47 protein-coding genes (2 of these 47 running past the window's edge) are annotated in these 57,671 nt (G+C 63.3%); 23 read left to right on the forward strand and 24 right to left on the reverse strand.

Annotated features, from left to right (window positions below):
* A protein-coding gene (locus tag GPL20_RS04305) for a multiubiquitin domain-containing protein (RefSeq protein WP_157327992.1) crosses the window boundary here: on the reverse strand, positions 1–1,021 show its 5' portion. Its footprint begins 86 nt before the window's first position; only the first 1,021 of its 1,107 coding nucleotides appear in the window; it begins with the start codon at positions 1,019–1,021; its stop codon lies beyond the left edge, outside the window.
* Positions 1,022–1,187: 166 nt separating this feature from the next.
* Here GPL20_RS04305 and GPL20_RS04310 point away from each other — a divergent pair, with 166 nt between their 5' ends.
* Together GPL20_RS04310 and thyX are read left to right on the forward strand one after the other, a co-directional pair.
* Positions 1,188–1,568 (forward strand): helix-turn-helix domain-containing protein, encoded by a 381-nt coding sequence (locus tag GPL20_RS04310; protein ID WP_157327993.1) that lies wholly within the window; start codon positions 1,188–1,190, stop codon positions 1,566–1,568.
* Between the two features lie 277 nt (positions 1,569–1,845).
* Positions 1,846–2,781: an FAD-dependent thymidylate synthase gene (gene thyX / locus GPL20_RS04315; protein ID WP_157327995.1), complete on the forward strand. Its 936-nt coding sequence runs from the start codon at positions 1,846–1,848 to the stop codon at positions 2,779–2,781.
* A 288-nt stretch (positions 2,782–3,069) separates the two neighbouring features.
* Here thyX and GPL20_RS04320 read toward each other — a convergent pair whose 3' ends face one another.
* The 5 genes from GPL20_RS04320 to GPL20_RS04345 all read right to left on the reverse strand — a co-directional run bounded on the left by GPL20_RS04320 (position 3,070) and on the right by GPL20_RS04345 (position 10,499).
* The gene (locus tag GPL20_RS04320) at positions 3,070–4,041 is read right to left on the reverse strand and encodes a hypothetical protein (protein ID WP_157327997.1); all 972 of its coding nucleotides are present in this window, start codon (positions 4,039–4,041) and stop codon (positions 3,070–3,072) included.
* Entirely contained in the window at positions 4,038–6,083 is a 2,046-nt protein-coding gene (locus GPL20_RS04325) for an ORC-CDC6 family AAA ATPase (protein ID WP_157327999.1), read from the reverse strand. The genes GPL20_RS04320 and GPL20_RS04325 overlap by 4 nt, the downstream gene beginning before the upstream one ends.
* A gap of 1 nt (position 6,084) precedes the next feature.
* Positions 6,085–7,017: a phosphoribosyltransferase-like protein gene (locus GPL20_RS04330; protein WP_157328001.1), complete on the reverse strand. Its 933-nt coding sequence runs from the start codon at positions 7,015–7,017 to the stop codon at positions 6,085–6,087.
* Position 7,018: 1 nt separating this feature from the next.
* The gene (locus tag GPL20_RS04335; RefSeq protein ID WP_157328003.1) at positions 7,019–8,266 is read right to left on the reverse strand and encodes a TRM11 family methyltransferase; all 1,248 of its coding nucleotides are present in this window, start codon (positions 8,264–8,266) and stop codon (positions 7,019–7,021) included.
* Positions 8,267–9,167: 901 nt separating this feature from the next.
* Positions 9,168–10,499, reverse strand: a complete 1,332-nt coding sequence (locus GPL20_RS04345; RefSeq protein WP_157328007.1) for a tyrosine-type recombinase/integrase — start codon at positions 10,497–10,499, stop codon at positions 9,168–9,170.
* Between the two features lie 800 nt (positions 10,500–11,299).
* On the opposite strand from GPL20_RS04345, the gene GPL20_RS04350 reads away from it, so the two are divergent.
* A complete protein-coding gene (locus GPL20_RS04350) occupies positions 11,300–12,262 on the forward strand; it encodes a hypothetical protein (RefSeq protein WP_157328009.1) in 963 nt (320 codons plus the stop codon).
* A gap of 80 nt (positions 12,263–12,342) precedes the next feature.
* Here GPL20_RS04350 and GPL20_RS04355 read toward each other — a convergent pair whose 3' ends face one another.
* From GPL20_RS04355 to GPL20_RS04390, 8 genes are all read right to left on the reverse strand, one after another.
* Positions 12,343–13,020: a hypothetical protein gene (locus GPL20_RS04355; protein WP_157328012.1), complete on the reverse strand. Its 678-nt coding sequence runs from the start codon at positions 13,018–13,020 to the stop codon at positions 12,343–12,345.
* A 202-nt stretch (positions 13,021–13,222) separates the two neighbouring features.
* Positions 13,223–14,062, reverse strand: a complete 840-nt coding sequence (locus GPL20_RS04360) for a universal stress protein (protein WP_157328014.1) — start codon at positions 14,060–14,062, stop codon at positions 13,223–13,225.
* A gap of 28 nt (positions 14,063–14,090) precedes the next feature.
* Positions 14,091–17,669, reverse strand: a complete 3,579-nt coding sequence (locus GPL20_RS04365; RefSeq protein ID WP_430641765.1) for a GAF domain-containing protein — start codon at positions 17,667–17,669, stop codon at positions 14,091–14,093.
* A 296-nt stretch (positions 17,670–17,965) separates the two neighbouring features.
* Positions 17,966–18,448, reverse strand: coding sequence for a transcription elongation factor GreA (greA, locus tag GPL20_RS04370; protein ID WP_157328018.1), 483 nt, complete (start codon positions 18,446–18,448; stop codon positions 17,966–17,968).
* A 68-nt stretch (positions 18,449–18,516) separates the two neighbouring features.
* Positions 18,517–18,993: a hypothetical protein gene (locus tag GPL20_RS04375; protein ID WP_157328020.1), complete on the reverse strand. Its 477-nt coding sequence runs from the start codon at positions 18,991–18,993 to the stop codon at positions 18,517–18,519.
* A 138-nt stretch (positions 18,994–19,131) separates the two neighbouring features.
* Positions 19,132–19,467, reverse strand: coding sequence for a hypothetical protein (locus GPL20_RS04380; protein WP_157328022.1), 336 nt, complete (start codon positions 19,465–19,467; stop codon positions 19,132–19,134).
* A 165-nt stretch (positions 19,468–19,632) separates the two neighbouring features.
* The gene (locus GPL20_RS04385) at positions 19,633–20,151 is read right to left on the reverse strand and encodes a hypothetical protein (protein WP_157328024.1); all 519 of its coding nucleotides are present in this window, start codon (positions 20,149–20,151) and stop codon (positions 19,633–19,635) included.
* Between the two features lie 139 nt (positions 20,152–20,290).
* Positions 20,291–21,838 carry an acetolactate synthase large subunit gene (locus GPL20_RS04390; protein WP_157328026.1) on the reverse strand — a complete coding sequence of 516 codons (1,548 nt, stop codon included), beginning with the start codon at positions 21,836–21,838 and terminating at the stop codon, positions 20,291–20,293.
* A gap of 362 nt (positions 21,839–22,200) precedes the next feature.
* Here GPL20_RS04390 and GPL20_RS04400 point away from each other — a divergent pair, with 362 nt between their 5' ends.
* Complete coding sequence (locus GPL20_RS04400; protein WP_157328031.1) at positions 22,201–22,776, forward strand: L,D-transpeptidase; 576 nt, start codon at positions 22,201–22,203, stop codon at positions 22,774–22,776.
* 89 nt (positions 22,777–22,865) lie between these two features.
* The gene (locus GPL20_RS04405; RefSeq protein ID WP_373568251.1) at positions 22,866–23,672 is read left to right on the forward strand and encodes a DUF2927 domain-containing protein; all 807 of its coding nucleotides are present in this window, start codon (positions 22,866–22,868) and stop codon (positions 23,670–23,672) included.
* Positions 23,673–23,743: 71 nt separating this feature from the next.
* Here GPL20_RS04405 and GPL20_RS04410 read toward each other — a convergent pair whose 3' ends face one another.
* Both GPL20_RS04410 and GPL20_RS04415 read right to left on the reverse strand, forming a co-directional pair.
* Complete coding sequence (locus tag GPL20_RS04410; RefSeq protein WP_167532880.1) at positions 23,744–24,550, reverse strand: class I SAM-dependent methyltransferase; 807 nt, start codon at positions 24,548–24,550, stop codon at positions 23,744–23,746.
* Between the two features lie 89 nt (positions 24,551–24,639).
* Positions 24,640–25,767 (reverse strand): threonine synthase, encoded by a 1,128-nt coding sequence (locus GPL20_RS04415; RefSeq protein WP_157328034.1) that lies wholly within the window; start codon positions 25,765–25,767, stop codon positions 24,640–24,642.
* 313 nt (positions 25,768–26,080) lie between these two features.
* On the opposite strand from GPL20_RS04415, the gene GPL20_RS04420 reads away from it, so the two are divergent.
* From GPL20_RS04420 to upp, 3 genes are all read left to right on the forward strand, one after another.
* Entirely contained in the window at positions 26,081–27,337 is a 1,257-nt protein-coding gene (locus GPL20_RS04420; protein ID WP_157328036.1) for a GTP cyclohydrolase II, read from the forward strand.
* A gap of 7 nt (positions 27,338–27,344) precedes the next feature.
* Positions 27,345–28,583, forward strand: coding sequence for a URC4/urg3 family protein (locus GPL20_RS04425; RefSeq protein WP_157328234.1), 1,239 nt, complete (start codon positions 27,345–27,347; stop codon positions 28,581–28,583).
* A gap of 135 nt (positions 28,584–28,718) precedes the next feature.
* The gene (gene upp, locus GPL20_RS04430; RefSeq protein WP_157328038.1) at positions 28,719–29,348 is read left to right on the forward strand and encodes a uracil phosphoribosyltransferase; all 630 of its coding nucleotides are present in this window, start codon (positions 28,719–28,721) and stop codon (positions 29,346–29,348) included.
* A gap of 240 nt (positions 29,349–29,588) precedes the next feature.
* Here the strand turns inward: upp and GPL20_RS04435 are convergent, their stop codons facing one another.
* The gene (locus GPL20_RS04435; protein ID WP_347340017.1) at positions 29,589–30,701 is read right to left on the reverse strand and encodes a M48 family metallopeptidase; all 1,113 of its coding nucleotides are present in this window, start codon (positions 30,699–30,701) and stop codon (positions 29,589–29,591) included.
* Positions 30,702–30,704: 3 nt separating this feature from the next.
* Entirely contained in the window at positions 30,705–31,850 is a 1,146-nt protein-coding gene (locus GPL20_RS04440) for a YjgN family protein (protein ID WP_157328040.1), read from the reverse strand.
* A gap of 311 nt (positions 31,851–32,161) precedes the next feature.
* On the opposite strand from GPL20_RS04440, the gene GPL20_RS04445 reads away from it, so the two are divergent.
* Both GPL20_RS04445 and GPL20_RS04450 read left to right on the forward strand, forming a co-directional pair.
* Entirely contained in the window at positions 32,162–33,427 is a 1,266-nt protein-coding gene (locus tag GPL20_RS04445; RefSeq protein WP_157328042.1) for a cytochrome P450, read from the forward strand.
* Between the two features lie 175 nt (positions 33,428–33,602).
* Complete coding sequence (locus tag GPL20_RS04450; RefSeq protein ID WP_157328046.1) at positions 33,603–34,877, forward strand: cytochrome P450; 1,275 nt, start codon at positions 33,603–33,605, stop codon at positions 34,875–34,877.
* Between the two features lie 237 nt (positions 34,878–35,114).
* Here GPL20_RS04450 and GPL20_RS04455 read toward each other — a convergent pair whose 3' ends face one another.
* The gene (locus GPL20_RS04455; RefSeq protein ID WP_157328047.1) at positions 35,115–36,035 is read right to left on the reverse strand and encodes a LysR substrate-binding domain-containing protein; all 921 of its coding nucleotides are present in this window, start codon (positions 36,033–36,035) and stop codon (positions 35,115–35,117) included.
* 125 nt (positions 36,036–36,160) lie between these two features.
* On the opposite strand from GPL20_RS04455, the gene GPL20_RS04460 reads away from it, so the two are divergent.
* The 4 genes from GPL20_RS04460 (at position 36,161) to mdlC (ending at position 41,123) form a co-directional block, all read left to right on the forward strand.
* Positions 36,161–37,342 carry an acyl-CoA dehydrogenase family protein gene (locus GPL20_RS04460; RefSeq protein WP_157328048.1) on the forward strand — a complete coding sequence of 394 codons (1,182 nt, stop codon included), beginning with the start codon at positions 36,161–36,163 and terminating at the stop codon, positions 37,340–37,342.
* Positions 37,343–37,351: 9 nt separating this feature from the next.
* A complete protein-coding gene (locus GPL20_RS04465) occupies positions 37,352–38,455 on the forward strand; it encodes a CaiB/BaiF CoA transferase family protein (protein WP_157328049.1) in 1,104 nt (367 codons plus the stop codon).
* A gap of 14 nt (positions 38,456–38,469) precedes the next feature.
* Entirely contained in the window at positions 38,470–39,321 is an 852-nt protein-coding gene (locus GPL20_RS04470) for an HTD2 family dehydratase (protein WP_157328050.1), read from the forward strand.
* Positions 39,322–39,500: 179 nt separating this feature from the next.
* Positions 39,501–41,123 (forward strand): benzoylformate decarboxylase, encoded by a 1,623-nt coding sequence (gene mdlC / locus GPL20_RS04475; RefSeq protein WP_157328051.1) that lies wholly within the window; start codon positions 39,501–39,503, stop codon positions 41,121–41,123.
* Positions 41,124–41,213: 90 nt separating this feature from the next.
* On the opposite strand, the gene GPL20_RS04480 is transcribed toward mdlC, so the two are convergent.
* Positions 41,214–41,990 (reverse strand): SDR family NAD(P)-dependent oxidoreductase, encoded by a 777-nt coding sequence (locus tag GPL20_RS04480; RefSeq protein ID WP_157328052.1) that lies wholly within the window; start codon positions 41,988–41,990, stop codon positions 41,214–41,216.
* 75 nt (positions 41,991–42,065) lie between these two features.
* Here GPL20_RS04480 and GPL20_RS04485 point away from each other — a divergent pair, with 75 nt between their 5' ends.
* Positions 42,066–42,521: a MarR family winged helix-turn-helix transcriptional regulator gene (locus GPL20_RS04485; RefSeq protein ID WP_167532881.1), complete on the forward strand. Its 456-nt coding sequence runs from the start codon at positions 42,066–42,068 to the stop codon at positions 42,519–42,521.
* Positions 42,522–42,717: 196 nt separating this feature from the next.
* Here the strand turns inward: GPL20_RS04485 and GPL20_RS04490 are convergent, their stop codons facing one another.
* The gene (locus GPL20_RS04490; protein WP_157328056.1) at positions 42,718–43,512 is read right to left on the reverse strand and encodes an SDR family oxidoreductase; all 795 of its coding nucleotides are present in this window, start codon (positions 43,510–43,512) and stop codon (positions 42,718–42,720) included.
* Positions 43,513–43,582: 70 nt separating this feature from the next.
* The gene (gene trhA / locus GPL20_RS04495) at positions 43,583–44,278 is read right to left on the reverse strand and encodes a PAQR family membrane homeostasis protein TrhA (protein WP_157328058.1); all 696 of its coding nucleotides are present in this window, start codon (positions 44,276–44,278) and stop codon (positions 43,583–43,585) included.
* A gap of 180 nt (positions 44,279–44,458) precedes the next feature.
* Between trhA and GPL20_RS04500 the strand changes: the two genes are divergently transcribed.
* Complete coding sequence (locus GPL20_RS04500; protein WP_157328060.1) at positions 44,459–45,928, forward strand: YcjX family GTP-binding protein; 1,470 nt, start codon at positions 44,459–44,461, stop codon at positions 45,926–45,928.
* Positions 45,925–46,950, forward strand: coding sequence for a YcjF family protein (locus GPL20_RS04505; protein WP_157328062.1), 1,026 nt, complete (start codon positions 45,925–45,927; stop codon positions 46,948–46,950). The genes GPL20_RS04500 and GPL20_RS04505 overlap by 4 nt, the downstream gene beginning before the upstream one ends.
* A 50-nt stretch (positions 46,951–47,000) precedes the next feature.
* On the opposite strand, the gene GPL20_RS04510 is transcribed toward GPL20_RS04505, so the two are convergent.
* The gene (locus tag GPL20_RS04510) at positions 47,001–48,566 is read right to left on the reverse strand and encodes a glycosyltransferase family 39 protein (RefSeq protein ID WP_157328064.1); all 1,566 of its coding nucleotides are present in this window, start codon (positions 48,564–48,566) and stop codon (positions 47,001–47,003) included.
* 420 nt (positions 48,567–48,986) lie between these two features.
* Here GPL20_RS04510 and GPL20_RS04515 point away from each other — a divergent pair, with 420 nt between their 5' ends.
* The 4 genes from GPL20_RS04515 to GPL20_RS04535 all read left to right on the forward strand — a co-directional run bounded on the left by GPL20_RS04515 (position 48,987) and on the right by GPL20_RS04535 (position 52,986).
* The gene (locus tag GPL20_RS04515; RefSeq protein WP_157328065.1) at positions 48,987–50,720 is read left to right on the forward strand and encodes an adenylate/guanylate cyclase domain-containing protein; all 1,734 of its coding nucleotides are present in this window, start codon (positions 48,987–48,989) and stop codon (positions 50,718–50,720) included.
* A 336-nt stretch (positions 50,721–51,056) separates the two neighbouring features.
* Positions 51,057–52,256 (forward strand): SorA family sulfite dehydrogenase catalytic subunit, encoded by a 1,200-nt coding sequence (sorA, locus tag GPL20_RS04525; protein WP_157328067.1) that lies wholly within the window; start codon positions 51,057–51,059, stop codon positions 52,254–52,256.
* A 12-nt stretch (positions 52,257–52,268) separates the two neighbouring features.
* Positions 52,269–52,577 (forward strand): SorB family sulfite dehydrogenase c-type cytochrome subunit, encoded by a 309-nt coding sequence (gene sorB, locus GPL20_RS04530; protein WP_167532882.1) that lies wholly within the window; start codon positions 52,269–52,271, stop codon positions 52,575–52,577.
* 208 nt (positions 52,578–52,785) lie between these two features.
* Positions 52,786–52,986, forward strand: coding sequence for a cold-shock protein (locus GPL20_RS04535; RefSeq protein WP_008563500.1), 201 nt, complete (start codon positions 52,786–52,788; stop codon positions 52,984–52,986).
* A 171-nt stretch (positions 52,987–53,157) separates the two neighbouring features.
* Here the strand turns inward: GPL20_RS04535 and GPL20_RS04540 are convergent, their stop codons facing one another.
* The gene (locus GPL20_RS04540; protein WP_157328071.1) at positions 53,158–53,619 is read right to left on the reverse strand and encodes an Lrp/AsnC ligand binding domain-containing protein; all 462 of its coding nucleotides are present in this window, start codon (positions 53,617–53,619) and stop codon (positions 53,158–53,160) included.
* 114 nt (positions 53,620–53,733) lie between these two features.
* Here GPL20_RS04540 and putA point away from each other — a divergent pair, with 114 nt between their 5' ends.
* Positions 53,734–56,733, forward strand: coding sequence for a bifunctional proline dehydrogenase/L-glutamate gamma-semialdehyde dehydrogenase PutA (gene putA, locus GPL20_RS04545; protein ID WP_157328074.1), 3,000 nt, complete (start codon positions 53,734–53,736; stop codon positions 56,731–56,733).
* Between the two features lie 115 nt (positions 56,734–56,848).
* Positions 56,849–57,671: the 5' portion of a CaiB/BaiF CoA transferase family protein gene (locus tag GPL20_RS04550; RefSeq protein ID WP_157328076.1), read on the forward strand. 383 nt of this gene lie beyond the right edge of the window; 823 of the gene's 1,206 nt are visible here — the first part of the coding sequence; it begins with the start codon at positions 56,849–56,851; the stop codon falls past the right edge of the window.

Raw genomic sequence — 57,671 nt, forward strand, 5'->3', positions numbered from 1 at the left:
CTCCGCTGCGATGGCGCGACCAGCCGTTGAACGGCGTGCCGCAAATGATGGCCGAGACCTGCGTCCTGTCGATCGGCTGGCCCGACCTCAGTGTCAGCTTGGGGTTGGTATAGAACATGTCGATCTCGGCGCCGGGGTAGGTCGTCGGGATCAGCAGCGCCAGCGTGACCATCTGCTGGTCGTAGCCGGCAGGCACCCGATAGTTATGGATCAACAGCCAGCGGTGCCCGGAGTCGACCACGGTCTCCCAGAAGCAACCGAGGGCATCGAGATACTTCTCGTCGACCTCGAGCACATCGAAGTCCCGCCGCGGCTTCGGCGCTGGCTCGCCGTTGTTGACGCCGGTGGGAGTCAGCCGGAGCTTCTCGATGCCGGGCGTGCGCAGATCCACGGTGTCGGTCAGGGTGACGGCGCGCTTCGGCTGGTTCTTGACGATCAAGAAGATCTGCCATCCCTGGTCCGGGTTGAAGCCCGCGTCGAGCAACGCTTGCCTGACGACGATCGTCGGCTGGTGCAGCGTGAGCAATACGCCCTGCACGTTCAGCTTCCAGGTCGGCTTGCGACTGATGAACGCCTCGATGCCGCCCTTGCCGAGGTCGACGAGATCGCGCGGACCGATGAGGCGGTCAGGCTGGTCGACGCAGTCGAGCAGCAACTCGTCCTCGGGCGCGACCTTGCCCAGCTTGCGGAGCACCGCGCCCGAGATCAACCGGCTCGGCCATTCGAAGCGCTCGCCGTTGATCGTCAGAATGTAGAGCCGGTCGGTCTCGACCACGACGAACTGACGTCCCTTGCCGAGGTCGACGTTCTGATTGGGGCGGATTTCCTCCAGCTCGCCGTCCGGCAGGAAGTGAAGCACGGTCGCCTGCTGCGCTGCCGTGAACCCCGCGGCGTGGGTGATCTGGGCGCCGGTAGGCGCGGCGTCCTCGATAACTAGTTGGCGGAACTCCAGATTCTCACCCGCGACTTCGATGGCCTGCTCCGCTGCGCGGTGATCGGGAGTGGCTTCCTGGATGCTCATGATGATCCTTTCTCCGGCGGAGGCCGGTGTGCGAGCATGCAGCTAATTTAATCGAGCTCGCTAAATTTGTCAAGCATACACTTAGCCTGCTTGAAATACTTAGCAAACTGGATATGATGGCCTTGAGGCCCGGACGGACCGGGCCTCGTTGAACGCGGAAGTTTCGATGGCTGGCGAGAAAACCGAAGAGCCGCATTCGGCGGAAGGTCTTGGGCGCTACTTAAAGAGCGCGCGATTGGGAAGTAAGATGACGTTGCGAGATGTTGAGGAAGCCACGGGCAAGGAGGTGTCGAACGCTTACCTCTCCCAGCTCGAATCCGGAAAGATTGCCAAGCCCTCGGTCAACGTCCTGTACGCTCTATCAACATCGTTAGGCGTCCCTTACGAAACGCTGATGGAACGGGCTGGGTACATTGTTCCGACCAACCAAAGGGCTGAGGCGCCGAACCAGAGCAAGGCCGCGACCTACTCGATCGATAATCTAACTGCAGACGAAGAGAAGGAATTGCTGGATTACCTCAACTACATTCGCTCGAAGAGGAAATGATCGAAAATGGCCCGTCGATAGATCCGTACGGCTGGCCAATATAGTCGTAGCGCAAGGTGTTCCCAGCGCGCACTGTCGAAATTTCATGGCGCGGCGCTGATTTAGCATCACCAGCCGTACTACCTTCGCCGATCGAACATCAGGAGAGCATGGCAAGACACTTGCTTGAGGCACCAGTGTTATAAATTTCGTTTCGCTCATGGCGCATGAGATGGAACAAGAATCCGAAAGTTCAGTGACGGACGTCCTCACCTGAGGACAAGCGTGGAAAGTTCAGATGAAGTTAAGCAACGACGAGACCCGACAGATCGCGGAGGCCCGCTCCCACGAATTCAGCACCAGGCGGGCAACCGTCCCCGCGCTCGAGGATATTCTCTACACGGCGCGCCCTGTTCTCGACCATGGCTTCGTCCGAGTCGTCGACTACATGGGAGACGACACGTCGGTGGTGCAGGCCGCACGCGTCTCCTACGGACGCGGCACCAAACAAGTCACCGACGATAGAAATCTGATCCGATACTTGCTGCGACATAGTCACACCACGCCATTCGAAATGGCTGAAATAAAACTTCACGTAAAGCTACCGATCTTCGTCGCACGGCAGTGGATCAGGCACCGTACCGCCAGCGTAAACGAGTACTCCGCGCGCTATTCGATTCTCGACAAGGAGTTCTACGTACCGGAAAGATCGAACCTGGCTGCACAGTCAAGCACAAACCGCCAAGGTCGAGAGGGCGTACTTGATGCCGATGAGGCTGATCGGGTGCTGACGATTCTCAGGAGAGATGCAGAGACCGCATACTCCGACTATCTGGACATGCTCAACTTAGACGAAAATGACAACGTTTTGTCTGAGGACAGAAGCGGTTTGGCTCGCGAGCTCGCACGAATGAATCTTTCGCTGAACTTTTACACCCAGTGGTACTGGAAGATCGATTTGCATAATTTCATAAACTTTTTGCGGCTTAGAGCCGATCCGCACGCTCAATATGAGATCCGAGCGTACGCAGAGGTCCTACTAGAAATATTTAGAGCTTGGTGCCCGATCAGCTACGAAGCGTTCCTGGAGTACAAGCTTCACTCAACTGTCCTTTCCAGGTCGGCTATCGCAGTCTTGAAAAAAGCGCTGCGAGGAGAACGCGTTACACGCGAAGATAGCGGCCTCTCCAAGAGGGAATGGGACGAGCTCAACAACCAATTTCAACTCGGATGATCGGATCTAGATATGTCGAAGAGTTCGCGTAATTTCTATTCGATTGACGTCGGCCGATCACCCACGACGAGTGCTCTTGCGAGCAATTTGGCGGAAAGGATACTTGAGACGTTGAACGTGGGGCACGCGCTTACCGGGGAATCGGTCGCAGAGGCCGTAGGCGCTGATCCGACCGAGGTCCAAGAACTCATTCACACGATGATCAATCTCAAGTTAATTCAGCGATCAGCACAAATGAACCTGGCACTCTCGTCGTCGGGCAAGGTCGCACTTGAAAGCAAGCTGCTATCAGTTTCGAGCCGTGATGGCGTCGAGTAAAGCGAAATCGATCGTATTGATGGCGACCGTCGATATGCCAGAACTGGTTGCTGGAGCGTGCGAGGAAACCACCGGGTATATGAGGCTAACTGTTCCAGCAGCGGATTCAGTCAAATAGAACAAGGCTGCACCGAGCATCTGCGGCTTAGGCCCCAACGGCGCAATATAAAATCGAGACTGCGGCCACTTTGTTCTCGCCTCGGACACGACAGCGCTCAACTCTGTCGCAACAGAGAATGGGTCTGCGGCGGGAGCAAACCGCTTCGAGTTCGATGCCTCGTTGTCCGGGACTGGGGTATCGATGCCATAGGCTTGAAGTATGTTTTGCTGATACATATCGGGCTGAAGTGATGGCAACCCGAAGAGCAGGAATCGTTGCGCGGAAGCTTTATGATCGAAGACTTCCCGCTGAAGCGCCGCGTCAAATCCCGGCGCGACAATAAGTACTTCTTGAGCTCCAGGATGGTTTATTCCTCCGAAGCCGGCAATCTCCTTCACGTCCGTTACTTCTCCCGAGGAGAATTTGGTGCGCTCCCGCTTGGCATAATCGGCAGGCTGCGAATAGATTACATCGAACTTCGAAACGCCTCGGTGCTTCAAAAAGCGAACCAAAATCGCGATCTGTGGACGTAGCATTCCCGTGATGTCGAAGCAGATCTTGGTCTGCTTCAAATTGCACATTGACTCGAGGTGATCGATCAGACTCCGCGTTGCGTATGGATCGCCTCCTACGGCCTCGAACTTTTCCTCGAGCGGCAATTCAACGACGGGAATATTGTACTCGGGATGAACAAGCCAGACTTTACGGACGGCCGTCACATGATCGTATACTTGGCGAACGCGCTCGCTGCCGTCCCATGACGATACGAACACATCCCACGATTTTGACCAGTTCTGATTGATCAAGACCTCTTCGCGGTAGAAGTAATCAAAAAATTTCATGTGCGCACATCGAACAGAGAAGGCGTCTCGTGGCGTTGTCGCCGACCGAAATACGGGGCAGTCATCTTCTCGGTCCACGACCTGAGCAATTCTCTAAAATCATCGTCCCGAGAGGGATCGAATACGATCTCGACCTCCGAAGCCTTCAATCGAGCTATGCCGCGACGAGCCGCGGGCAGATCCCACTTCGGCCCCAGCAGGGCGTTGAGCTGAAACTTAGAAATGCGCTCCTTAGTATTCCGATCGATTTCCCCTCGCGATATCCTGATGAGAAATGAATGTTGCTCAGCGAGTCTCAGACGCTCCTGGACCACTACCGCCAAATCTCTTTCTCGAACGCTAAACCCGAGCAGAGAGCATTCCACCGGCTTGTCCGCGAAGCGATTGACCTCGAACAGCTGACCAAGACGTTCTATGGCGGTGACAATCGCCACCTCCTGTTCTCCTGATTTACGCATAGTTGTCAAAAACCACTCCGCGCATTCCTGGAGGCCGAGGTCCTGGTCATTCGTCGATATCTGCGAGATACGATCGGACGACCGGTTGTATATCCCCCAATCGAAGATCTGCTTGAGAAGGTTGAGTAGACTTCGCGGCAGCCCTTCCGACATGCGGATGAACGTCTTCATCCCGTAGTGCAGGGACTGCCGCTTTCTCTCTTCACGAAAAAGTTGGGCAAGCAGATCGGATCCGTAGTGTTGAACGGCTCGCTGATACTTTCCTGCTCGGTGGGGGCGAGTTTGAAAACCACGACATTCAGCTCGTATTTGGACAGACCTTCGGACGAGGTTCTCGTCCCTAAACCAAGCTTGGTACAGAAGAAGGATGTTTACCTTCTCCAAAAGGGGAAATTGCTCATTTTCGATGTGTCGGAGAATGGCATCGACATCGCGCGGATCGTCAGCTCCCGGCAACAGGTGGTATTTTAAACCGGCCTTTGCTTTTCGCTCGAAGCGAGCCAAGTGACTTCGCGCGCGGCCGGAAATCCTTTCTCTCACAAAATCACTATCCCAGCCCAAGTCAGGCACGTCAAAAAGTGCGTCGATCTGCGGCCGCGTGATCTTACCGCCTTGGCCTAGGCCCGCCATTTCCAAGCGCTTTTGGATCAGCTGATAGGAGAACTTAATCCACTGCGATTTCGACTGCCTGAAACGGCGATCAAGATACCAGGTCTCAAATTCTGATCCTTCCTTGTTCTCCTCGTTTGCTTTGTATGTATGCCTGGTCTTTATGCTCCATAGCCGCCCACCAACCCTAAAGGTTGAAGGCGAAGATCGCTCTCGTATGAGAGTATTGATGTGCTTCTGCTGATCTTCCGTGATGATTTCAAACTCGTCCAGATGGTATGCAAAAACAACGCTCCGAAGGGCCGAAATCTTTCGTTTCAGCACCTTCGGAATGCCGAAAGCCAACTGGCCAGGCGTGACGCGAATTTTGATATTCAGCGCGCCGTCGAACATAATGTTGTTGATCGCAAGATCGATTTCAGCCTGCATCCTGGACAGCAAGTTCAGGCAGCCATCGAATGACTCGACTACATCGTTGAGTTCGCCACCCAGCAAGCCCACGATCGCGGCACAAATCTCGGATTCTACTTCGCATACCGACGGCTCCTCCTGGCACAGCCTAACTAAGACTTGGAGAAGCTCTTGCGCGAGCCAAAGCTCTAGATAGTAGGCAAAGAGGGCCCGCCATATCTCGGGCGATTGACCATGATTGTGAAAGCGCTCAGCATTCAAGCTTCCCAACAGGACATAGATGCCGAGATATCCGTCTTCTGAGAGGCCCTTAAGACAACCGACCGAACGTTCTTCGTAGCGAAGCCGTTGGAGTGCAAACGAATGATATCGCATCCAATGCGTCTTTCCGCTGCCTTTCCCGCCCAAGAGGAACAACGGCATAGGCGACTTTGGTCTGTAGACGGAGCCTTGCTCATCTCCGGAGACCGCCACCCATAGGCGCTGGATCTCCTCGTCACTCAGATCGACCGCCTGTGTGACTGCGAATGGGTTGATGTGACCAATCTGAATAGCTTGAGGCATGCTATGCCCACTTCATGTATCGTCGGAAGATTGGGGACCAGCCAGGCAGCGACGTTGGATGCTCCGCCCAGAAGATCGGAAGTGTATTGTCAGGAGTGTTGTGATTAAAACCGATCGCCAACTGACCGTCCTTGTAACCCAGCGGATCTCGAGCGTGCAGAATCCGCCCATAATGAAAGCAGATTTTCTCGGCCTCGGAGCGCAACGCGGGGTCTTCGTAGAAGCGCGAGGTGGGCGAGAAGCATTTGAACGACGCGTCGAGCTCCATCAAGCAACGGATGTCTGAGAACGCGGTGTTTTTTCTGGTGTAGTCCAACCCATCTGACGTTGCGAATATCGGACAGTAAGTGATTTTCGCGTCAGGATGGGCCTTAGAAAGCGTCTGTATGACGTTCCTCGAGAACTTCTCAATCTGCTGTCCGCTACCGCAGATGTCGTCGATGAAAAAGTAACGATCTACAGAAGACTTGCCATGAGTATCGCTGGCGCCGGGAAATCCCGGCAGCTCGAATTGGTTCGGGAACAGGCCCGCGGGAAGATTGTTCTCTTGTCTGAAATAGTAGAGCAAATGCTGACCACTTTCAGATGGGTTACCTACGGCGAGAAATCGCGTGCGACTTATCGCGATCCGAAGTTGATGATCAATGAAGTCAATGTCGATGGTGTCGGCATTGTCCTGTCGGATTTTGGTGACCACGGGGCGCTGGCACGCGTACTGAAAATGCGCGCGAAGAAGCTCGCGTATCTCACCGATGCCAAAGTAGAGAAAGTTGGACAACAGGTGGAGCATATGAAGGCGCTCATTGACGCCACTTGAACCGCGTTCACTGAAGGACGAAAGCCAAGCATCAATCTCAACGCGCTTGGCCCGCCCCTCCCAGACACACTCGCTTAGACGTTTTATCTTCTTTCTCAGATATTGCTCGTCAAACATGTCAACGGATTTTCTTGAATAGGAGGATCGTCTCTTTCGATATCAGTCCGGCAGTTGAGTGCCGCTTCGTGATGAGGCCGCGCGAACGGATGTGGTCTTCCAGACGGAGCTGCAACTCCAGTCCGAGCGCTTCGCAAATTTCAGTAAGGTAATTCTGTGTGTCAAATTGGTACCCACAAACCGTATTGTTTCCCACAATCAAGACCAACTGACCGCGAGGCCGAAGGCGATCGCATGTGCGGGAGAGTGCATCGCGCATCTCGATCAGGAACGTTGCCGCTATGTGTCGCCGCAGTGGATTGATTTTGCCGATCTTGTTCAACAAAGCTTTCGACGACAACAGAGGAGCATCCATCTCGACTCTTTCCGAGAGACTGAAATGCTCCCTGCCAATACTTTGCCGTTCGAGTTCTCTCAAACCGGAGCCCGCCATTCCAAGCCACTGCAAGCTCAACGACGATGAGCGAATGTACTTTTGAGCACTGCCGTATGGTGGAGACGATATCACGAGGTCCACGAGGCCGTCGCCTGGAGCGGTCCGGGCATCGTCGAAGACTGAGACCTTCGGATTGCTGCACTGTTCGGATAGAAGTCTAAGACGCTCGAAGTTCTCCTCAACGCAAAGCTCGAATAGACCGAACACGTCCGCCGTTGAGCGATCAGTCAGCCATTGCTTCCTCAGTTTTCGTTGATTCTTCGTCAGCGATTTCCTACGCGCATCGATTCTTACAGGCACGGGCACCGTTGGATCGGTCAAGCCGACCCGCGAAACAACGGCCGAAAAGCAGGTCTTGAAGAAGCATTCTGCCGGGCCTTCTGGGATGGATTCAAGGGCCTGCCGCAGGCGACTCAGTTGCGAGAGCACCTTAGGGCTAAACCACTTTTCTAAATCGATGGATCCCGAAGGAGGCTTTGAACCTCTTCGCGGCAAGCTCGACCAGATCACTTCGAGTCCCGCATCGACAACATCTTCAGGGATCGGCGTCGTCTTGGCCCGACTAACTAGACGGGCTAACGGATTTGAATCAGCGCCTTGAACGATTGCTCCCCGAACTAGCCCCTCTACAAGCACGGTCCCCGATCCGCAAAAAGGGTCGTAGACGACCGCTCCTGGCTTCGCGAGCTGACTGCAATTCAAGAAGAACAAAGGAATGTTCAGCAACAGCTTCGCTGGGTACGGATGCATACGATGCGTGAAGCGGTCCGTTGCTGAGGAATTCCCAACGAGTTCTCGGAAATCAACCTCCAAGGCGCGACCGCGTCGAAAGCGCGACAGTAGCGCATCGAGCTCGTCGTCAAAGGGGCGCGAGAGGGGGTCTAGAGATCGTTGGAGCATCTATGAGCTAACGCGAAGCGGATGGATGCTTCAATTTATACAATGGGATATCTACGATAAGCGAAATTGTCGGATATCCAGACGTATCTCTGCGGTAGAGGCCGCTTTGCAGGCGGCGACCTGCGAAAGCAGACGGACAACCGGGTCTGCGGAGAGCTCCGATTTTGAGGATTCTTGGCCTACCTCAGGCCAAACGAATCGCTGCTGGCGATCGGAAAGCGCCAGTAACGCTAGTCTAATCAATGACTTGCTTGCGCAAGAAACGCCGGCCAGTCACGTTGGCCCAAAGACGCAAGCCAATCAAACAAGTAGGATGGAGCCTGGCGCCCCGCCCTCGCACTGATCAACAGTTGCGGGCCAGCCCTGTCTCGGCAGGGCGTGCGATTCGTCTTATTTGTACGCTACGCTACTCGGCAGCCATCTCTACGCTGTAGATTACTTCCATGCTGGAGCAGCGTACGGTCTTATCGCCTCAGACCGATTATGGTCCGGGACAGAGGCATGATCGGCGGGGACGACAAGAATCGGATCGAGGCATTTGGGTCACCAGGTGGCACGGAAATACCGCGAGCTACGAAGCGTCGTCGCAAGAACCGTGGCGTTCCCCCGCCCGCGGCGTTCGACATCGATACGTTGCCGGACAGCTCTAATTTGACGGCCTTAGAGACAGCCGCGGTCATCAGGCGCACACCCGGAGCGCTAGAGCAGTGGCGGCGCGATCCGAACCACCTACTGAAATGGCGCTACGTCGATGGCCGGCCCCTCTATCGGGTCGATGCGGTGCGCGACTATCTGGCCAAGTGGGATAAGACCGCTAGGACGCCTCAGCCGCATAATGCTCACGGAGACGGCCGAGGAGCTCGGCCTTGATCGGGTCAAGCGGATTTGTCCGCTGAAGGCGCACGATTTTGCCGACCCGTTTCGCGCCGACCAACTCCGCAATGTAGTCGTGAGCTGCTTCGAACGCCATCTTGCGGATGATCCACTGTTCGTCGTGGTTGTAGACCTGATCGATTCCGCTAGGCTTTTGACCAACACACAGCCGCTGGATTTCGTTGTCGTAACCACAGCGTGACATGATGGTGCGCAAGCTGCGCCTCAAGTCATGCATGGTGAACTTGGCGACACTCGCTTCCTTGACCAAACGGTTGACCATCTTCGTGAAGCCGGACATCTGGCCGCCGGTCTTTGGTGACGGGAAGACATAGTCGGAGGTTGCCCGCTGGAAATGTTTCGCGGCCGTGAGCACCTCGTCAACCAGGTGAGTGCGCGGCACATCGTGGTGCAACCCCATCTTGGTCCACGTCGCATCGAAGGTGATACGGTCGTCCATGATGTGCTTTCGCCACTCGATCATGGTGGGCTCGCTGCGGCGCGGGCCGCCTAGCAGGCACATGCGTGCCAGCAGACCGAAAGCTCCGAGCTTGCCGGACGCATCCCAGACCTTGACGATTTCCTCATCGGTCAGCGCGCGGCCCTTTGCTCGGCGCCCGACTCTCTGCGCACGGGTTTCCTTGGGTGCGCGATAGCCGGCAAGCACGTTGTGCTCGACGTAACCTTCGCCGACGCACCATTCGAGGAAGGTATGGACGTGCTTGCGCAAGTCCTTGGCTGCACCGCGCTTGCCGGTCTTGGCAATCTTGTCGACCGCAGCCATGATCTGCCGTCGCGTCAGACCCCCCACGCCGCTCTCAGCGTGATCCTTGAGCCCGCGCCGCAGCGCGGACATTGCTGGCTTCCAGTTGACGACTTGACGTTCGGTCAAAGACGTCTGGTACGGACCATCTTCAACAATGAGGGCCGCGAGCGTGGTGAGCTGCTTCTCGGCCGCCAGTTGCCGCCTCGCCTCGCGCTTCGCATCGTTCGGGTCCAAGCCCTTGACGACCTCGCCTGCGGCGATGGTGGCCGCCTTGCGCGCGGCCTTCTCATTATATTTGGGCCACGCGCCGAGGGTCTTGCGCTGGGTCCCCCTCACCCCCGGTTTGGTGAAGAGGTAAACCCAAGTCCGGCCGCCGGTGGCGCGCATGCGCAGGGCCAGGCCGGGCAGCTTGTCGTCGTGGAGATAATGCTGCGCCTTACCCGGCGGCAGCGTTGCGTTGCGGATCACCGCATCGGTGAGTGTCAGCTGGTTGGCCGGCTCCGTCATGCTTCCTTCCCTCTCTCTGTGCCCGGTGTACCCCCGCAAGAAGGGCGGTCAGCCCTCGAACAGAGCCGGGCCTCAGACCCTCTCCTTGCCGTGTGCCCGCGCAGGGAGGATCCACAGACCCAAACAGAACCGGGTCTCAGACCTCCCCCGCTTTTGTGCCCCAAGGGAAAATCCCCGGCGGGCACAACGGGGGCATACAAAATGTAGCAAGGTCACCTATGGGCTCTTATGGCCACATATGGCCATAACTACCATCAATTAAAGGAGTTTCTACATTCCAACTATGGCTGGATTTGGTTGGCTCGGGTCTACGGATTGTGGTTCACACGGGAGAGGTCCAAGGTTCGATCCCTTGTGCGCCCACCATCCGTCTTCCTGAACCCTGCCGGTTGCGGATAGTTATCGACGCCCTGCGGCGTTCGAGACCCGTCTCGCTCAAAAATGTCGAAAACAACCCCATGCACAGTAGCCGACCCCAGTCGGATCAACTGGTTGCGTATTTTCCGAAATTCAGGTTGACCCGTCGGGCAAAACAGGGGCATGATGGCATCGTCGGAAGAGGGCTGCTGGACGGCCCGACCGTGCTTGAGGTCAATGCCGCTTCGTCGGCTCATGAGCAATTGGCTCAGCGGGAGCGTTCGCTTCACGCCAGCGACGGGCGAGAGGGTGACCTCAAGCACCGTCGCCAGAACCGAGTCAACGAAATCTAAACATCTCTTTTCGAAATCGTCCTCTCGCCCAACCGATCGATAAACTTACACTGCTACACGGCAGCACGACTGCGGTGTGCGAGGATAGAGTTGGTATCTCCACGAAAGCTCATCGGCCTGGCTCTAGCGGTTACCGCGGTTGTCATCGTCGTGGGCGCCGCGACGTCGCTCCTTGTCGCCTATAAAGCCGAAGAGGCCGCCGGATCCCAACCGTATTGTATCCAAATCGCCGACGGGACTTCCGACTATCGCCCCGCCCGCTCCTGGCTGGACTTGTCCTCATTGATAATGTGGGCCAAGCGTGATGGTCCACTGTACATGCAGCACCATGCCATCCTCGTTGTCGGCGCGGCTGCCAATCCACGTCTGCTTCACTGGTCGTATCGCCGCCGCGCCTTCGAGCCGGGCGTGCTCAACGGGCAAATCGAGGGCCGTGGGCCGGCGGTGACCTGCCTACCGGCGCGTGACTTCGCGCGTAAGCGGCTGGCGCTGGTCCCCCAATCGTCCGACAGCAATTACCTGAGATACCCTGCGCAAGGTACTTATCGCATTCCAAGCGTCTGGCAGCCAAAGTGGAGCGGCGGGACGAGCCCCAGCTTGCTGCTCGCGACGACTGCACCCGATTTCCAACCACTCAGTCGGCGATGGAGCGACCTCGCGCCGGGGGAACGCGACAGCAACTGGCTCTTCGTCGAGTGGAATCCCGAATGGGTGTTAAGCCTGATAGGGAAAGCACCTAGCGGGAACGTGGTCGAGCAGAGCACGGAGTTCGGCCTCTCGAAAACCAAGACCGTCACGCACGGTAGAGATGGCAAGGATTATGTCGGATATGGCTATCTTGTTTATGCCGACGGTCACGGCGTCAATACCACGGTGATCGGCTGTGGGATGCCATCCGACGCCTCTCCGAAATCATGTCAGCACCGCTTCATCAACAAGGGGCGGCACTTCTATTTCCGCCATCGACCGGAGGACGTGGCCTATTGGCGCAATATGCAGCAGCGTATCCTTGAATTGATGGACTTATTCGAGGCTCGCGACGGCGCTTCGTAGCGCGGATAGGCGTGACTGGATTGCTTTGCGTCCGCCGTCGCTCTGCGACCTATGGCGAACAAGCCGCTCGCAATGAAACCTTAAGCTGCCCGATCCGGCCGCCAGGCCGCGTAGAGACCGACGAGGGTTCCGATGGCGACCAGCGCTGCCGCCAGCAGCACCTGCAATTGCCCGTCATCGGTGGCGCCTGCGGACGACACCAGTCTGGTCACGACGACGAACAGAATGCCCACAGAGGCTGCTGCCCCCAGGCAAAGATGGGCGAGTTCTCGCGTCAGGTTCCGGCCGAGAAGTCCGAGTGCCGTAAAATACATCGCGCAAGCGTTGGGATGAACGAACAAGGCGACGCGTGCGTAAGGGCCGTAGGCGTCGAAGAGGGACTCACATCGGCTCAGTGCCGCTTTCGAGGCAACCCGCTGCAGGAACGGCCTGAAAAAACGAGCCTGTCCGTAGCTCAGAACCGCACCCACGATGATGGCCAGCCACGCCACGATGAAAACGGAGACATCCGCGGACTTCGGATTGAGCGCCGCGGACATCAGGATGAGGGCGGTCCCGGGAAAATAGCCAAAATACGGGAACACCGTCTCCAGGAGCACGCAGGCGAACATGAAGGCCAGAAACCATGCCGAACCGGTCGCATCCTGGACGATGGCATTCAAGTCGAACAGGTTCGTCCTGTACAAGACGAGGTACATGCACATGGCTAGTCCAGCCAGCGCGTAAAACGGCAACGCTCCCGACAGGAACCGTCTCATCCAACCATCGCGCTTTGTTTCGCGGACACAGCGGGAACCATCGATATCAGGACAAGACAACGGAAACGCATGACTCAGCTTTAGGCGAACGAGATCGCTCCTGTCGATAGCAATCCTCGCCTCGCCCTGTACACCCCTACCCGATCTGCAATATCTCGGCTGCGCACTTTGCGCTAACGGCCCCTCGGGTCCGGATCAGGCTTTAGTGAGCCATCAGGACAGGCAGATCGGCGTGGTCCAGGATATGGCTGGTCGGCCCGCCGAATATCATTTGCCGCAGCCTGGTGCGGGTGAAGGCTCCCTTGATCAGTAGATCGCAGCCTTGTGCCCTGGCGGCATCGAGGACCGCTTCACCAGTGTTGCGATTCCCCAGTTCAACCCTCATCGCGTGGGCTGCAATGTCATTGTACTGCAATTGCTGGACGATCCGATCGGCGGATGGTCCTGGTACCCCTTGGCCGCCAACAACGGTCAGGACCGTGACCCTTTCGGCCAGACGAAGCAACGGCATGGCAAATGCGTTTGCCCGAGCTTGCTCGGTGCTGCCGTTCCAGTGGATCATGATGTTTGTCGCGGTGCTTCTTGGCGCGTGCGACGGCATCAGGAGAACGGGCCTACCGCTCTCGAACAACGCGAATTCAATCGCGCGACGGTGAGGACCCGCAGCGTCAGCGTCGAACCGTGCCATCACGATCAGATCGAAAGCGCGCCCATAACTTCCGACAAAGTCTTCGCCCTCAGGCGCGGTCGCCAACCAGCCGAAGCAGGGTCGACTGGATCCCGCGGTGCTTCGAGGAATATTGTGCTTCAGCATGAACGCTTCGAAAAAGTCGCGCATGTCGTTCAATTCGGCTTCGCTCTTCGTCTGAAACGAATCCAGGAGAACGCCGGTGGCCAATTCTGCGGCTACATATTGAGGGATGCCGAAGCGGAGTGGAAAGCCTTCGACATAGGCGCCGGTACGTTGCGCGAGGCCTACGACGACATCGAGCATGGATGTCATCATCGAAATATTCTGAAGCGGGACCAAGAGCGTCTTCATTCTCAACCCCCGTGTTTTCGGGTGAACATCAACTGCGGCCTCCGGTCTGCAAAGGCCCCGTCAGCGTACGCGGCAACGTAATGATGAACTCTGTATAATCTCCGGGCTCGGTATCGACCTCGATGCTGCCGCCGTGTTGCTTCACGATGATGTCGTGGCAGATTGAAAGGCCAAGCCCGGTTCCTTCGCCGGCGGGCTTTGTCGTGAAGAACGGATTGAATATCTTCTCTCTCACGTCGGCCGGGATGCCGGCGCCGTTGTCGCGAATCCGGATTTCGACGGCGCTGCCGAGATTTGTCGTCGTCGCGCGCAGCCTCGGCTCGAAGCCGTCGCCAGCAGCGTCCCTGTGTTTGCCAGCCGCGTAGAATCCATTTGAAATCAGATTGAGGAACACCCGCGTGATCTCCTGCGGATAAAGATCGAGCGCCCCGGCAGACGGATCGAGATGCCTTTCGAGCGTGATATTGAATCCCGGCTTTTCAGCGCGCGCGCCGTGATAGGCAAGGTTGAGACTTTCCTCGACGACCGCGTTGATATCGGCCGAACGACGCTCGCCAGTACCTTCGCGCGAGTGCAGAAGCATATTCTTGACGATGGAATCGGCGCGCTTTCCGTGCTGCACGATCTTTTCCAAATTGCCCTGCAGCATGTGTATGAGCGCGTCGATTTCCTGCCTTGCCGCCTCACCGAGAGCGGCCGAGCGCAATCCGTCGCTGAGCTCGTCAATCAACTCGGAGGAAAGCGCAGCGAAATTATTGACGAAGTTGAGCGGGTTCTTGATTTCATGTGCAATGCCGGCGGTGAGTTGCCCAAGCGAAGCAAGCTTCTCGGTATGGATCAACCGATCCTGCGCGTTTCGCAGGTCCTCCAATGATTGCGACAGTTCCATGGTGCGCTCGCGCAGTTCATTCAGCAGGCGTGCATTCTCGATCGCGATCACGGCCTGGTGCGCGAAATTGGATACGAGGTCGATCTGCTTGTCCGTGAAGGGCTTAACTTCCTGGCGGAAGATCGTGATGGTGCCGATCAGCTCGTCTTCCCTAAGCATGGGTACGATGACGACGGTCCTTGCGCCGGCAAGATCGGCAAGCGCGCGAACGTTCGCGTTGCCTTCGATGTAGGGCGGCTGCGTTCTGATATCGTCGATATGTACCGTCTGATGAGTTTTCTCGACGGTGCCGAGCCCGCTCGCGGGATGCGGGCGAATGCTCTGGTACAGCCGGGTGTCAACGTAGGCCTGCGGCGCGTTGTGCAGTGCGACCGTGCGAAAGCCGCCTTCTTCGTAGAGGTTCATGGTGCCGAATCCGGCGCCGCAGATCCGCGTCGCATTCTCCAGCATTTTGTGGAAGACCGGGGCCAACTCGCCCGACGAAGCGCTGATGATTTCGAGCACCTCCGACGTGGCAGTCTGTCGTTCCAGCGATTCGTTCAATTGCTCGAACAGGCGCACGTTGCCGATGGCGATCACGGCCTGATCCGCAAAAGTCTGAAGCAGGTTGATCTGCTTCTCGCCGAATGGACGAACCTCAGTGCGACGCAGCACGATCGCCCCCATGCTCTCGCCTTCGCGCAACAGCGGCACGCTCAGAACGGTTCGAACGTTGGAGCGAAGCGCATATTCCCGTCCCGTCGGAAATTCCTCCCCTTCGGGCCCGAGCAGGTCGTGTACATGAACGGTGCGGCGGTCGATAATGGCCCGGCCGGTGGGCGATTGGGCACTGATCAATCGTCGGCTCCACACCACGGGCACCTGTCCATGGTGCGCCTGGATGACGATATCGTCGCCATCCCTCAGAACGACCAGCGCATCATATGCCTCGCACAGCCCGCATGCGCTTTCCACGATGGCCTTGAGCGCCGGGCCGACTTCAGTCGGCGAGGAAGCGATGACCCTCAGGATGTTGGCGCTACCGGTCTGGTACGTCAGCGCCTCGGATAGATCTCTCGTCTTGGTCTGCAATTGTTCGAAGAGCCGTACATTCTCGATGGCGATCACGGCCTGGTCGGCAAACGTGGCGACGAGATCGATCTGCTTTTCCGTGAAAGACTGCACGCGCTTGCGAGCGATCACGAGCGCGCCGATGGGCTCATTCTCGCGCAGGAGGGGAACACCGAGCGCCGTGCGCTGACCAGCCATGGTGGTCGATTCCGGCAGGCCGTATTCGGGATCGGCAGCGACGTCGAGGATCTGCACGGGACGGCGCTCCAGCACGGCGCGACCCGTAACCGTGCTCCGGCCGGGGGTAATCGGGTGCCCCTGCAGGAATGCGATGTACTCCTCGGAGAACCCTACCGCCGCCCCGGCCAGATATTCATCACCTTCGCGGCGCATGATGAATGCCATCTCCGCTTCGCATAGCCGTGCCGCCGAATCGACCAGCGTGTTGAGCACGGTTTGCAGATCGAAGGTCGAGCGGCTGATCACCTTCAGCACATCGGCAGTCGCGGTTTGCTGCTGGAGCGATTCGGCGAGGTCGCCCGTCTTCGCCTGCACCTCATCGAACAGCCGGACATTCTCGATCGCGATCACGGCCTGATCGGCGAAAGTGGAGAGCAACTCGATCTGCTTGTCCGTGAACGAATTCACGGTCTTGCGGCCGAGGAACAGCACGCCGATCGTTTCCCCGGACCGCAGCAAAGGTACGCCCAAGAGGGTGCGATAACCGCCGGCCCTCTGCTGCTCGGGATAAGCGTATTCGGGATCGGCCAGGACATCCTGGATCTGCACGGCTTTGCCGGACAACAGCACGCGCCCAACGACGCTGCCGCGCCCTGCGTTGAGTCGAATGCCCGGCGAGACCCTGGCCCACTCGGGCGAGAAATTGTAACGCGTCGCATGATGGTAGGCACCATCGGCGTCCTGCCGGACGATTGCCGCCATATCGGCACCACACAGCCACGCCGCCGATTCCGTCAGCGTGTCGAGAACGGTCTGCAGATCAAATGCGGAGCGGCTGATAACCTTCAACACATCGGCGGTCGCGGTCTGCTGCTGGAGCGATTCGCGAAGGTCATCCGTGCGCGCCTGCACCTCGTCGAACAGCCGCGCATTCTCAATGGCGATAACCGCCTGATCGGCGAAGGTCTGCAGAAGTTGCACATGGTGTGGCGCGAAGGTCCCCGGCTCGGCTCGCGTCACGCTGATCATTCCGATCACCACGCCGCCGGTCGCGAGCGGAACGAACAACATGCTGCGAAAGCCGCGGGCGCGCGCGAGGAATTTGATCTGGTTCGTCAGGGCTTCGGTGTCGGGGGTCGGCACGATATTACCGGCTTGGGCCAATGCGAACGTTTCGAAATCGGCGATCGGCCGCGGAAACATATTCTGCAGAGCTTCATCGGCGGCAGGATTCGTCGGCGTGAACGCCGCCAAATGGGCTGTACTGCCGATGAAGCGGAAGACGGTCGTCGAAAAGCCGCCGAGCAAGGCATTGGCCCGTCTCGCAATTGCATCGAAGACCGGCTTCACCTCCGATGGCGAGCTGGCAATGATCTTGAGAATGTCCGCAGTGGCGCTCTCGCGATCTTGTGCGGCGCGCAATTCGGCCAGGAGCCGCGCGTTCTCTTGCTTTAAATCCGCCACCACGTCCTGAGGAAGTGCGGCCATCATGAAAATCCAGGTCGCCAGCCGGTTCGGGGCCGACGTCAAAAACTGATCAAGAAAGCGTCGGGAATTATTCCACTCTCGGGTCCTTCCGACCAGAGGTATCGTGAGTTGATTTTCAATCGACTACGCGTCAGCTCGATCCTCGGGAAGGCCTCGGCTTGCTCCGGGGGGCTCAAGGTTCGATTGCCCCGGATCGCCCCGCTAAAGCGCGATGAGATGAATCGTCATCGCGCTTTAGGTTATTGTTTGAGCATGATCTTTTCGGAAAACCGCTGCGCACTTTTCCGGATCATGCTTTAGCCGATCGACAGAACCTCGATCTCCTGAGCCCCCGCGCCCGCGACGTCACCGACCGCCTTCCCCATCAGCGATCTCGCCACCGGCGCGACGAAGGAGATCGTCCCCGCCTTCGGGTCGGCTTCGTCCTCGCCGACGATGCGATAGGTCTGCACGCGGCCGTCGGTGCGGCTGAAGGTCACCGTGCTGCCGAAGGCGACGACATCGGTCGAGCTCGGATCGGGAACGACCTGCGCGGTGCGCAGCCGTTCGGTCAGATAGCGGGCATCGCGCAACGGCACCGCCGATTGGCGCCGCTTCTCGTTGACGTCCTCGATGGCTTGCGCGGCTTCATAGGCCGCGCGCGCTTCGGCAAGCTGCTTCTGCAACGCCTGCAAGCCTGCTTCGGTCACGAGGTTCGGGTGTGGCGAGATCGGGCGGTCCGGCAACAGCGTCTCGGACGCGGTTTCGGCGCTTTCTTCCTTGGTAAAGGCGACGCTCAATTCAAAAATCCTGTCGAACTGTCCTGGCGACCGGCGGGCGCGTTTCCGCCGCCGATGATTGACCCAGACTATATCTGAAGTTCGACGAAACGACGGAGCTTGAAGACGAGGTCCGGCATGGCCTGGCGGAACCGTGTCGCATTCCGGAACGTGGTCGAGAACGGCGCGAAGGTGATCATGGCGTTCCAGTGCCGGTAGCCGTAGACGGTGACGGAGGCACCGGTCGCAGGAAAATCCTCCAGCTTGCGCAGCTCGCCGAGCACGAGCTCGGCAATCGCTTCTGCCGGCAGCAATTGCTTGCCGTCAGGCGTCCTGAGGATTCTCGCCGGCTGCTCGACTGGTTTCGCCGAGGCGGGCGCATCCTCGTCCTTGGTGGGGGTCGCTTCCGGGATGGGCGGCGGCGCAACCGCTTCGAATCCGTTCGACGGCGCGGTCGGCGGGACGTCGGCGAGCGGCGGCGGTGAAACACTGTCTGCGCGCTTGTTGCCGCCCAGGATGCTGCTGATCATGGCCACGAGGCCAGCATCCTTCACGTCGTCGCTCATTTCTCCTCCCGGGATTCGGCCTACTCTAGCACCGCTCCGGCAGACCGCCACACTGGATGTGCGGCCAGATCCCGCCTGGCCAAGGCCGATGGCACCGGCGGCGCGCCGTCCGATCAGGCCGCGTCGCCGTGCGATCCATCATCGCTTATCGAACGGAATGTATTGCTGGTACCGCCTGGGCACCGAGCTGCGGTAGCGCGCGGGAACCGTGCCGGTCTCGATCGAATGATCGATCTCCTGCTGCCGCGTCATCTTCTTCTTCGACGATTTCTTCGCCGCGCTCTTCTTGGAGTCGGATGGCTGGCTCGAGGTGTCGGTGGTTGCTGCAGGCGCGGTGGTGGCGGCCGGCGCGATGGTCGTCGCGGCCGGGGCCGCAGTTCCGCCGGCAGCAGGCGCGCTCTGGGCGAAGACGAGCGGCGTTTGCATGACGAGCGCGAGCGCTGCCGTCGCAGCCAGCCAATACGACTTTTGCATCAGAGCCTCCAAAATTGCCTGATCCGAATGAGGCAAGCGTAGTCCTCGGGGATCAACGCGTGCAAGTCCGCTCGATAGGCCGGAACTCCATCGTCAACTGTGGTCGAGATCACATAGCTCGCCTCCGGCTGCGTCAAGCATCGAGATGCACGCGCCGAGACAGGTTCAGCGAGCGGCCGCGAGGCCGATCTCCTCCAGCCGTGTCGCGAACCAGAGCGAGAGCGGCTGATCGACGAGCCCGCTGACATAGACTTCCGATGTCGTCACGTGGTGCCTGTCCAGCACCAGCAGCACGCCGATCCAGTAGGGAAACCAGACATGCACGTCGGTCAGCGCTCTCAGCTTGTGCTGGTCGTGCTCCAGCGGCGTGTGATTGCTTGCCTTGCGGATCTCGACGGCCAGCAGATTGTTCGGGATTTCGCGCTGATGCACGACGACATCGGGGTAGATCGACTTGCCGAGGTGATCGTCGGTCGAGATGATGGTGCCGTGCGGCAGATGCAGCGTGCGCTCGCCGAGCCGGTCGTAGTTGCAGTCGACCGACCAGCCGGAGAACTGCTTCTCGAGGTGCACGGCGAAACGGTGCGTGATCGCGCGCTCGCCGATGTCCTTCTCGAACAGGAATGCTTCGTGGGCATAGAAGTCCCGGAGCGCCGCGATCACCTTGTTCAGCTCGGTCTGCATCGTGCCTCCGGGCGCGGTGGTGAGTAGCCCGGATGGAGCGTAGCGCAATCCGGGTTCTCGCAAAACACACGGCGTCCCGGATTACGCTGCGCTCCATCCGGGCTACATGAGGCCGGAGTTCGCGGCGCAACGACCAGACCTACATCTGGACTTCGATCAGCCGCGGCCCGGGCTCGGCGACGGCCTCAGTCAGCGCCTTGTTGAACTCCTCCGCATTGGTGACGGCGCGGCCGGGCACGCCCATGCCCTTCGCCAGCGCGACGAAATCCAGCGTCGGACGGTCGAGCCGGAGCATGTCATTGGCGCGCTGGCCGGGCTCGCCGGCGCCGACATTGTCGAACTCGCCGCGCAGGATCTGGTAGATGCGGTTGGCGAACACGATGGTGACGATGTTGAGATTCTCGCGCGCCTGCGTCCACAGCGACTGGATCGTGTACATCGCGCTGCCGTCGCCGACCATGGTGATCACCTTGCGATCCGGACAGGCGATCGCCGCGCCGATCGACAGCGGCGTAGAGAAGCCGATCGAGCCGCCCATGTTCTGGAGCCAGTCGTGCGGCGCGGCTGCCGCCGTCGGCGGGAAGAAGCCGCGGCCGGTGGTCAGGGACTCGTCGACCATGATCGCGTTCTCAGGGATAGCACAGGCGATCGCCTGCGCGATCGAGGCGAAGGTGAGCGCGCCGGTCGGCTTGGCCAGCTCCTGCAAAGCCTGCGGCTTGACGTCCCTGGCGCTGGCCTTCACGGCGCCGGCGAGCGCCTCGAGCGCCGCGACCGAATTCTCGCCCCAGGTGGTCATGCGATGGACGTCGCAGCCCTCGGGCTTGAGCATGCTCGGCTTGTTCGGGTAGGCGAAGAACGCCACGGGATCGTCGGCCTCGACCAGCACGATGTGACGGAATTTCGCCAGCATCGGCAATGCCTGCTCGATGACGTAGTGGATGCGGTCGATCGAGAAACGGCCGCGGCCGCGCGCCATCTTCGGACGGAAGGTCGGGCCCATCACGGTGCAGCCGGTCTTGCCGGCGATGCGCTCGGCGAGCGCCAGGCCGTGCTCGCTCAGCGCGCTGCCGGTCATCAGCAGCAGCGTGCCCTCGCCGTCGCCGTGCAGGATCTTCGCGGCCTGCTCGACCGCCCGCGGCGAGTAGCTCGCGAGCTGCTTCTCGGCCGGAACCTCGGCGATGCCGTCGGCTTCGTTCCAGGCGGTGTCGGCGGGCAGGATCAGCGTCGCGATCTGTGGCGGCGCGCTCTTGGCGGCGGCGATCGCCGCGGCGCCGTCGGCGGCAACCGATTTCGAATCCGGCGAGGTGCGGACCCATGACGACATCGGCCGGGCCAGCCCCTCGATGTCGGAGGTCAGCGGCGCGTTGTAGCCGATGTGGTAGACCGCATGCTGGCCGACGATGTTGACGATGCCGGAATTGGCCTTCTTGGCGTTGTGCAGATTGGCAAGACCGTTGGCGAGACCGGGGCCGAGATGCAGCAGCGTCGAGGCCGGCGTGCCCTTCATGCGGAAATAGCCGTCGGCAGCGCCGGTCACCACGCCTTCGAACAGGCCGAGGACGCAGCGCATGCCCGGCACGCGGTCGAGCGCTGCGACAAAATGCATCTCGGAGGTGCCGGGGTTGGTGAAGCAGACGTCGACCCCACCCTTGACCATCGTCCGCACCAGGCTTTCCGCACCGTTCATCCCAAGGCTCCCACGACCGGCAATGTCCAGATATCCGTCCGATCAATCATTGTTCGCGCGCCCCGTCAAAGCAATAGCCGGCATCGCGGCCCTGACCCGCGTGACGATGCGCCGGTTTGGCTAATGCCCCGTTCCGATGGGATCGGAACGGGGCATCAGATTCTTGTTTTGACGCGTTTTCTTTATGCGAACCGGTATCCACCTCGCTTGAAAACGCTCTATGCTTTTCGGCAGATCGGTGCGGTTGCCGATTTGGTAACGCCAATCGTCAAGCATGGCGTCCTCACGGGGCCGTGGCTTGCGGAAAGCCCGCAAATATGGCCTGTGGCTTTCGTTGAATCGATTTTTTGCTGGGGGAAACAATGATCCGGTTTTTCGCCGCGCCGATTGCCGCAATGGCGCTGTTGCTGGCGGGCGCCGCCGACGCATCCGCGGCGGGGATGATAGACTTCACGGGCACCAGCTCCAGCGGCTTTCTCGGCAGCGGCGCGAGCCCGATTCCCCGCTCCACGGTGATGTATCCGACCAATTACGCGCCGGGCACCGTCGTGGTGAACACGGCCGAGCGGCGGCTCTACCTGATCCTCCAGAACGGCCAGGCGCTGCGCTACGGCATCGGCGTCGGCCGCGACGGCTTCCGCTGGGGCGGGGTGCACAAGATCACCGCCAAGAAGGAATGGCCGGACTGGACGCCGCCCTCGCAGATGCTGGCGCGCCGGCCCGACCTGCCGCGCCACATGAAGGGTGGCATCGACAATCCGCTCGGCGCACGCGCGATGTATCTCGGCTCGACGCTGTACCGCATCCACGGCTCCAACGAGCCGGAGACGATCGGCCAGGCGGTGTCCTCGGGCTGCTTCCGCATGACCAATGACGACGTCACCGACCTCTACAGCCGCGTCGGGGTCGGGACCACGGTGGTGGTGCTGAAGAACTAGCCGGCCACAGCGGGAACTCGCGGGTCGCGCGAATTTGCGGACTTGTGCGCGCGAGGCGAATGCGGCAGCGTCGCGTCACGATGAGCGCAATGAATCCGCCCGCGCCTGGCCTTCGCATCGCCCTCCTGGCGCTCGCCGCACTCACATCGGTGCCTGACACCGCTACCATGGCCGCCGCGGGCGAACTGCCAGCGGTCGCCTCGCGCCAGCGCGTCGAAAGGAAGAGCTTTACCGACAGCGAGATCGTCGAGGGCTTCCTGAAGACCGCCTTCGGCGCCGAATACCACCTCGCCGGCCGCGTCGACCGCATCCGCAAGTTCGACGGGCCGGTGCGCGTGTTCGCCGAGAGCGACCGCGCCGACCGCAAGACCCAGCTCGCCAAAGTCGTCGCCGACATCGGTGCGCGCGTGCAGCACCTCGACATCGCCATGACCGACACCAGCGAGGCGGCGAATGTGCGGGTGAAGCTCGTGCGCGACCGCGACCTTTATCGGACCCTCACAAGCTTCTACGGCGCGGAGAAGGCGCGCGAGATCCGCACCTCGCTCGATCCGCAATGCCTGTCCGGCTTCCGCAAAAACGACAATTTCGAGATCGAGCATTCCGACGTCATCCTCACCGTCGACAACGGCGATTTCGTCTTCCTCGACTGCGCCTATGAGGAGCTGCTGCAATCGCTCGGGCCCATCAACGACACCACCAGCGTGCCGTGGACCATGTTCAACGACAATGTCTCGATGGGCTATTTCGACGTCTACGACCAGTACATCCTCAACCTGCTCTACGATCCCCGCATCAAGCCCGGCATGACCGTGCCGGAGGTCAAGGCGGTGCTGCCCGCCGTGCTCGCCGACGTGCGCGCCTGGGTGAAGCGCGTGAACGACCTGAAGGAGTGAAGCGATCTTGCCCTCCCCTGGAGGGGAGGGTAAGCGCAGCGTTCTTGATCGCGTTGCCTTCGGCTACGCTCTCACACCTTCTTCGCCTTGGTCATCAGGAACTGCTGGCGCATCACGTTGCTGCTTCCGTCGAAATATTCGGAGATCAGCGCCTCGAACTCGGTGCGAAAGCCGTGCAGCTTGTCCGGCTCGTCCTTGTACTGGGCAATGAGCTTGATCAAGGGCCCGATCGTCCCTTCCATGGTGCGGCGGAAATGCTGCGGGCTGAGCGCGGAGGGCGTCATCATGTCCATCTCGAAGGAAAGATCGTTCGCCTTGCCCGCGAGGCGCTCGGCGACGATCTTCGGATCGCCCCACAACGCCGGTGATGCCACGCCCTCGGGCGGCGGCAGGTGGCGGCCGACCAGGGCGAACATGCGCCCGACATAGAGATGCGGCGGCCAGGTGGAGAAGGCGATGGTGCCGCCGGGCTTCAGCACGCGCAGCATCTCGCCAATGGTGACATCCGGACGCGGCGCGAACATGTGGCCGAACTGGCTGAGCACCACGTCGAACTCGTTGTCGCCATAGGGCAGACTTTCGGCGTCGCCCTCGGTGAAGTCGACATCGAGGTTCACCAGCTGCGCGTGCTCGCGGGCCCGCTCGATCAGGACAGGCGAAAGGTCGAGCCCCCTCACCTTCGCACCGCGGCGCGCCGCCGTGATCGCGGCAACGCCGGTGCCGCAACCCACGTCGAGAACCCTTTGACCGGCGGCAACGCCGGCAAAATTGACCAGCTTGGCGGCCGTCGGTGTGGTGAAGACCTCCATCGGCGTGAACAGCGACCAGGCCTCCTTCTGGATGGCCTTGAAACCTGCAAACGGATCCTGCGCAGTCATGGAACTCTCCTTTTGCCCAAGGTCGGTCTTCATGAGGCTGGCGACGGAGTTCGAAGGTTCAACGCGGTCCGGCAGGATCTTTTCACGAACTACTGCACGAGGTCGGCCACTGTGGTTGCGGCCTTCAGGCCGGTGCCGGTGAGGACGGCGACCGTGGTCTCGTTCGCCTTGATGGCGCCCGCGCCGGAGAGTTTTTCCAGCGCCGCGGCCGCGCTGGCGCTGGTCGGCTCGGCGAACAATCCTTGCCGCGCAAGACGGCGCAAGGCGGCGACGATCTCGTCCTCAGCGAGCGCGACGGTGCCGCCGCCGCTCTCGCGAAGTGCGCCGATGATCTCCCGCAGACGCAGGGGATTCTTGATGGCGGTGCCTTCGGCGATGGTCTTGCTCACTTCGCGCGCGACGGGCGTATCGACGCCGGCCTTGAAGCTCGCGTCGATCGGCGAGCAGTTCAGCGGCTGCGCCGCGAACAGGCGCGGCAGTCTTGCGATCTGGCCCGCCTTGAGCAGCTCGCGGAAACCGAAGGCGCAACCGAGCAGGCTGCTGCCGGCGCCGACGGGGACGATGACGTTGTCGGGCGCGCGGAAGCCGAGGTCTTCCCAGATCTCATAGGCGAGCGACTTGGTGCCTTCGAGAAAGAACGGCTGCCAGTTGTGGCTGGCGTAAAACGTCTGGCTCGACTGGCGGATGGCTTCGGCCTCCGACTCCTCGCGCGGGCCCTCGACGAGCTGCACCGCAGCACCATAGGCGCGGACCTGCGCGATCTTGGCCGGCGAGGTCGAGGCCGGCGCGAGGATCGTCACGCGCATGCCGCCGGCGGCCCCTAACCCAGCCATCGACGAGCCGCCATTGCCCGACGAGTCCTCCAGAATGGCGTCGACGCCGACCTGGCGCAGGAAGGACAGCATCACTGCGGAGCCGCGGTCCTTGAAGCTGCCGGTCGGGTTGAACCATTCGAGCTTGAACAGCGGGCGCAGATCGCCCCAATCCCGCTGCACCAGCGGCGTGCAGCCTTCGCCGAGCGTGATCGGATTCTTGATCTCGACCGGCAACGCCGCCTTGTAGCGCCAGAGCGAGCGCGTGCGGGACTCGATGTCCGCGCGCGAGATGCCGGTGCCCGGCGTCACCAGCAGCGGCGTGCGCTCGTCCGAGCACCAGCGCGGCTGCTCCAGCGGATAAAGCTGTCCGTTGCGGGGATCGATATAGCTGGCGGTGGGCATGGCAGTCTCCGAGGCAAGGGCGGCGCAGCCCCTTGAAAACATGAAAAATGAAAATATTTCAATCTCTTAAACTGGCCGCGCAGGCAGAGCGGCGAGGTCGGCCAGCGCGGCGTTCAGGCGAGCCCTGCCGACGCGTTGACGACAGGAATTTGACAACGAAGGGCCCTGCCCGCCCGGCACGATTAACTTGTCTGTCGTCGCCGGCCGCTACAATATGTTGGATTGAGCTTGCGTCGCCGGTGTCCTCGACTGGCAACGCGACCAAGCCAGGCCCGTCCGAGCGGCGGGCCGTTGGCTTTTTGGGAGCCTGGACATGAGCCGTGCGAACCGTACCGACCACATCCGCCTCACCTCGCATCCGGAGCCGGGCAAGAAGGCCGCCTTCCCGATCCACTGGGGTGCCGCGGATGCGCGCGCCAGGGGGCCGATCGTCGGCACGGTGTCGCGCGCCGGGCATCGCAACGTGATCGGCAGCCATGGCGGCTCCTATGCGATGTACCGCGCGCTCGCGGTCTCCGCCGGCGCGCTCGATCCGATCCGGCGCCCCGACCTCACCAACACCTTTCCGGCCGCGACCATCGGGCCGTTCCCGCAATGGAGCGATCCCGCCAAAATCGTCGCGCTCGATCCCTGGGGACATCTCGTCGCGGAGAATTTCCGCACAGAGATCGCCGAGGGCGTCGACATCCGGCCGAGCATCGCGGTGACGCGGGCGCGGCTCGACCTGCCGGAGATCCGCGAAGCGCTGGCCGCAAAACGGCTGCGCGCCGACGGCGAGGTCGTGCATGCCAATGGCAGCGTCTCGGTGGTGAAGATCGCGATCGATCCGGTCTGGTACCTGCCCGGCCTTGCCGCGCGCTTCGGGACCAGCGAGACCGAGCTGCGCCGCACGCTGTTCGAGCAGACCGCCGGCATGTTCCCCGAACTGGTCACGCGGCCGGACATGAAGGTGTTCCTGCCGCCGATCGGCGGCACCACCGTCTACATGTTCGGCGACGTCGCCAAGCTGCCAGACCATCGCACCAAGATCACCTGCCGCGTGCATGACGAATGCAACGGCTCCGATGTGTTCGGCTCCGACATCTGCACCTGCCGGCCTTATCTCATCCACGGTATCGAGGAATCCGCGCGCGGCGCACAGGAGGGCGGGCTCGGGCTCGTCGTCTACAACCGCAAGGAAGGCCGTGCGCTCGGCGAGGTCACCAAATTCCTGGTCTACAACGCGCGCAAGCGCCAGGAGGACGGCGACGCGGCCGCCGCCTATTTCGAGCGCACCGAATGCGTCGCCGGCGTCCAGGACGCGCGCTTCCAGCAACTCATGCCCGATACGATCCACTGGCTCGGCCTGAAGCGCATCGACCGTTTCCTGTCGATGAGCGACATGAAATACGATGCGCTCACTTCGCAAGGCATCGACATCGTCGAGCGCGTGCCGATCCCGCCCGAGCTCATTCCCGCCGACGCCTATGTCGAGATCGCCGCGAAGAAGGCCGCCGGCTACTACTCGACCGACATTGCGCCGGAGAAGGACGTCGACGACGTGGTCGGGCGTTCGCTGGAAAAATATTGATCGCGCCATGGCGGATGCTTTGGAACGACAGGCGCGCTCGCTGCTCACCGCAACAGCGGTTCGTGCGCGCGCCGGCCAGATGCTCGAGCTCGGCCTTGCCGGCGGCTTGAACCACTTCACGATCGATCTCGATCGCATGGATGGCGTCGCGGAGGCCGTGCTCGCGGTCACGCGAAAAGCCTATCCGACGCTGGACATTCCCTTCCATGCGCGCTGGCGGCATTTCGTGCTTGGCGGCGCCGATCGCTGGGCGCGGCTTGCCGACGCGGCAACCTGGCCGGACCGCGCGGCGCGGGCGCGCGCCGAGTTCGATCTTGCCATCGTCAGCGTGCTGCTCGACGCCGGCGCGGGCGCGGCGTGGCGATATCGCGACGCGGTGACGGGGCAAGGCATCGGCCGCTCCGAAGGGCTCGCCATTGCAAGCCTCGACATGTTCGCGAGCGGCCTCTTTTCCGGCAATGAACGCGCCCCGCTCCGGGCCGATGCGGACGTGCTCGCGAAGCTGCCGCTTGCCGCGCTCACATCGGCCTTTCAGGTGAGCGATGCCAATCCCCTGCTCGGGCTCGAGGGCCGTACCGATCTGCTGCGGCGTCTCGGCAAGCTCATGGCAGAGCGTGCCGAGGTTTTCGGCTTGCACGACACGCCGCGGCCGGGCGGCCTGTTCGACCACATCGCGGCACAGGCAAATGACGGCGCGATTCCTGCGCCCGCGATCCTGGCGGCGGTGCTGAACCAGCTCGGACCGATCTGGCCGTCGCGGCTCGAGCTTGCGGGAATTCCGCTCGGCGATTGCTGGCGACATCCGGCGATCAAGGCCGATGATGCGACGGCAGGCCTCGTACCCCTGCACAAGCTGTCGCAATGGCTGAGCTATTCGCTGATCGAGCCGCTTCAACGCGCCGGATTTCAGGTCACCGACATCGACGGCCTGACCGGGCTGGCCGAATATCGCAATGGCGGCCTGTTCGTCGATCACGAGGTGCTGCGCCTGCGTGATCCCGCCGATGCCACGCGTGCGCATGCGGTGGATTCGCGGCTGGTCGTGGAGTGGCGCGCGCTGACTGTTGCGTTGCTGGACCGGCTTGCCGCGCTGGTGCGCGCCAAGCTCGGCCGCACGCCCGAGACATTGCCGCTCGCCAGCATTCTCGAAGGCGGCACCTGGGCCGCGGGCCGCGCTATTGCCTTCGCGCGCCGCCCCGACGGCGCGCCGCCGCTCAAGGTGATCAGCGACGGCACCGTGTTTTAGAGCATGACAAAGATTTGCGACCACGCCCGTCATTGCGAGCGCAGCGAGGCAATCCAGAGTCCCACCGCGGCGAGATTCTGGATTGCTTCGCTGCGCTCGCAATGACGGTCAGATGAATTTCAGGAGCATCCGATCATGGAAGGCGTCACGATCGTCGATCATCCGCTGGTGCAGCACAAGCTGACGCTGGTGCGGGACAAATCGATCTCGACCAAATCGTTCCGGGAGCTGATCAAGGAGATCGGCATGCTCCTGTGCTACGAGGTGACGCGCGATTTGCCGCTCGCCGACACCGTCATCGAGACGCCGCTGGCGACGATGCATTCGGCCAAGATCGCCGGCAAGAAACTGGTGTTCGTGCCGGTGCTGCGTGCCGGCACCACCTTCGTCGACGGCATGATGGACCTGGTGCCGACCGCGCGCGTCGCGCATATCGGGCTCTATCGGGAGCCGCACAGCTTTGCCGCGGTCGAGTATTTCTTCAAGTCGCCCTCCGACCTCGGCGAGCGCCTCGCGATCGTGGTGACCCCGGTGGTGGCGACCGCCAACACGGCCGTCGCCGCAATCGACCGTCTGAAGGAGCGCGGCGCCAGGGACATTCGCCTTGCCTGCCTGATTGCCGCGCCGGAAGGACTCGAACGGCTGCGCGGATTGCATCCGGACGTGCCGATCTGGACCGCTGCCGTGGACGAAGGTCTCGATGAGAACGGCTTCATCCTGCCGGGCCTCGGCGATGCCGGCGATCGCGCCTACGGGACGCGGTAGTAGCAACGAAAGCTGTGCGCCTCTCCCCGTGTGGGCTGGGCTTATCGCCTATGAGCCTGGCGAGGCCTGAGTGAACGCCTCGTCCTTCGAGACGACCGCTGCGCGGTCTCCTCAGGATGAGGCTAAACAGCAACTTTGCCGGTGAAACTTGCCGCCACGCACTCAGTCCTCATCCTGAGGAGCCCGCAAAAGCGGGCGTCTCGAAGGATGGCCGCATGCGAGCTTCGCGCCATGCTCCTCTCAAATCTTCCCGCTGCCGCAAATCGACTTCAGCGCCTGCCACTCCTTGTCCGTCAGCAGCGGCGGGCCACTGGCGGGGCGATCTTCCCTGGTCATGCGTGCGAGGCGGTCCTCGGTCAGCGGATGGCTGGCGAGGATGGTCGTCAACCCGGAGCCGCCTTCCTTGCCGGTGACGCGGAACATCAGCTCGGCCGCAGGTTTCGGCGAGCGGCCGAGCTTGTGCATGATCTCGATCGCAAATGTATCCGCGGCGGTCTCGGCCTCGCGCGAATAGGACGCTTCGACCAGGCTGCGCGAGGCGAAGATCACGGCGGAGGAGCCGGTGACATCGCCGAACAACAGGCCGATCAGGAACGAGGTGCCGCCGTTGTAGATCAGCCCACGCATGTTGTCGTGATGCTTGAGATGGCCGAGCTCGTGGGCAAGGATGCCGGCGAGCTCGTCGGGGCTTTCGGCCTTGTCCAGCAGGCCCTTCAGCACGAACACCTTGCCGCCCGGCAACGCGAACGCGTTCGGCACGGAGGTCGGCAGCACGCCCGCCGTCGCGGAATCATCGTCGAGGCCGGCGGCATCGCGCAGGCGGTTGACGAGCTTGGTGAACGCGGCCTTCCCCGCCGGATCTTCGCACACGCTGCGGCCGAAGATGGTCTTCATCTGGACCTCGGCGGCATCGCCGATGCGCCGTTCGACGGGCTTCGGCACCAGCGGCGCGAGACGGTCGGCGGCGAGCGGCACGCCGAACAGGACGACGCAGACGATGGAGACGGCGGCGGCCACCGACCAGCCGACGATTTTTGCGACGCCGCGGCGCGAGGTCTGATGTTCGTCGAGACGCATGCAGCGGGCGGTCACGTCTGCGGCCAGTGCAGCATCGCGAATTTCGAGCCGGGCCAGGGGCGGCGCGGAGGTCGAGGCCAAACGCAACACGCCGGCCGGACTGTCGGCGCGGCGGATGTCGGCATAGGCCCAGCGAACCGGCGTCCCGCCCTCCTCGGCGATCTCGAGCGCATCGCCGAGCGCCAGCGTCACCTGCCGCCTGCGGCTCGATACGCCGTCGTAGAAGATCGTCGGCTTTGCGGACTGCGCCGGTGCTTCGGCGAACACGTCACTCACAGTTCAGAATCCCGCGACATCGAGTCCATCGGCAAAGCCTTCGCCGAGCGCGCTGGCAAGCTCGCCGCTGCCGCGCACATCGGCGGCGGAGGCGATGTTATGCACCTCGACGGTTTCCAGCACCTTGGCCCAGAGATCGCGCTGGAGATAGACGCGCATGACGATGTTGACGGCAAGCGCCACGGCGAAATAGCCGATGACCATCATGACCAGCATCGGGATGCTCGTGGCGGCATTGTCGGACCCGAACACCTGCTCGGCCGGAAGGCCGCTCAGCTGGACGACGAGCATGGTCGCGCCGCCGAGATAGGCGCCGAAAATGGCCGAGAGCAGCACCCACCAACCGATCACTTTCCAGTAGAGACCGTAGAACGCATCATGCGGCAGTTTCGAGGACAGGCTGACGCCGCCGATGCGGATGCCGTCGAGCCACCAGCGCCATTCGCGCGCCTTGAACTCGGCATAGAAGAACGGGGCGAGCGGGAAGATCAGCACCGCGAGCGGGCTGAGCAGCCACAGCCACCAGCCGCGCTTGAAGAACGTCCAGCCGTCGCCTTCGAAATCGCCGCGCAAATCACCGTAATGGGTGTGCTGCATCTTGTAGCGCTCGAGCGCCGCCTCGCGCCACGGCAGCGCCAGTCCGAGGGTCAGGAACACCAAGAGGCCCCACGCCATGGCGCGGAACGAATAGGCCCAGCCCGAGCCGTCCATCCAGAACCGCACGCCGCGCCAGACCGTACGGGTCAACCGGTAGCGCCGCGCGCGAAAGATCGCGAACTGGCCGAAGGCGTAAAAGCTGATGAACAGCGGCGTCGAGGCAAAGCCCTGCCAGCGCTCGAACTCGATGCCGACGAGGAAATAGGCGAGATAGATCGGCACCAGGATCGCAAGCGCGAACAGGAAGCCGACCAGCAGCTCCTTAGCCCGGCCGGTATATTCGGCGGCATCGCCATCGATCGCGGTGTTCGACCACAGATGGCGGCGGATGTCGGTGACGAGCCAGAACCGGTAGAAGCCGAAGGTGACGAGCTCCAGCATGGCACCCCTGGTGGCCAGTTTGCGGAACTCGGAGCGGTTGCCGGCGAAGTCGACCCGCGTCGGCGGCAGCGGCGGGGGTACGGGTTCGGAGCCGATGGGGGCCCATTGCATGTCGTTCACAGCGGCAACCTCGAGGTGCGGACCTGTCGCGGTCAAACTATAGATCAGAGATTAGTCGATCCCCAAGATGGGCGGGTTCGATTTACCCCGATTCCCGTCGGCTTCTTGCACGATTCCCCACCGAGCGGCCTGCGGGAGATCACGTTCGCGTGGCAGCGTGACGGTCGTCCGACACTCTCGTGAAGGTTGGATGTGGCAAAACTCTCCCTTGCTCCGGCGCTGACAACCGGCTGTAATTGCAAATCAAATACCGCAGCGCAGAATTCAACGAGAACGCGCGGTTCACACCAGGGAGATTGGTCATGCATGGGACCATGGAGAGCGCGTCCAAGCTCGACGCCTTGCGCGAGCGCGCATCGTCACTGCCGCTGGAGCAGTTCGATCCGGGCGATCCCGAATTGTTCAGGACCGATACGTTCTGGCCCTATTTCGATCGCCTGCGCCGGGAAGATCCCGTGCACTACTGCAAGGACTCGATGTTCGGACCGTATTGGTCGGTGACGCGCTACAACGACATCATGGAGATCGAGACCAATCATTCCGTGTTCTCCTCGGCGTCCGCGCTCGGCGGCATCACCATCCGCGACATCGATCCGGACCTGCGCCGCGAGAGCTTCATCTCGATGGACCCGCCACGCCACGCCGCGCAGCGCAAGACCGTCGCGCCGATGTTCACACCGACGCATCTGGACAATCTCGCCATCAACATCCGCCAGCGATCGGCCGAGTGCCTCGACAATCTGCCGCGTGGCGAGGTGTTCGACTGGGTCGATCACGTCTCGATCGAGCTCACCACGCAGATGCTCGCGGTGCTGTTCGACTTCCCCTGGGAAGACCGCCGCAAGCTGACGCGCTGGTCCGACATCGCCACCACGATTCCCGGGCCCGACGGCCTCGTCGCCACCGAAGACGAGCGTCAGGCGGAGCTGACGGAATGCGCAGGCTATTTCGCGCGGCTCTGGAAGGAGCGCATAGCGCAGCCGCCGAAGAGCGATCTGCTCTCGATGATGGCGCATGGCGCCGCAACCCGCGACATGGATGCGAAGAACTTCCTCGGCAATCTCATCCTTCTGATCGTCGGCGGCAACGACACCACCCGCAACACCATGTCGGGCTCGATCTACGCCCTGAGCCAGCATCCGGAACAGTATCGCAAGCTGCGCGAGAACCCCGCCCTGCTCGACAGCTTCGTGCCGGAAGTCATCCGCTGGCAGACGCCGCTGGCGCATATGCGCCGTACCGCGCTCTCCGACTTCGAGTTCCGCGGCAAGCGGATCAAGGAGGGTGACAAGGTCGTGATGTGGTACGTCTCGGGCAACCGCGACGAGGAGGCGATCGAAAAGCCCTACGATTTCATCATCGATCGCGCCCGCCCGCGCACGCATCTCTCCTTCGGCTTCGGTATTCACCGCTGCGTCGGCCTGCGGCTTGCTGAACTCCAGCTCAAGATTATTTGGGAAGAAATTCTCAAGCGTTTCGACCATATTGATGTGGTCGGCGAACCCAGGCGCGTCTATTCGAGTTTCGTGAAGGGACTGGAGACGCTGCCGGTGAAGATTTCGGCGTGAGAAATCTCCCTCTCCCCGTTCTTACGGGGAGAGGGTCGGGGTGAGCGGCTCTCTCCGCGAAGACGGTAAAAGCCGGACTCGCGGAGATTCCCCTCACCCGGATTGCGTCTTCGATGCAATCCGGCCTCTCCCGCAGGCGGGGAGAGGCGAAGAAGAAACAACTGGAGCCACAACCATGAACATCCAAGCGCCGGTTCAAGTGGACAAGGCCGAACGCATGCGCAAGGCGCGGGAAGAGGCCTATGCGACGCCATTGGCGCAGTTCCACCCCGGCGCACCCAGGCTGTTCCAGGACGACACGCTGTGGCCGTGGTTCGAGCGGCTGCGCAAGGAAGAGCCGGTGCATTACTGCACCAATGCGCCGATCGAGCCCTACTGGTCGGTGGTGAAATACAACGACATCATGCATGTCGACACCAATCACGGCATCTTCTCCTCGGACTCGACGCTCGGCGGGATCTCGATCCGCGACGTGCCGCAAGGCTATGACTGGCCAAGCTTCATCGCCATGGACCAGCCCAAGCACTCGTCGCAGCGCAAGACGGTGTCGCCGATGTTCACCCCTCAGCATCTGGACGAACTCGCAAAACTGATCCGGCAGCGCTCGCAGACCGTGCTCGACAATCTGCCGCGCAACGAGACCTTCAACTTCGTCGAACGCGTCTCGATCGAGCTGACGACGCAGATGCTGGCGACCCTGTTCGACTTCCCCTGGGAGGAACGGCGCAAGCTGACGCGCTGGTCCGATGTCTCGACCGCCTTGCCCAAAAGCGGCATCGTCGCCTCGGCCGAAGAGCGCCGCCGCGAGATGGACGAGTGCTACGCCTACATGTCGAAGCTGTGGAACGAGCGCGTCAACTCCGCCCCGCGCAACGACCTGTTGTCGCTGATGGCCCATAACGATGCGACCCGCTTCATGGACCCCGACAACCTGATGGGCAACATCATCCTGCTCATCGTCGGCGGCAACGACACCACGCGCAACACCATGACCGGCTCGGTGCTGGCGCTGAACGAGAACCCGGACCAGTACGAGATGCTGCGGAACAATCCGATGCTGATCGATTCCATGGTGCCGGAGGTGATCCGCTGGCAGACGCCGCTGGCGCATATGCGCCGGACCGCGCTCCAAGACACCGAAATTGGCGGCAAGCACATCAGGAAGGGCGACCGCGTCGTGATGTGGTACGTCTCCGGCAACCGCGACGAGGAGATGTTCGACAAGCCGAACGACTTCATCATCGACCGCCCGCGGCCGCGCACCCACCTCTCCTTCGGCTTCGGCATCCACCGCTGCGTCGGCATGCGGCTCGCCGAACTCCAGCTCCGGATCGTCTGGGAGGAGATGCTGAAGCGGTTCGACCGGATCGAGGTCGTCGGCGAGCCCAAGCGAATCTATTCGAGCTTCATCAAGGGGTATGAGTCGCTGCCGGTGCGGATACCGGGGTAGGCACAGCCGCCGCAACACACTCCGTCATTGCGAGTGCAGCGAAGCAATCCAGACTGCCGCCGCGGAGGAATTCCTGGATTGCTTGGCTGCGCTCGCAATGACGAGGTCTTGGATGCGGATGCGCATCACGGCCGCAGCGACAGCGCGGCGACATACCAGCTATAAAATTTCGGCATGACAGCTCGCGCCAGATGCGAAGGCAAGTCGGCGCCTGACTGTTCTACGACACCACCGCATCTAACTCAATTTGATGTCCCACAGCCCTTCCTTGCGGCAGGCGGCGACCTCCTCGCGCAGGAGCGCGGTGATGGCGAGCGAGGCCGTCGAGGCCGGACGGTCGATCGGAGAGGCGAAAATGAGCTCGCGCGTCATCGGCCTGGATACTGGCGCGGTCTCCAGCCGTCCGTCCGCGACCTCGCCATGGACCGACGAGGGCGGCAGCAGCGCGAAGCCGAGCCCCTCCTCGACCAGGCTCGTCAGCACGCGAAACGAATCCGCCTCGAGCTGGACGTTGAGCTTGATCTTGCGTTGGGCGGCCGCGTGCTCGATCAGCGCGCGGAGGCCGTGCGAGTGACTGGGCAGGACCAGGCGCTGGCGCAAGAGCCAGCCGATATCGACGCTCTTCTTGCGCGACAGGCCGCAGCCGCGCGGGCCGACCGCGACGATGTTGTCGCGGCCGAGACTCTCGACGTTGAGATGCAGGTCGGCGGAGCGGCCATAGAGGATGGCAAGGTCCATCTCGCCGCGATGCAGCCATTCGACGAGATGACCGCTGTAGCTCTCGACGATGCGCAGCGAGATGCCGGGAAACCTCTCGACGCTGCGCCGCGCGAAGCGCGCCGACAGCACGCAGCTCACGGTCGGAACCAGGCCAAGCACGACCTGGCCGGACGGCGGCCCCTTGGCCGACTGGATGTCGTCGCGGATCTGGTCGATCTGCCGCACGATGCCGGAGGTGCGTGCCAGGAGCAGGCGTCCCGCCTCGGTCAGCACCATGCCGCGGCCATTGCGGGTGAACAATTCGGTGCGCAGCTCGTGTTCCAGGAGCTTGATCTGCCGGCTCAGCGCCGGCTGCGCCACGCGCAACGTGTCGGACGCCTTGGAGAGGCTGCCGAGCTCCGCCACGCAACTGAAGGTCCTGAGCTGCCGGAAATCCATGCTTGCCAATCCTGGAAGGCTACTCCATACGCTATAGCAAATGAGCATAGGGGGCTGGCATTGTTTTCACAACGCCAGGGGATTGGCCGGCGTTATCTTAACTGCCGCTATCGATTGGAAACGCCATGAGCCAAGAAAAGCAAGACCAACACCCCACCGAGGATCACGCCGACATCCGCGAAGCCGTCGCAAAGCTCTGCGCGCAGTTTCCCGGCGAATACTGGCGCAAGCTCGACCGCGAGATGGCTTACCCGACGGCCTTCGTCGATGCGCTGACGCAGGCCGGCTATCTCTCGGTGCTGATCCCCGAGGAATATGGCGGCGCGGGCCTGAAGCTGTCGGCCGCGGCTGCGATCCTCGAAGAGATCCAGCGTGCGGGCTGCAACGGCGGCGGCTGTCACGCCCAGATGTACACGATGGGCACCGTGCTGCGGCACGGCAATGCCGAGCAGAAGGCAAAGTACCTGCCGAAGATCGCCAGCGGCGAATTGCGGCTTCAGGCCTTCGGCGTCACCGAGCCGACCAGCGGCACCGACACCTCCTCGCTGAAGACCTTCGCGCGCAAGGAAGGCAACGACAGCTACGTCGTCAACGGCCAGAAGATCTGGACCAGCCGCGCCGAGCATTCCGACCTGATGGTGCTGCTGGCGCGCACCACGCCGAAGGAGCAGGTCAAGAAGCGCACGGATGGGCTCTCGGTGTTCATCGTCGACATGCGCGAGGCGAAGAACAACGGTCTCGAGATCCGCCCGATCCGCACCATGATGAACCACGCCACCACCGAAGTGTTCTTCACCGACATGAAGGTGCCGGCGGAGAACCTGATCGGCGAGGAAGGCAAGGGTTTTCGCTACATCCTCTCCGGCATGAATGCCGAGCGCATCCTGATCGCGGCCGAATGCGTCGGCGACGCCAAATGGTTCATCGCCAAGGCCACCAGCTACGCCAAGGAGCGCGCCGTGTTCGGCCGGCCGATCGGCCAGAATCAAGGCATCCAGTTCCCGATCGCCAAGGCCTACGCCTCGATGCGCGCGGCCGATCTGATGGTGAAGGAGGCGACGCGCAAATACGAGGCCGGGCTCGACTGCGGCGCGGAGGCCAACATGGCCAAGATGCTCGCGGCCGATGCGTCCTGGGAAGCGGCCAATGCCTGCATCCAGACCCACGGCGGTTTCGGCTTCGCCGAGGAATACGATGTCGAGCGCAAGTTCCGCGAGACGCGACTGTACCAGGTGGCGCCGATCTCGACCAACCTCGTGCTGTCCTTTGTCGCCGAGCATGTGCTCGGCATGCCCCGCTCGTATTGAGGTCGCACCATGGGAGCACTTGACGGGATCAGGGTGATTGCGGTCGAGCAGGCGGTCGCGGCGCCGTTCTGCTCCTCGCGCCTGGCGGATGCGGGCGCGGAAGTCATCAAGATCGAGCGGCCCGAGGGCGATTTCGCCCGCGGCTATGACGCGGCAGCCAAGGGCCAGAGCAGCTACTTCGTCTGGCTCAACCGCGGCAAGCGGTCGGCGGTGGTCGATCTCGCCACCAAGGAGGGCCGCGCCGAGCTCGAGAATCTGATCGCGAGCGCCGACGTGCTGATCCAGAACCTCAAGCCGGGCTCGATGGACAAGCTCGGCTTTTCGCGCGAGCGGCTCCTGAAGGACTATCCGAAGCTGATCTCGTGCACGATCACCGGCTATGGCGACGAGGGCCCCTACGCGCACCGCAAGGCCTATGATCTCCTGATCCAGGCCGAGAGCGGGCTTGCCTCGATCACCGGCAATCCCGACGGCGCCTCGCGCGTCGGCATGTCGATCGTGGACGTCGCGACCGGCGCGACCGCGCATGCGGCAATCCTGGAAGCGCTGATCGCGCGGGGCCGCACCGGCAAGGGCGCCGACATCCGCATCTCCATGTTCGACGTGATGGCGGACTGGTGCACCGTGCCGCTGCTCAATGCCGAGGCCGGCAATCCGCCCAAGCGCATGGGCCTGCGCCATCCCTCGATCGCGCCCTATGGCGTGTTCACCTCGAAGGACGGCAAGGACATCCTGATCTCGATCCAGAGTGAGCGCGAGTGGAAGACGCTGTGCGCCGAGGTGCTGGACCAGCCGAATTTGCCCGCCGATCCCCGCGTCGCCAACATGGTCGAGCGCGTGCGCAACCGCGACTTCACCGACAAGACGGTCGCCGGCAGCTTCGGCCAGATGACGCGCGACGAGCTGCTCAAGCGGCTGTCGGACGCCGACATCGCCTTTGCCGAGGTCAACACCATGGCCGACCTCGCCAACCATCCGCATCTGCGCCGCATCGAGGTCGACACGCCGAACGGCCGCGTCAGCTATCCCGCCCCGGCGCCGATCATCGTCGGCGAGACGCGCGCTTACGGCGCTGTGCCCGGCATCGGCGAAGATCCCCAATCCAGGAAGTAACAGAGCGAGGCGTGATGACCGGGAAGCTCGACATCGATCATTTGCGGCAATGGATCGGCCGCAGCACGGAGGCCACCGACATCGTCACCGCGCAGCTCGTCAAGGGCCTGCGCGCGACGCTGTTCCAGGAGGTCGGCGAACCCAAAACGGGCGATGCCGCGCCGTTCACGGTGCACTGGTGCCTGGCGCAGCCGGTGTTTCCGATGTCGATGCTCGGGCCCGACGGCCATCCGACCCGCGGCGGCTTCCTGCCGCCGGTGCCGCTGCCGCGCCGGATGTGGGCCGGCGGCGAGATCGAGTTCTTGCAGCCCTTGCGCGTCGGCGATGAATCGACGCGGACCTCGCGCATCGCCGATGTGCAGATGAAGACGGGATCGACCGGCACGCTGTGCTTCGTCTCGGTCGAGCACAGCATCTCCTCGCCGCGCGGCACGGCCATCCGCGAGCGGCAGGATATCGTCTATCGCGAGATGACGAGCAGCGCGCCGGCAACGGCGAAGGCTCCGCCCCCGCCGTCGCAGGCGCAGCACCGCGAGACGCATGTGTCCGATCCCGTGCTGCTGTTCCGCTACTCGGCGCTGACCTTCAACGGCCACCGCATCCATTACGACCGCGACTACGTCACTGAGGTCGAGGGCTATCCTGGCCTGATCTTCCACGGCCCATTGCAGGCGGCGCTGATCATCGAGATGGCGGCGAAGCTGCGCGGCGGCAAGGCGCCGACGAAGTTCACCTATCGCGGCGTGCAGCCGCTGTTCGAGGGCACGGAGTTCTCGATCAACGCGAATGACAGCGGCGAGAGCATGGAGCTGTGGACCGCGAATGCCGAAGGGCAGCCGACGATGAAGGGCACCGCGGTGTGGTGAGCCACCGCAGCTTCCTCGTCATTGCGAGCGTAGCCGCGATGCAGGAACTTAGACCCTCACCCTGAGGAGCGCGCCCTTCGCGCGCGTCTCGAAGGGCGAGGCCACCAGCCGGGCCTTCATCCTTCGAGACGCGCGAAGACGCGCTCCTCAGGATGAGGAATTAACAAGGGACGGAAATCATGGCGAAGAACGGCAAGACCGGCAGCAAATCCGTCACCGTCAAGCAGGCGACGCTCGACCTGCTGCGCTCTTTCGGCATCGACAGGGTGTTCGGCAATCCCGGCTCGACCGAGCTGCCGTTCCTGAGCGACTGGCCCGACGACATCGACTACGTGCTGGCGCTGCAGGAAGCCTCCGCCGTCGGCATGGCCGATGGCTATGCGCAGGCGACGCGCAATGCCGGCTTCGTCAATCTGCATTCGGCGGCCGGCGTCGGTAACGCGCTCGGCAACATCTACACCGCACACCGCAACCAGACCCCGCTCGTGATCACCGCGGGCCAGCAGGCTCGCTCGATCCTGCCGCTCCAGGCGTTCCTTTATGCCGAGCGCGCGTCGGAGTTTCCGCGGCCTTACGTGAAATACAGCGTCGAGCCGGCGCGGCCCGAGGACGTGCCGGCCGCGATCGCGCGGGCCTATTACACCGCGATGCAGCCGCCCTGCGGGCCGACCTTCGTGTCGATCCCGATCGACGACTGGACGCATGCGACAGCGCCGGTCGAAGCGCGCAAGGTCAGCCGCGAGATCGGACCCGAGCCTGACGCGATGAAGGCGCTAGTCACAGTGCTCGGTTCAGCCAAGCACCCTGCCCTCGTCGTCGGCCCCGGCGTCGATCGCGCCGGCGCGGTGGACCTGATGGTGCGCGTTGCCGAGAAGGCCAAGGCGAGCGTCTGGGTCAGCCCGTTCTCGGCGCGCTGCTCGTTTCCCGAGCGGCATCCGCAATTCGCCGGCTTCCTCCACGCCTCGCCGGCACAGCTGTCCGACGCGCTGCGCGAGCACGATGTCGTCGTCGTGATCGGCGCGCCGGTGTTCACCTTCCATGTCGAGGGCCATGCCGCGATCTTCGATGGCGGGGCGACCATCTTCCAGATCACGGATGATCCGGATGCGGCGGCGGTCACGCCGGTCGGCACCAGCATCATTGCGACGATGAAGCCGGCGCTTAGCGCGCTGCTCGACCTCCTGCCGGAGAGCAAACGCGCAACGCCAACTGGCCGCACGCTGCCGCCGGCGCCGCTCGCTGCCGATCCGCTGCCGGTGGAGTTCCTGCTGCATTCGCTGTCGCAGGCGATGCCGGATGGCAGCTCGCTGGTCGAGGAAGTGCCCTCGCACCGGCCGGCGATGCAAAAGTTCATGCCGATGCGCGGCCAAGACAGTTTTTACACGATGTCGAGCGGCGGCCTCGGCTACTCCCTGCCCGCCGCCGTCGGCATGGCGCTCGGCAAGCCGAAGAGCCGCACGGTGTGCCTGATCGGCGACGGCTCGGCGATGTATTCGATCCAGGCGCTGTGGACCGCCGCACAGCGCAAGCTGCCGCTCACCGTCGTCGTCATCAACAATTCCGGCTATGGCGCGATGCGCTCGTTCAGCCAGGTCATGCAGGTGAGGAACGTGCCCGGACTGGAACTGCCGGGGATCGATTTCGTCCGGCTCGCTGAAGGCATGGGCTGCCACGCTGTGCAGGTGACGAAGGCGGCGGAGTTGGGTGAAGCGCTGAAGCGCGGGATGGCGTTTGAGGGCACCAGCCTCGTCGAGGTCGTCGTGGATTCGGCGGTGCCGGTGCTTTACGGGCACAAGCATTGAGGCGCGCGTAGCCCGGATGAGCGCAGCGATATCCGGGGTGCTGCAACGACAAAAGTCCCGGATGTCGCTACGCTCATCCGGGCTACGATATCACGACGCCAGGAATCCCCCATCGGCCGCCAGCACATGCCCGACGACGTAGGATGACGCGTCGGACGAGAGCCACACCACCGCTTCCGCAATCTCCTCCGGATTTCCCATACGCCGCAGCGGCAGGCCAGCACCGACGGTTGCGACGTCGCCGACGCCGGCGCGCAGCATCATGTCGGTGACGACACGGCCGGGCGCGACGGCGTTGATGCGGATGCCGCGGGGGGCGTTCTCCATCGCGGCCGAGCGCGTCAGCGAGATCGCGGCCGCCTTGGAGGCCGAATAGAGCGAGAAGCCGGGATTGGGATTGCGCACGCCGCTGACGGATGCGTTGACGACGATGCTGCCGCGCCCCTGCGCCAGCATCGCCGGCAATTGATGGCGCAGGCACAGGAACAGCGCGCGGACATTGGTGTCGAACACGCTGTCGTAGATATCGGTGCCCTGCTCTTCCAGCGGCGCGCGGCGTTCCTGGAAGCCGGCATTGTTGAAGGCGACGTCGAGCCGGCCATAACGCTCCAGAGCCGCACCGACGAGGCGCGCGACGTCCTCCTCGCGCGTGATGTCGGTCCTGACCGGGATGGCCTCCGAGCCGAGCTCGCGGCAGCTGGCGGCGGTCGCTTCGATCTCCGCCTCGCGCCGGCCCGCAACAACGATCGCTTCCGCGCCTTCGGCCGCCATCCGCAAGGCCGTGGCGCGGCCGATGCCGCTGCCGCCGCCCGTCACGAGGCAGACCTTGCCCTTCATCCGCTCACCAGCCGGCAAAGTTCCGCTCATGGCTCACTCCAAAACGCTTGCGCGCGACGCTGCGCGCATATAGTTGTATGATACAACTATATGCCGGGAGTCAAGATGGCCGATCTTTCGCTGATCGACGACATCCGCGCCGCCTCGCGGCTGATGGTGCGCGAGCTCGGCTTCATGGATGCGACGGTGGCGGCGTCGGACTATCCGCCCTCGGCGGTCCACACCATTCTGGAGATCGGCATCCGCGGTCCGATGAATTCAGGCGAGCTCGGCGATTTCCTGCGGCTGGAGAAATCCAGCGTCAGCCGCCTGGTGCGCAAGCTGATCGACTGCGGCGAGCTCAAGGAGACGCCGGATGATGCGGATGCACGCAGCAAGCTGTTGTCGCTGACGGCGAAGGGACGGCGCACGCTGGAGGCGCTGCACGCATTCGGCCGGCAGCAGGTGAGCGGCGCGCTGGCGGCGTTGACGGCGGCCGAGCAGCACACGGTGCGCGAGGGAATGATGCTCTATGCGCGGGCGCTCAAGCAGAGCCGGATGGAAGATGGGGCGGCGGCGTGAACTCCGCTGCCGTCCCCGCGAACGCGGGGACCCATACCGCGTGATCTATCGATGAAGTGCAGGTGTCAGCACCGAGTAACTACCGGTCTTCGTAAAATTCCTGCCTGTGGTTATGGGTCCCCGCGTGCGCGGGGACGACGGCGAGTGTTTGGCGCGAGCGGGCCTCAATCACACCGCCCCCAAGTCACTTCCCAAGTCACTTCCCGAACTCTTCCCGCATCTTCGCCTGGATCTTGGCCATGCCGCCGATCCAGCGGTCGTAGTTCTCGGTCTTCTTGCGCATGTAGCCGAGCACCTGGGGGTGCGGCAGGATCAGGAACGTCTCCTGCTGGAGGCCGGCCAGCACGTCTTTCGCCACCTGCTCGGGCGTGAGGTCGCCGTCGCCGGATTGCGGGCCTTTCGGGATCGAGCGCAGCATGTTGGTGTCAACGCCCTGCGGGCAGAGGATCGAGACCTTGATGTTGTGGGCCTTGTGCGAGATCGCGAGGTTCTCGGCAAAGCCGACCGCGGCATGCTTGGTGGTGGAATAAGCGGGGCTGCCGACCTGCGACAACAGGCCCGCGGCCGAGATGGTGTTGAGGAAATAGCCGCCGCCGCGCGCCTTCATGCGCGGCACCAGATGCCGCGCCGCATAGACATGGGCCATGACGTGGATGGCCCAGCTCCGCTGCCACGGCTCGTCGGAGGCGCCGCCGGCATTGACGGACATCGGATCGAAGCCGCCGCCGATGCCGGCATTGGAGCAGAACAGCTCGATCGGGCCGAACTGCCGCTCGGTCTCCTCGATGACATGGGCGATGTCCTTTTCCTGCGCGACGTCGCATTTGAAGGCGGCACCGTCCACCATGGCAGCGACCGCCCTTGCGTTGGCGGCATCCATGTCCGCGACCACGACCTTGGCCGCACCCGCATTGTGAAAGGCCTCGCACAGCGCCTTGCCGATGCCGTTTGCGCCGCCCGTGACGACCACGACCTTGCCGGTCACCTGCATGCGACGTCTCCTCTTGGCTCGTATTGTCTTGTGTTGCCTTATACCGCTTATCCCGCTTCGCGGGACTTGCTCAGCTCAACACGAGGTCGAGCACCGCGGTATAATGGCACGCCGCGCCGGCCAAGACAAAGCCGTGCCAGATCGCATTCTGGAAGCGCAGCCGCCGCCAGGCGTGGAAGATCACGCCGAAGCTGTAGAGCAGGCCGCCCGCAAGCACGAAGCCCAGCACCAGTGCCGGCAGCGCCCTGACCACGGCGTCGTAGAGCATCACGCCGCTCCAGCCCATCGCGAGATAGATGCCGACCGACATGCGGTCGAACCGGCCGGGGTAGAAAAGCTTCAGCACGATGCCGAGGATCGCCACGCACCAGACGCCGGCGAGCAGCACCAGCGCGAACACGCTGTTCTTGAGCGCCAGGATGAACGGCGTGTAGGTCGCCGCAATCAGCAGATAGATCGCGGAATGGTCGAACCGCCGCAGCAGCCACTTGGCCGGCGACACCGGCCAGAGATTATAGGTCGCCGACAGCACCAGCATCGAGAGCAGGCCGGCGACATAGATCGAGACGCCGACGATGTCGGTGGCATCGGCATAGACCGCGGTCAGCACCACCAGCACGGTCGCGGCGATGATGCCGGAGAGGACGCCGATCGCGTGGATGATGCCGTCGGCGATCAGCTCGGCGCGATCGTAGTTCCAGCCGATCGCGTCGGCTGCCGCATGGACGGAGGTGGATGCGAGCTGTTTCAATTGGAAGACCATCATGGCAATCCGCAAGGCGTGGCGATGAACTCTTCTATGGGTCTTTCGGGATCGGCGCGTCGTTCAAACGGCTGATTTGCCGACAAAGGCGGTGGAAGTATGAAGCTTGATTTTCGTCAAGTAGTTGCCACCTTTGTGACTAGTCCATTTTGCGTATCCCCGCCCGAGATCCCTCGCGTTCATATGGCATTCAGTTTCCAGGATATGGTCGAGGAGGCGCGGCTGTCGGCCCGGGCGCTGATCGACTATGGCGAGCACTTCTTCAATCCGACGGTGCGGCTTGGCGTCACCGGCCTGTCGCGGGCCGGTAAGACGGTATTCATCACCGCGCTGATCCACGGGCTGACGCGCGGCGGCCGGTTTCCGGTGTTCGAGGCCTATGCCTCGGGCCGGATCGCGCGGGCGCATCTGGCGCCGCAGCCGGACGATGCGGTGCCGCGCTTTGCCTATGAGAACCATCTGCGTGCGCTGATCGAGGAACGGGCCTGGCCGAACTCGACCGTCGACATCAGCGAGCTGCGCCTCGTCATCGACTATCAGCGCCAGAACGGCGCCGACCGCACGCTGACGCTCGATATCGTCGACTATCCCGGCGAGTGGCTGCTCGACCTGCCGCTGCTGCAAAAGAGTTATGAGCAATGGTCGGCCGAAAGCCTTGCGCTGTCGCGCGAGGCACCCCGGGAACATCTTGCCGTCGATTGGCACGCGCATCTTGCAACGCTCAAGCCCGAGGCGCGCGAGGACGAGCAGGCGACGCTCACCGCGGCAAAGCTCTTCACCAACTACTTGCGCGCCTGCCGCGACGAGCGCTTCGCGATGAGCCTGCTGCCGCCCGGCCGCTTCCTGATGCCGGGCAGTCTCGCCGACACGCCCGCGCTGACCTTTGCGCCGCTCGATGTCCCGGCAAACGGCCAGGCACCGGACGGCTCGCTGTGGGCGATGATGGTGCGCCGTTTTGAAGCCTACAAGGACGTCGTGGTGCGCCCGTTCTTTCGGGATCATTTCGCCCGGCTCGATCGCCAGATCGTGCTCGCGGATGCGCTTGCCGCGTTCAACTCGGGGCCGGAGGCGCTGCACGATCTCGAAGCCGCGCTCGCCGGCATTCTCGACTGCTTCCGCATCGGCCGCAGCACGTTCCTCTCCAGCCTGTTCCGTCCGCGCATCGATCGCATCCTGTTCGCAGCGACCAAGGCGGACCATCTGCATCATTCCAGCCACGACCGGCTCGAGGCTGTGCTGCGCCGCGCCGTCTCGCGCGCCGTGGCGCGCGCGGAAGATACCGGCGCGCAGATCGACGTGGTGGCGCTTGCCGCCGTGCGCGCCACCCGGGAAGCCCAGGTCGCCCATGGCCGCGACAAATTGCCGTCCATCCTCGGAACGCCCGCCGCGGGCGAAAGCGCCGGCGGCGAGTTCTTCGACGGCAGCACTGAGGTCGCGACCTTTCCGGGCGATCTGCCGCTGGATCCCGAGCCGCTCTTCAACGGCACGGATGCGTTCCGCGGCCTCTCAAGTGCTGCCGCCGGGAAGAGCGATTTCCGCTTCTTGCGCTTCCGCCCGCCCAAGCTCGAACGCGAGGGAACGAGCGAGCCGACGCTGCCACACATCCGCCTCGACCGTGCCTTGCAGTTCCTGATCGGAGACAAGCTGTCATGAACGACCGATCCCAGCAGCGGCGGCCGGCGACGTTCCGGCTCGACGATCCCGGCGTCGTCGTCACCGAGGCCGACGAGACGGCGCGGCTCGGCCGTACCACCATCCAGATCACGCCGGAGCCCGATCCGCTGGCGCTGCCGGTGCCGGTCCAAACCGCGCTTCCGGCGCGCCGCGGCTTTCCCTGGGGCGCGCTGTTCTGGTCCGGCGTGGCCGGGCTGACGCTGCTCGGCGTCGGACTCGGTGTCGTCCATCTGATCGAGGACCTGTTTGCGCGCAGCGAAAGCCTCGGCCTGGTCGGCCTCACCTTCGCCTTCGTCACCGCGCTGGCGCTCGCGGTGGTGATCGGACGCGAGGCGTTTGGTCTTGCGCGGCTCGCGACGATCGAGAAGCTGCATCAGCGCGCAGCCGCAGTGCTTGCCAGCGACGATCGCAAGGAGAGCCGCGTCATCGTGCAGGACCTGCTCAAGATCGCGCACCAGAACCCGCAGCTCGCGCGGGCGCGGGCCACGCTGGAGAGCCACGCCGGCGAGATCATCGACGGTGCCGACATGATCCGGCTCGCCGAGCGCGAGTTGATGTCGCCGCTGGACGCGGAAGCGCGGCGGCTGGTGTCCTCAGCCGCGCAGAAGGTCTCGATCGTGACCGCGGTCAGCCCGCGCGCCGCGATCGACGTGCTGTTCGTGTTCGTGGCCGCGCTGCGCCTGATCCGCCAGCTCGCCTATCTCTATGGCGGCCGCCCCGGCGCGCTCGGCATGATCCGCCTGCTCCGTCACGTCATCGCCCATCTCGCCATCACCGGCGGCATGGCCGCGAGCGACAGCCTGGTGCAGCAGATGCTCGGCCACGGCATCGCGGCGAAGCTGTCGCAGCGACTGGGAGAAGGCGTGCTGAACGGACTGCTGACGGCGCGGCTGGGGCTCGCCGCGATCGACGTCACACGACCGCTGCCATTCGCGGCGCTGCCGCCACCGAAACTGTCGGATTTGGCGACGGATCTGCTGCGGAAGAAGGATGAGGAGTAGCGGCTTTCTTACCCTCCCCCTCCAGGGGAGGGTAAGAGAAGGCTCGCTAGCTAGGCGACCGCGCGTCGCTCAAATTCCCCCGCCAGCACGCGCCACTGGAACAGTGGCGAATCCTTTGGCGGCGACAATTCCGGGGTCCAACCGGTGAGCTTCTCAATCACATAGGTATCCGTGAGAACGCCGCGCCAGCGGCGCTCGACCTGGCCGAGCGGCTCGCGCCTGGCGGGGATATTCTCCCATAGCGATGAACGATTGTCCGGCTCGCGGCCGACATAGATGCCGGCGTGGCCCCTGATCCGGTCCATGCCGGGGTCGCGGAAATCCTGGAAGCGGCCGCGCTCGTTGATCTCGACGACCGGCACGCGGCCCCGGAACAGCCAGCGCATCATGGCGTAGGTGCGATAATCCGTGGTCGCGATCCAGGTCGCGCCAGTCTCGTCCAGTGCGGCCTGCGCGCGCGCGGCAACCTGGTCATAGCCGGCCTCGGCGCCGATCGGATCGATCTTGCCGAGGAGATTCCAGGGCGCGGCGACGTAATAGAGGAACACGATGACGACGAAGGCGATGCCCGAGACGACGGCCGTGTTGGCCCAGAACAGACTCGACCGGATCATCCGCGCCGACCACTTTTCCCGTGGCAACATCGCAAGGTTCACCGCCGCAGCCGCGAAGCCGACCGGCCACATGAACATCGGCCAGGTGTCGCCGACCCTGAGCGTCATCGATTTCGCGAAGAAATACAGAAACGGCACCAGCACCGCGGTCGACAGCAGGATCGCGACCGGCTCGCGCCTGCGATAGCCACGCCACGCCGTCAGCACCAGGCCCATCAGCACCACCGGCAGCATGACGAAGCCGACGAGGCCGAATTGCAGGCCGATGTAGTCGCCGATCGTGCGCAGCGAGATGCCGTAGTTGGCGGTCGCGCGCACACCCTGGAAGCGGAACGAAGCCCAGTCGTGCTGCGCGTTCCAGATCAGCACCGGCGAGAACACGGCGATCGCAACCAGCACGGCGAGGTAAGGATAGGGGCTGCGCAGCCAGCGCCAGCGCCAATCCGGCACCAGCAGGAAGGCGGCGACCGCGGGTGCGAACATGATCGCGGTGAATTTCGACAGCATCGACAGCCCGGCGAACAAACCGGCCGCGAGCCACCAGCGGCCGTCGCCGCTTTGCGCAAGCCGCACCAGCGACCACACCATCGCCACCGCAAACGGGATCATGGCGACGTCGGGAGCGACCTTGGCCATCAGCAGGCCGTAGTAGAGCGCGGCCTCCGGCATCAACAGCACGAGGACGACCGCGCGCACATCATGGGTGAGGCGGCGGACGATATCGGCGAGCAGGAGTTGCGTCACCAACATCGCGACAATGCCGCCGAAGCGGACGCCGAGCGCGGTGTCGCCGAAGATCGCGGTACTGAGGCGGATCAGCCAGGCGATGCCGGGAGGATGATCCAGGAAGCTCAGCGCCGCCTCCTTCGACCAGGTCCAGTAATAGGCCTCGTCGGTGCGCAGCTCGATCACGGAGGCATAGACGATGCGCAGCACCGTCATCGCGGCGATGATGAGCACGGCGATGACGAGGGGACGGCGCGCGGCGCCGTGGGGGGACATGGTGATAGCAGGGGATGTCGTCACGGCCGCGCTTTTCGCCAACCTGGAAGGGGGAGTCAATGCGGCGCCCCCACATGCGGTGTCGTCCCGGGCCAGCGAAGCGCAGACCCGGACCCATAGCCACAAGGAGGAGTTATGGCACAAGCCGGTAGCCAAGAGTCTTCGCCAAACCACTCCCTGTGGTTATCGCGACGAGCGCAAGCGCTCGCGCGTGGGTCCCGGATCTGCGCGCGCCTAGGGCCGCGCTTGTCCGGGACGACAGCGGAGAGGATGGCTGCGGATGGTGGGCACGGCGCGCAAGGGCGCGCCTCCACCCTACGGTTTCGTAACCTTGCCGCTGATGTGATCGGGCAAGCTGTCCACCGCCGGAATTAAACGCTACGCTGGCTGTTCCTCTTCATGAACTGATACAATCGGACCATGGCCACTGCTCCTGCTCACATGACCGAACTCGTCCGCGCGACCAGCGCGCGGCAGGTACGGCTGGTGTGCGGCATCATCCTGTTCGCCTACGTGGTCAGCCATTTCCTCAACCATGCGCTCGGCAACATCTCGGTCGACGCCATGGAGGCCGGGGTCTACTACCACGTCCTGTTCTGGCAGTTCCTGCCCGTGACGATCGTGTTCTACGCGGCCGCGCTGATCCACGCCGGACTCGGTGTGTTCGCGCTGTACCAGCGTCGCGAGTTTCGCTGGAAGACCGTCGAGCCGCTTCAGCTCGTGCTGGGCCTGAGCATCCCCCTGCTGGTCATGGCGCATGTGATCGGGATACGGCTCGGCCTGACGCTCTACGGGCACGAGAAGCTTTACCCGCAGGAGCTCTATCTGTTCTTCGTCCTGGCGCCCGCCCGGCTCTGGCAGATGACGATTTTGCTCGTGGTCGCCTGGGTGCACGGCTGCATCGGCATATACTTCTGGCTGCGCATGAAGACCTTCTTCGCGCGCGCCGCACCCTATCTGCTCGCAGCCGCCGTACTGATCCCGACGCTGGCGATGCTCGGCATCTACCAGGGCGGGCGCAGCGTTGCTGCCGACAGCGACGACGCGGACTGGCGCAAGACGAACTATACGAGGCAACAGGTCGGCACGGTCGCGGAAAACAAAGTGCTCGACCGCATCAGCGGCGGCCTCGTCATGGGCTATTTCGGCCTGCTCGGCGTGGTGCTGCTCGCGAGGGGCGTGCGCGCCTTGCGCGAACGGCGCGGCGGCACGATCGCGCTGTCCTACGGCAACGGCAAGACGGTGCGGGTCCCCAAGGGCCTCTCCGTGCTGGAGGCAAGCCTGCGCCACAACGTGCCGCATGCCAGCGTCTGCGGCGGCCGCGCCCGCTGTTCGACCTGCCGCATCCGTATCATCGGCGACCATGCCGTCCTGCCCGAACCGTCGCAGCGCGAGGCGTTCGTGCTGACCCGTGTCGGCACCGCCGATCCCTCGATCAGGCTCGCCTGCCAGCTGCGGCCGACATCGGACCTCTCCTTCTTCCAGCTCTTCACCCCGCAAACGCTGTCGGCAAACGCGAGCGGCTCGACGCCCGCCAGGATCGGCCAGGAGCGCTATCTCGTCAGCCTGTTCGTGGACATGCGCGGCTCGACGCAGCTTGCCGAGAAGCGGCTGCCGTTCGACACCGTCTTCATCGTCAACCGCTTCCTCGGCGCGGTCTCGCAGGCCGTGATCGAGAACGGCGGCCAGCCGAACCAGTTCGTCGGCGACGGCATGCTGGCGCTGTTCGGGCTGTCAGCCGATCCGCAGACCGCCTGCCGGCAGGCGCTGAAGGCAGCCGCCGGCATCGCGACGCATATCGACGAGCTCAACGAGCTCCTCAGCCATGACCTGCGCCAGCCGATCCGCTTCGGCATCGGCATTCATGGCGGCGAGGTCATCATCGGCGATATCGGCTATCGCGATCACATCGTCTTCACGGCGCTGGGCGATGCCGTCAACGTCGCGGCCCGCCTCCAGGACATGACCAAGTCACTGGCCTGCGAAGCGGTCGTTTCGGAGGAAGTCGGCCGCACCGCGGGCCTCGCCGACGACGCGCTGCCGCAGCAGGAGGTCGCGATCCGCGGCCGCGACGAGCCGATGGCCGTGCGGGTGGTAGCGGATGCGAGGGAGTTGACGGCGCTGGTCGACGGCAACGCACGCGTCGCGGCTTGATCTTTCTTCACCTCTCCCCGCTTGCGGGGAGAGGTCGGAATGCGAGCGTAGCGCGGATTCCGGGTGAGGGGGACTCTCCGCGAGTCCAACTCTCACCGTCCCCGTGGAGACTCCCCCTCACCCCAACCCTCTCCCCGCATGCGGGGCGAGGGAGCACACCTGCGCCGCGGCAATAACTCGACTCGATCTCATCGCCGCGCAACACCGGCCTGCTGCAACGCAGCGGCATGGGCTTGCTGCGAAAGCACGAATTGACTTCATCCAAATCGTTGCGACAGATGAGCGCAGGATTGCGGAGATGACCCGCGATCCAACGAAAAGCTCCGGGAGGAGACCATGTTCGATCGACGCGACCTGCTCAAAGGAGCGGGCCTTGCCGCCGTTGCGGCCACACTCAATTCCACGAGGGCGCTGGCACTCGACACCGTCACCCTGCCCTTCGCCAATGGCGAACGGCCGCTGGTGAAATATCCGCAGAAGCGGCCGATGATCGGCCTGACCAGCCGGCCGCCGCAGCTGGAGACGCCGTTCGCGGTGTTCAATGACGGCCCGATCACGCCGAACAACGCCTTCTTCGTGCGCTACCACCTGTCGGACCTGCCCTACAATCTCGACCCCGACAAATTCATGCTCGAGGTCAAGGGCAAGGTCGACAAGCCGCTCAAGCTGTCGCTGAAGGACATCAGGAAGATGAAGGCGACGGAAATCGTCGCCGTCAACCAATGCTCCGGCAACAGCCGCGGCTTCTTCGAGCCGCGCGTCGCCGGCGGCCAGCTCGCCAACGGCGCGATGGGCTGTGCGCGCTGGCGCGGCGTGCCGCTGAAGACCGTGCTGGAGATGGCGGGGGTGCAGGCCGGCGCCAAGCAGGTCACGTTCAACGGCATGGACGGCCCGGTCAGCGACAAGACGCCGGATTTCGTCAAGGCGCTCGATCTCGATCACGCCGCCGACGGCGAGGTGATGCTGGCCTATGGCATGAACGGCGAGGACCTGCCGTTCCTCAACGGTTTTCCGCTGCGCCTGATCGTGCCCGGCTATTACGGCACCTACTGGGTCAAGCACCTCAACGAGATCGCCGTCATCGACAACGTCTATGACGGCTTCTGGATGAAGTCGGCCTATCGCATTCCGGACACGCCGAACAATGCGATCGAGCCAGGCACCACGCCGAAGGCGACCATCCCGATCAATCGCTTCACCATCCGCTCCTTCATCACCAGCGTGCCCGACGGCGCCAAGCTGAAGGCGGGAGCCACAACCCTGCGCGGCATCGCCTTCGACGGCGGCAAGGGCATCAAGGAGGTCCAGGTCTCCACCGACGGCGGCAAAACCTGGGCGCAAGCCAAGCTCGGCAAGGACCTCGGCAAATACGCCTTTCGCGAATGGAAGCTGCCGGTGAAGCTCGCGGCAGGCAGCCACGAGCTCAAGGTGCGCGCCACCGGCAATGGCGGCGAGACCCAGCCGGACACGCCGCGCTGGAACCCGGCGGGCTACTTGCGCAACGTCGTCGAAACCGTTCGTGTCAGCGTGGCCTGAGGGAGAATGATCATGCAGCGCACCGTTCTCCTCGCCATCACCCTCGCCCTAGCCGCCGCGGTGGGTTCGGCACCTGCCGCGCCGGTCAATTACAAGACGCCCGACGAGGTCGCCGTCTTCAAGCCGGGGCCCAATCTCGAGGTCGTGCAGGGCAATTGCAGCGCCTGCCACTCGTCCGACTACGTCGCCACGCAGCCGCCGATGAAGGACAAGAAGGCTTTCTGGCAGGCCGAGGTGACCAAGATGATCAAGGTCTATGGCGCACCGATCGACGATGCCGATGTCGGCAAGATCGTCGATTACCTGGCCGCGACTTATTGACGGAGGGCGCGCGGCGTGCGGGCCATTTGACCGTGAAACGGGCAAAATCGGCAAAAACGCCGCGAAGTTGAGCGGAATTCGGCGAAATGCCGATGTGGTTTGAGCTACCAAGCCTGCCACATTCCGCGTATCCTGTTAGGACCGAACCGGCCGGTTGGCGGGGACTGGCGATTCGAGATCTCGGAGGAAGACCCGCGGAGAAGTCGTGATGGCTAAAGGTACGGTCAAGTGGTTCAACCCGACGAAGGGTTATGGATTTATCCAGCCTGCGTCGGGAGGCAAGGACGTGTTCGTGCATATCTCGGCAGTGCAGAAGGCCGGTCTGTCGACCCTCAACGAGGGACAGACGGTTGAATACGAAGAGATCGCAAACCGGGGCAAGACCTCCGCAGAGAACCTCAAAGTATAAGCCCGCCAGCCTTTGCTGCCTCCCGGATTGATCCGGGAGCCGGGCCAAGAAAATTTTAGAAGACGGCCAGTGCATTCGACGACATGCGTTGCGATTGCACACGGAGAGCTATTTTTCCCGCGCAGACCGCGCATTCAACGCCACAGCAATGACAATCGCGACAGCATTTCGTTACTCCACCGGCAACGGTGCGTCGCGCTTGATCTCTTCCATCACCGCATAGGTTCGCGTCTCGCGCACGCCCGGCATCGACAGCAGGGTCTCGCCGAGGAAGCGTCGATAGGCGGCCATGTCCGCAAGCCGCGCCTTCACAAGATAGTCGAAGCCGCCTGCAACCATGTGACACTCCAGCACTTCGGGCGCGAGCTTCACCGCGCGTGCGAAACGCTCGAAATTGTCGGGCGTTGTCTTGTCGAGCAACACCTCGACGAACACCAATAGACCGAGGCCAAGCCGGTGCGGGTTGAGCCGGGCGCCATAGCCTTCGACAAAACCCTCGCGCTGCAAGCGCTTGAGCCGCTCGCCGATCGAGGTCGGCGACAGCCCGATGCGCTCGGCGAGCTCGACATTGGCGATGCGCCCGTCCTGCTGCAAGATCGAGAGGATTTTCCGGTCGGTCCGATCGAGTTCCATGCTTTATAAGGTTATACAGTCCATGATCTTCATTTTCTAAGGCAAATCGGCTAAGTTGTCTATCGAACTACGGTCACGCGGGCCTTATCCTGGATTTCAGCCACAGGACACGCCATGCCGAACATCCCGCCTCCCTTCTCCGCCCCCTACGCGCCCGATGATTTCGACATCGCCGCGCGCCTGTTGCCGGCGTCGCATCTTGGCCCGCTGCAGGAGGCGCGAATCGACCGCACGGCGACGCGGCTGATCGAGGCGATCCGCAAGCGCGACGACCACCTCGGCGGGGTCGAGGACATGCTGCGGGAGTTCGCGCTCTCGACCAAGGAGGGGCTCGCGCTGATGGTGCTGGCGGAAGCGCTGCTGCGCGTGCCGGACGCGCGCACCGCGGACCAGTTCATCGAGGACAAGCTCGGCGAGGGCGACTTCATCCATCACGAGACCAAGTCCGCCGCCTTCCTGGTCAACGCCTCGGCCTGGGCGCTCGGCCTGTCGGCGCGGGTGATCCAGCCGGGCGAGACGCCCGACGGCACCATCGGGCGGCTGGTGAAGCGGCTCGGGGCGCCGGCGGTACGCTCCGCCACACGCCAGGCGATGCGGCTGATGGGCAATCATTTCGTGCTCGGGGAAACCATCGAGCAGGCGCTGGAGCGGGGCCGGCCGCGCTCCGGCCAGAAGCCGCGCTACTCCTTCGACATGCTCGGCGAAGGCGCGCGCACGGCTGCGGATGCCAAGCGCTATTTCGACGCCTATGCCAGTGCGATTCTGACCATCGGCAAGGCGGCGGGCCCCCATCCCCTGCCCGACCGGCCCGGCATCTCCGTCAAACTCTCGGCGCTGCATCCGCGCTTCGAAGCAATCAGCCACGCGCGTGTGATGCGCGAGCTGGTTCCGCAACTGCTCGATCTGGCCCAGCGCGCCAAAGCTCATGACCTCAACTTCACCGTCGATGCCGAGGAAGCCGACCGGCTCGAACTGTCGCTCGACGTGATCGCAGCGACGCTCGCCAATGCGTCACTTGCCGGCTGGGATGGATTCGGGCTCGCGATCCAGGCCTATCAGAAGCGCGCGAGCGCGGTGATCGACTATGTCGATGCGCTGGCGCGCGCGCATGACCGCAAGCTGATGGTGCGGCTGGTCAAGGGCGCCTATTGGGACACCGAGATCAAGCGCGCGCAGGAGCGCGGGCTCGACGGCTATCCCGTGTTCACGCGAAAGGCGATGACGGACCTGAACTTCGTTGCCTGCGCCGCGAAGCTGCTGGCCCTGCGGCCGCGCATCTTCCCGCAATTTGCCACCCACAACGCACTGACGGTCGCGACCGTGCTGGAACTGGCCGGAGGCAGCGGCGGCTTCGAATTCCAGCGCCTGCATGGCATGGGCGAAGCGCTCTACGAGCAGCTCGCCAAGGACCATCCCGACATCGCCTACCGCACCTATGCCCCGGTCGGCAGCCATCGCGACCTGCTCGCCTATCTGGTGCGTCGGCTGCTCGAGAACGGCGCAAACTCCTCCTTCGTGGCGCAGGCGGCCGACTACCGCGTACCGGTCCCGGCCCTGTTGAAACGGCCCGCGGACGCGATCGAACGTCCCCAACAGGCAGCCCATCCCAGGATTCCGCTGCCGGGCGACCTGTTCGCGCCGGAGCGGCGCAATTCGCATGGCGTCGAATTCGGCGAGCGTGCCGCGCTCGACCGGCTGCTGGCCGACGTCAGGGGCGAGCGGTCCGATCTCGCGCCTGTTGCCGATGCAACTCCGGATCAGGCCAACGCTGCGATAGAAGCGGCGGGCGCTGCCTTTGCCGTCTGGAGCCGGACGCCGGCGGCTACGCGTGCGGCGGCACTGGAGCAGGCTGCGCATCTGTTGGAGAGCCGCAGCGCCAGCTTCATCGCGCTGCTGCAAGCCGAGGGCGGCAAGACGCTCGACGATGCGCTGTCCGAACTGCGCGAGGCCGCCGATTTCTGCCGCTATTATGCCGCGCAGGGCCGCAGGCTGTTCGGCGCTGATGCCGCCATGCCGGGCCCGACCGGCGAGAGCAATGCGCTCGCCATGCGCGGCCGCGGCGTGTTCGTGGCGATCTCGCCCTGGAATTTCCCGCTGGCGATTTTCCTCGGTCAGGTCACGGCGGCGCTGATGGCCGGCAATTGCGTGGTGGCCAAGCCCGCCGAGCAGACGCCGCGCATCGCGCGCGAGGCGGTGGCGCTGCTGCACGAGGCTGGCATCCCCAAGGGCGCGTTGCATCTCGTCACCGGCGACGGACGTATCGGCGCCGTGCTGACCGCGCACGCCGACATTGCCGGTGTCGTCTTCACCGGCTCGACCGAGGTTGCCCGCAGCATCAACCGCACGCTCGCTGCCAAGGACGGACCGATCGTGCCGCTGATCGCGGAGACCGGCGGCATCAACGCCATGATCGCGGATGCCACCGCACTGCCCGAGCAGGTCGCCGACGACGTCGTGACCTCCGCCTTCCGCTCCGCCGGCCAGCGCTGCTCGGCACTGCGGCTGCTGTTCGTGCAGGAGGACGTCGCCGACCGCATGATCGAGATGATCGCGGGCGCGGCGCGGGAATTGAAGATCGGCGATCCCGCCGACGTCGCCACCCATGTCGGCCCTGTGATCGACCAGGAGGCCAAGCAGCGGCTCGATGCGCACATCGTACGGATGAAGACCGAGGCGCGGCTGCATTTTGCCGGCACCGCGCCGGAGGGCTGCTTCGTCGCGCCGCACATCTTCGAGCTCAGGGACGCCGGCCAGCTCACCGAGGAGGTGTTCGGCCCGATCCTCCACGTCGTACGCTATCGCGCGGAAAACCTCGAACGCGTCCTGCAAGCGATCGCGCGCACCGGCTATGGCCTCACCCTCGGCATCCACTCCCGCATCGACGACACCATCGAGGCGATCATCGATCGCGTCCAGGTTGGCAACATCTACGTCAACCGCAACATGATCGGCGCCGTGGTCGGCGTGCAGCCGTTCGGCGGCAACGGCCTGTCCGGAACCGGCCCCAAGGCCGGCGGCCCGCACTACCTCGCGCGCTTCGCCACCGAGCAGACGATTACGATCAACACCGCGGCAGCCGGCGGCAATGCTGCCTTGCTTGCAGGAGAGGAGTGAAGCCCTGCGCCTGGCGCCGTTGCATCCCGCCGAAACATCGGTCTAATGCTCCCACCACTTGCCCGCGCCAATTCCAGCGCGCGGGAAACAACAAGAGCGAGGGAGCAACGCCGCGATGGACAAGGGCATTTTTGCGGGGCTGAAGGTTCTGGACTGCGCGAGCTTCATCGCAGCGCCCGCGGCCGCGACCGTGCTGTCGGATTTCGGTGCCGACGTCATCAAGATCGAGCCGCCCGGCACGGGGGATCCCTACCGCAACCTGCCCAACCTGCCGGGCTATCCGACCGGCGAGCACAATTTCGCCTGGCTGCTGGAGGCCCGCAACAAGAAGAGCATCGCGCTCGACCTCTCCAGGCCGGAGGCGCAGGCCGTGCTCTACAAGCTGGTGGAAGAGGCCGACGTCTTCATCACCAACATGCCGCCGCCGGTGCGCGCCAAGCTCGGCATCACCTATGACCATCTCGCCCACCTCAACGACCGGCTGATCTACGCCTCCTTCACCGGCTACGGCGAGAAGGGCGAGGAAGCCAACAAGCCCGGCTTCGACAGCAACGCCTATTGGGCGCGCTCCGGCCTGATGGACCTCGTCCGCGCCGACACCGGCACGACGCCGGCCCGCTCTGTCGCGGGCATGGGCGACCATCCCTGCGCCATGGCGTTCTACGGCGCCATCGTCACCGCGCTGTATCAGCGCGAGAAGACCGGCAAGGGCTCGCACGTCGCCTCCAACCTGATGGCGAACGGGGTGTGGGCCGCCAGCGTGCTGGCACAGGCCAAACTCTGCGGCGCCAAGTTCGGCGAGCGCCGCCCGCGCGAGCGCGCGCTCAACGCGGTGGTCAATCACTACCAGTGCAAGGACGGCCGCTGGCTGATCCTGTCGCTGCTGAGCGAGGAGAAGCAGTGGCCGATCCTCGCCCGCTGCCTCGGGCGCGAGGACC

Source organism: Bradyrhizobium cajani, assembly GCF_009759665.1.
GTDB classification, from domain to species: Bacteria; Pseudomonadota; Alphaproteobacteria; order Rhizobiales; family Xanthobacteraceae; genus Bradyrhizobium; species Bradyrhizobium cajani.

Coding starts and splice junctions, on each gene's coding strand:
- GPL20_RS04310 (WP_157327993.1), top strand. CDS start 1,188: ATGGCTGGCGAGAAAACCGAAGAGCCGCATTCGGCGGAAGGTCTTGGG.
- thyX (WP_157327995.1), top strand. CDS start 1,846: ATGAAGTTAAGCAACGACGAGACCCGACAGATCGCGGAGGCCCGCTCC.
- GPL20_RS04320 (WP_157327997.1), bottom strand. CDS start 4,041: ATGAAATTTTTTGATTACTTCTACCGCGAAGAGGTCTTGATCAATCAG.
- GPL20_RS04325 (WP_157327999.1), bottom strand. CDS start 6,083: ATGCCTCAAGCTATTCAGATTGGTCACATCAACCCATTCGCAGTCACA.
- GPL20_RS04330 (WP_157328001.1), bottom strand. CDS start 7,017: ATGTTTGACGAGCAATATCTGAGAAAGAAGATAAAACGTCTAAGCGAG.
- GPL20_RS04345 (WP_157328007.1), bottom strand. CDS start 10,499: ATGACGGAGCCGGCCAACCAGCTGACACTCACCGATGCGGTGATCCGC.
- GPL20_RS04355 (WP_157328012.1), bottom strand. CDS start 13,020: ATGAGACGGTTCCTGTCGGGAGCGTTGCCGTTTTACGCGCTGGCTGGA.
- GPL20_RS04360 (WP_157328014.1), bottom strand. CDS start 14,062: ATGAAGACGCTCTTGGTCCCGCTTCAGAATATTTCGATGATGACATCC.
- GPL20_RS04365 (WP_430641765.1), bottom strand. CDS start 17,669: ATGGCCGCACTTCCTCAGGACGTGGTGGCGGATTTAAAGCAAGAGAAC.
- GPL20_RS04375 (WP_157328020.1), bottom strand. CDS start 18,993: ATGAGCGACGACGTGAAGGATGCTGGCCTCGTGGCCATGATCAGCAGC.
- GPL20_RS04380 (WP_157328022.1), bottom strand. CDS start 19,467: ATGCAAAAGTCGTATTGGCTGGCTGCGACGGCAGCGCTCGCGCTCGTC.
- GPL20_RS04385 (WP_157328024.1), bottom strand. CDS start 20,151: ATGCAGACCGAGCTGAACAAGGTGATCGCGGCGCTCCGGGACTTCTAT.
- GPL20_RS04390 (WP_157328026.1), bottom strand. CDS start 21,838: ATGAACGGTGCGGAAAGCCTGGTGCGGACGATGGTCAAGGGTGGGGTC.
- GPL20_RS04400 (WP_157328031.1), top strand. CDS start 22,201: ATGATCCGGTTTTTCGCCGCGCCGATTGCCGCAATGGCGCTGTTGCTG.
- GPL20_RS04405 (WP_373568251.1), top strand. CDS start 22,866: ATGAATCCGCCCGCGCCTGGCCTTCGCATCGCCCTCCTGGCGCTCGCC.
- GPL20_RS04410 (WP_167532880.1), bottom strand. CDS start 24,550: ATGACTGCGCAGGATCCGTTTGCAGGTTTCAAGGCCATCCAGAAGGAG.
- GPL20_RS04415 (WP_157328034.1), bottom strand. CDS start 25,767: ATGCCCACCGCCAGCTATATCGATCCCCGCAACGGACAGCTTTATCCG.
- GPL20_RS04420 (WP_157328036.1), top strand. CDS start 26,081: ATGAGCCGTGCGAACCGTACCGACCACATCCGCCTCACCTCGCATCCG.
- GPL20_RS04425 (WP_157328234.1), top strand. CDS start 27,345: ATGGCGGATGCTTTGGAACGACAGGCGCGCTCGCTGCTCACCGCAACA.
- upp (WP_157328038.1), top strand. CDS start 28,719: ATGGAAGGCGTCACGATCGTCGATCATCCGCTGGTGCAGCACAAGCTG.
- GPL20_RS04440 (WP_157328040.1), bottom strand. CDS start 31,850: ATGCAATGGGCCCCCATCGGCTCCGAACCCGTACCCCCGCCGCTGCCG.
- GPL20_RS04445 (WP_157328042.1), top strand. CDS start 32,162: ATGCATGGGACCATGGAGAGCGCGTCCAAGCTCGACGCCTTGCGCGAG.
- GPL20_RS04450 (WP_157328046.1), top strand. CDS start 33,603: ATGAACATCCAAGCGCCGGTTCAAGTGGACAAGGCCGAACGCATGCGC.
- GPL20_RS04455 (WP_157328047.1), bottom strand. CDS start 36,035: ATGGATTTCCGGCAGCTCAGGACCTTCAGTTGCGTGGCGGAGCTCGGC.
- GPL20_RS04460 (WP_157328048.1), top strand. CDS start 36,161: ATGAGCCAAGAAAAGCAAGACCAACACCCCACCGAGGATCACGCCGAC.
- GPL20_RS04465 (WP_157328049.1), top strand. CDS start 37,352: ATGGGAGCACTTGACGGGATCAGGGTGATTGCGGTCGAGCAGGCGGTC.
- GPL20_RS04470 (WP_157328050.1), top strand. CDS start 38,470: ATGACCGGGAAGCTCGACATCGATCATTTGCGGCAATGGATCGGCCGC.
- mdlC (WP_157328051.1), top strand. CDS start 39,501: ATGGCGAAGAACGGCAAGACCGGCAGCAAATCCGTCACCGTCAAGCAG.
- GPL20_RS04480 (WP_157328052.1), bottom strand. CDS start 41,990: ATGAGCGGAACTTTGCCGGCTGGTGAGCGGATGAAGGGCAAGGTCTGC.
- GPL20_RS04485 (WP_167532881.1), top strand. CDS start 42,066: ATGGCCGATCTTTCGCTGATCGACGACATCCGCGCCGCCTCGCGGCTG.
- GPL20_RS04490 (WP_157328056.1), bottom strand. CDS start 43,512: ATGCAGGTGACCGGCAAGGTCGTGGTCGTCACGGGCGGCGCAAACGGC.
- trhA (WP_157328058.1), bottom strand. CDS start 44,278: ATGATGGTCTTCCAATTGAAACAGCTCGCATCCACCTCCGTCCATGCG.
- GPL20_RS04500 (WP_157328060.1), top strand. CDS start 44,459: ATGGCATTCAGTTTCCAGGATATGGTCGAGGAGGCGCGGCTGTCGGCC.
- GPL20_RS04505 (WP_157328062.1), top strand. CDS start 45,925: ATGAACGACCGATCCCAGCAGCGGCGGCCGGCGACGTTCCGGCTCGAC.
- GPL20_RS04510 (WP_157328064.1), bottom strand. CDS start 48,566: ATGTCCCCCCACGGCGCCGCGCGCCGTCCCCTCGTCATCGCCGTGCTC.
- GPL20_RS04515 (WP_157328065.1), top strand. CDS start 48,987: ATGGCCACTGCTCCTGCTCACATGACCGAACTCGTCCGCGCGACCAGC.
- sorA (WP_157328067.1), top strand. CDS start 51,057: ATGTTCGATCGACGCGACCTGCTCAAAGGAGCGGGCCTTGCCGCCGTT.
- sorB (WP_167532882.1), top strand. CDS start 52,269: ATGCAGCGCACCGTTCTCCTCGCCATCACCCTCGCCCTAGCCGCCGCG.
- GPL20_RS04535 (WP_008563500.1), top strand. CDS start 52,786: ATGGCTAAAGGTACGGTCAAGTGGTTCAACCCGACGAAGGGTTATGGA.
- GPL20_RS04540 (WP_157328071.1), bottom strand. CDS start 53,619: ATGGAACTCGATCGGACCGACCGGAAAATCCTCTCGATCTTGCAGCAG.
- putA (WP_157328074.1), top strand. CDS start 53,734: ATGCCGAACATCCCGCCTCCCTTCTCCGCCCCCTACGCGCCCGATGAT.